This window comes from Calditrichota bacterium, from assembly GCA_020637445.1.
Lineage (GTDB): Bacteria > Electryoneota > RPQS01 > RPQS01 > RPQS01 > JABWCQ01.
Map to the genome: position 1 here is coordinate 1,384,117 of JACJVZ010000001.1, position 57,671 is coordinate 1,441,787.

General features: G+C 54.9%; 33 protein-coding genes (2 of these 33 only partly in view). 5 read left to right on the top strand and 28 right to left on the bottom strand.

Annotated elements, in window-relative coordinates; all coding sequences use genetic code 11:
* Positions 1-820 carry the end of a T9SS type A sorting domain-containing protein gene (locus tag H6507_05880; GenBank protein ID MCB9368614.1) on the top strand. It extends 2,099 nt beyond the left edge of the window, so 820 of the gene's 2,919 nt are visible here — the last part of the coding sequence; its start codon lies off the left edge, out of view; the stop codon is at positions 818-820.
* A 64-nt stretch (positions 821-884) separates the two neighbouring features.
* On the opposite strand, the gene mutM is transcribed toward H6507_05880, so the two are convergent.
* Both mutM and H6507_05890 read right to left on the bottom strand, forming a co-directional pair.
* Entirely contained in the window at positions 885-1,709 is an 825-nt protein-coding gene (mutM, locus tag H6507_05885) for a bifunctional DNA-formamidopyrimidine glycosylase/DNA-(apurinic or apyrimidinic site) lyase (GenBank protein ID MCB9368615.1), read from the bottom strand.
* The gene (locus H6507_05890; GenBank protein MCB9368616.1) at positions 1,702-2,934 is read right to left on the bottom strand and encodes a hypothetical protein; all 1,233 of its coding nucleotides are present in this window, start codon (positions 2,932-2,934) and stop codon (positions 1,702-1,704) included. Before H6507_05890 ends, mutM begins: the two co-directional genes overlap by 8 nt.
* Positions 2,935-3,480: 546 nt before the next feature.
* Between H6507_05890 and H6507_05895 the strand changes: the two genes are divergently transcribed.
* The gene (locus H6507_05895) at positions 3,481-3,759 is read left to right on the top strand and encodes a hypothetical protein (GenBank protein ID MCB9368617.1); all 279 of its coding nucleotides are present in this window, start codon (positions 3,481-3,483) and stop codon (positions 3,757-3,759) included.
* A 133-nt stretch (positions 3,760-3,892) separates the two neighbouring features.
* Here H6507_05895 and H6507_05900 read toward each other — a convergent pair whose 3' ends face one another.
* Positions 3,893-4,114, bottom strand: a complete 222-nt coding sequence (locus H6507_05900) for a helix-turn-helix transcriptional regulator (protein ID MCB9368618.1) — start codon at positions 4,112-4,114, stop codon at positions 3,893-3,895.
* Between the two features lie 480 nt (positions 4,115-4,594).
* On the opposite strand from H6507_05900, the gene H6507_05905 reads away from it, so the two are divergent.
* A complete protein-coding gene (locus tag H6507_05905) occupies positions 4,595-5,560 on the top strand; it encodes a hypothetical protein (protein MCB9368619.1) in 966 nt (321 codons plus the stop codon).
* Between the two features lie 91 nt (positions 5,561-5,651).
* On the opposite strand, the gene H6507_05910 is transcribed toward H6507_05905, so the two are convergent.
* Entirely contained in the window at positions 5,652-7,175 is a 1,524-nt protein-coding gene (locus tag H6507_05910; GenBank protein MCB9368620.1) for a hypothetical protein, read from the bottom strand.
* A 95-nt stretch (positions 7,176-7,270) separates the two neighbouring features.
* On the bottom strand, positions 7,271-8,404 hold the full coding sequence (locus H6507_05915) for an aspartate--ammonia ligase (GenBank protein ID MCB9368621.1): 1,134 nt from the start codon (positions 8,402-8,404) through the stop codon (positions 7,271-7,273).
* A 426-nt stretch (positions 8,405-8,830) separates the two neighbouring features.
* Between H6507_05915 and H6507_05920 the strand changes: the two genes are divergently transcribed.
* Complete coding sequence (locus H6507_05920; GenBank protein MCB9368622.1) at positions 8,831-9,919, top strand: nitronate monooxygenase; 1,089 nt, start codon at positions 8,831-8,833, stop codon at positions 9,917-9,919.
* 98 nt (positions 9,920-10,017) lie between these two features.
* Here H6507_05920 and H6507_05925 read toward each other — a convergent pair whose 3' ends face one another.
* The 3 genes from H6507_05925 to H6507_05935 all read right to left on the bottom strand — a co-directional run bounded on the left by H6507_05925 (position 10,018) and on the right by H6507_05935 (position 12,845).
* Positions 10,018-10,719, bottom strand: a complete 702-nt coding sequence (locus H6507_05925) for a hypothetical protein (GenBank protein MCB9368623.1) — start codon at positions 10,717-10,719, stop codon at positions 10,018-10,020.
* A 245-nt stretch (positions 10,720-10,964) separates the two neighbouring features.
* Positions 10,965-11,804: a DUF58 domain-containing protein gene (locus tag H6507_05930; protein MCB9368624.1), complete on the bottom strand. Its 840-nt coding sequence runs from the start codon at positions 11,802-11,804 to the stop codon at positions 10,965-10,967.
* A 60-nt stretch (positions 11,805-11,864) separates the two neighbouring features.
* Entirely contained in the window at positions 11,865-12,845 is a 981-nt protein-coding gene (locus H6507_05935) for a MoxR family ATPase (GenBank protein MCB9368625.1), read from the bottom strand.
* Between H6507_05935 and rlmN the strand changes: the two genes are divergently transcribed.
* The gene (rlmN, locus tag H6507_05940; GenBank protein ID MCB9368626.1) at positions 12,816-14,006 is read left to right on the top strand and encodes a 23S rRNA (adenine(2503)-C(2))-methyltransferase RlmN; all 1,191 of its coding nucleotides are present in this window, start codon (positions 12,816-12,818) and stop codon (positions 14,004-14,006) included. The genes H6507_05935 and rlmN overlap by 30 nt on opposite strands.
* 124 nt (positions 14,007-14,130) lie before the next feature.
* Here the strand turns inward: rlmN and meaB are convergent, their stop codons facing one another.
* From meaB to H6507_06040, 20 genes are all read right to left on the bottom strand, one after another.
* Positions 14,131-15,051 carry a methylmalonyl Co-A mutase-associated GTPase MeaB gene (gene meaB / locus H6507_05945; protein MCB9368627.1) on the bottom strand — a complete coding sequence of 307 codons (921 nt, stop codon included), beginning with the start codon at positions 15,049-15,051 and terminating at the stop codon, positions 14,131-14,133.
* Positions 15,048-15,353 (bottom strand): hypothetical protein, encoded by a 306-nt coding sequence (locus tag H6507_05950; protein ID MCB9368628.1) that lies wholly within the window; start codon positions 15,351-15,353, stop codon positions 15,048-15,050. Before H6507_05950 ends, meaB begins: the two co-directional genes overlap by 4 nt.
* A complete protein-coding gene (locus tag H6507_05955) occupies positions 15,353-16,423 on the bottom strand; it encodes an NTP transferase domain-containing protein (protein ID MCB9368629.1) in 1,071 nt (356 codons plus the stop codon). The genes H6507_05950 and H6507_05955 overlap by 1 nt, the downstream gene beginning before the upstream one ends.
* A 1-nt stretch (position 16,424) precedes the next feature.
* On the bottom strand, positions 16,425-18,068 hold the full coding sequence (locus H6507_05960) for an Ig-like domain-containing protein (protein MCB9368630.1): 1,644 nt from the start codon (positions 18,066-18,068) through the stop codon (positions 16,425-16,427).
* Positions 18,040-19,341, bottom strand: coding sequence for a UDP-glucose/GDP-mannose dehydrogenase family protein (locus tag H6507_05965; GenBank protein MCB9368631.1), 1,302 nt, complete (start codon positions 19,339-19,341; stop codon positions 18,040-18,042). Before H6507_05965 ends, H6507_05960 begins: the two co-directional genes overlap by 29 nt.
* 42 nt (positions 19,342-19,383) lie before the next feature.
* On the bottom strand, positions 19,384-19,959 hold the full coding sequence (locus H6507_05970) for an SIS domain-containing protein (GenBank protein ID MCB9368632.1): 576 nt from the start codon (positions 19,957-19,959) through the stop codon (positions 19,384-19,386).
* Complete coding sequence (locus tag H6507_05975; protein MCB9368633.1) at positions 19,956-20,945, bottom strand: GHMP kinase; 990 nt, start codon at positions 20,943-20,945, stop codon at positions 19,956-19,958. Before H6507_05975 ends, H6507_05970 begins: the two co-directional genes overlap by 4 nt.
* A gap of 1 nt (position 20,946) precedes the next feature.
* A complete protein-coding gene (locus tag H6507_05980; GenBank protein ID MCB9368634.1) occupies positions 20,947-21,645 on the bottom strand; it encodes a nucleotidyltransferase family protein in 699 nt (232 codons plus the stop codon).
* Positions 21,642-22,586 carry an NAD-dependent epimerase/dehydratase family protein gene (locus H6507_05985; GenBank protein MCB9368635.1) on the bottom strand — a complete coding sequence of 315 codons (945 nt, stop codon included), beginning with the start codon at positions 22,584-22,586 and terminating at the stop codon, positions 21,642-21,644. The genes H6507_05980 and H6507_05985 overlap by 4 nt, the downstream gene beginning before the upstream one ends.
* Positions 22,587-23,711, bottom strand: coding sequence for an SDR family NAD(P)-dependent oxidoreductase (locus H6507_05990; GenBank protein ID MCB9368636.1), 1,125 nt, complete (start codon positions 23,709-23,711; stop codon positions 22,587-22,589). It lies immediately after the preceding gene.
* Positions 23,712-23,724: 13 nt separating this feature from the next.
* The gene (locus H6507_05995; GenBank protein MCB9368637.1) at positions 23,725-25,155 is read right to left on the bottom strand and encodes a sugar transferase; all 1,431 of its coding nucleotides are present in this window, start codon (positions 25,153-25,155) and stop codon (positions 23,725-23,727) included.
* Between the two features lie 36 nt (positions 25,156-25,191).
* A complete protein-coding gene (locus H6507_06000; GenBank protein MCB9368638.1) occupies positions 25,192-26,304 on the bottom strand; it encodes a DegT/DnrJ/EryC1/StrS family aminotransferase in 1,113 nt (370 codons plus the stop codon).
* On the bottom strand, positions 26,301-27,248 hold the full coding sequence (locus H6507_06005) for an SDR family oxidoreductase (protein MCB9368639.1): 948 nt from the start codon (positions 27,246-27,248) through the stop codon (positions 26,301-26,303). Before H6507_06005 ends, H6507_06000 begins: the two co-directional genes overlap by 4 nt.
* Before the next feature lies 1 nt (position 27,249).
* On the bottom strand, positions 27,250-28,656 hold the full coding sequence (locus tag H6507_06010; protein ID MCB9368640.1) for a hypothetical protein: 1,407 nt from the start codon (positions 28,654-28,656) through the stop codon (positions 27,250-27,252).
* A 3-nt stretch (positions 28,657-28,659) separates the two neighbouring features.
* Positions 28,660-30,150, bottom strand: a complete 1,491-nt coding sequence (locus tag H6507_06015) for a right-handed parallel beta-helix repeat-containing protein (GenBank protein ID MCB9368641.1) — start codon at positions 30,148-30,150, stop codon at positions 28,660-28,662.
* A gap of 13 nt (positions 30,151-30,163) precedes the next feature.
* Positions 30,164-31,048: a decaprenyl-phosphate phosphoribosyltransferase gene (locus H6507_06020; protein MCB9368642.1), complete on the bottom strand. Its 885-nt coding sequence runs from the start codon at positions 31,046-31,048 to the stop codon at positions 30,164-30,166.
* Between the two features lie 20 nt (positions 31,049-31,068).
* A complete protein-coding gene (locus H6507_06025; protein ID MCB9368643.1) occupies positions 31,069-32,376 on the bottom strand; it encodes a nucleotide sugar dehydrogenase in 1,308 nt (435 codons plus the stop codon).
* 237 nt (positions 32,377-32,613) lie between these two features.
* Positions 32,614-33,963, bottom strand: coding sequence for an FG-GAP repeat protein (locus tag H6507_06030; protein ID MCB9368644.1), 1,350 nt, complete (start codon positions 33,961-33,963; stop codon positions 32,614-32,616).
* 99 nt (positions 33,964-34,062) lie between these two features.
* On the bottom strand, positions 34,063-35,508 hold the full coding sequence (locus H6507_06035) for an OmpA family protein (GenBank protein ID MCB9368645.1): 1,446 nt from the start codon (positions 35,506-35,508) through the stop codon (positions 34,063-34,065).
* 103 nt (positions 35,509-35,611) lie between these two features.
* Positions 35,612-57,671, bottom strand: partial view of a hypothetical protein gene (locus H6507_06040; GenBank protein MCB9368646.1) — the 3' portion only. It continues 374 nt past the right edge of the window; only the last 22,060 of its 22,434 coding nucleotides appear in the window; the start codon falls outside the window, past its right edge; it ends in the stop codon at positions 35,612-35,614.

The window sequence follows — 57,671 nt, forward strand, 5'->3', positions numbered from 1 at the left end:
GTCAAGCGGCCAGCAACTCGATCTGAGCATGCTTCCCGATACCGGCACGGTGCTTTGGCTCTCCGGCAACGGCACGACGTCCGGGATGACGGCCAATGACCGCGCACAGTTAACGGACTTTCTTAGCGGCGGCGGCAAACTTGTAATGTCCGGCAAGCACATCCTTCGCGGGCTCGAAAGCACCACGTTTGCAAGCGACGTCTTGAATGCGAATGTGGGAGGCGTTTCGCAGCTCCGTATGGCGACCACACTTGCTCTGCCGTTTGTCGCGGGAGACAGATATTTGCTGACCGGCGCAGGCGGTGCGGCAAACCAAGACAGCATGACGATTCTTTCGGCCGTGAACGGCGCGCTGCCGGTGCTTCGCTATGGACTGGCGGGTGAAAATGTCTCGGGAGTCGTGAATGCCGCAGGCAACGCTCTCGTGTTTGGCTTCGGTATTGAAGCGGTTTCAGACAATTCACCGGTACAAAATCAATCGCGCGCGTTGTTTTTGACACGCATACTCGAATGGGCCGGTTTTGCTGTTTCTGCTGTTGACAACGAAGGCCCAGCTTGGAAACCGGACGACTTGGCTCTGACCGCCGCATATCCCAACCCCTTCAACAGCACAGTGCGATTGGATTATCAACTTGGCAATCAAGGTGACGCCCGACTGTTGATTTACGACGTGTTGGGCCGAGAGGTGCATCGCGCCGCTCTTGCACCCAACAGCAACACGTATTTTTGGAATCCGTCTTTGGCATCAGGCGTTTATTTCGCCGTTGTAAAGTCGGACTCGCGTGTCACACGGCCGCAGAAACTCATGCTGCTTCGCTAAACGGCGAATCTTGCAACAATGAAAACGGGACGCTCTTGCGTCCCGTTTTATTTTGCGCCTGTTCTTACCGCTTCTTTTGACACTTTGGGCAGAAAAAAGTGGAGCGTTGTGCCTGCACAATTCGCGCGATCGTTCCGCCGCAGCGCAGACATTTCTCTCCCTCTCTGTCGTACACTCGGAACTCCTTTTGATACGAGCCGTATTTGCCGTCTGGACTCATGAAATCACGCAACGTGCTCCCACCCTTCTCCAAAGCCCGTTCGAGAACTTGTGGCACCGCTTGACACAATCGTTCACACTGCGCAAGCGAGAGCAACTTAGCACTCTTGCGCGGATCAACTCCCGCAACCCAGCACGTTTCGCTTGCATAAATATTGCCGATTCCCGCCCAAATGGACTGGTCAAGCAGAACGACTTTTATCCCCTGCGAACGCGTGCGCAGAATTTCTTTGAGTTCAGCCGCCGACGCGTTTGTCGTCAAAGGCTCCCAACCCAAAGCGCGAAGTTCGGGAGCTTCATCTACGGAATTGTAAAAGCGAATCGTTCCCAGAGTTCGCACGTCTCTAAAATAGAGCGATAGAGATTTGTCGTCCAGCGAAAACGCCGCGCGGACATAGTCTGGCAGCACTTTTGTCGTCGGAGCCACATACAGTCTTCCGGTCATGCGTAAATGAAATAGAAGCACACCCCTGTCTAACTCAAGAACGATGTATTTCCCGCGCCGTTCGACGGCAATCACTCTACGGTTCTTAACGAAACGCGCAAGCTCTTTTGCCGTCGTGTCTCCAAGCTGGCGGGGAATCGTGGCGGTCACGCCGCAAAGCACTCGCCCGGTGATATTCGGGCGCAGCTCGCGCACGGCGGTTTCAACTTCGGGCAATTCAGGCATCAGGGTTGCTCTTGAGAAAATCGCCGACCAAATAGAACGATCCACATACTACACCTTGAACTGAATCCGGCAGCGACAACAATTCACGATATGCAGCCTCCCGCTCCACACATTTCGCGTTCAAGCCGAGATCATCGGCAATCGACTTTAAAGCGGCGGCCGCGAGAGTTCTCGGCGTCGGCGCTTCCGTCAGCCACAATTCATCTGTGACACCAATCAAGTGCCGCAGAGATTCTCTCGCATCCTTGTCTTTCATCATAGCGACGAGCACGATACGTTTCTCGAAACCGGAATCATCGCGTAAGTACTTCGCGAGTTCGGCAAACGACGCCGGATTGTGACATACGTCAATCAAGATATTGGGACGTGTCGCAAGTTTTTGCTGGCGTCCGCGCAAAGTCATTTTACGAAGTGCCGCTTTAATATCGTCATCCGACAAAGCCGTGTCCAGAGATTTCACGACAGCCAGCGCAACACTCAGATTGCTTCTTTGAAACTCGCCGCTCAAGGGAAGAACAAAACTCCGGTCGGTTTCGAAATCCCTCCCTTCAATCGACAGCAACGATTTCGTTCGTTGACACGCATTTTCAATTTGAGCAAGAGCGTCGCTCTCTTGCGCAACTGTATAGCAAGTCGCCCCGTCCTTTACGATGCCGCTTTTATCCCGCGCGATTTCTCTGAGAGTTTTGCCTAAGATTGCGGTATGGTCAAAATCGATCTTGGTCAATACTGCCGTCGTCTTTTGCAGGACATTCGTCGCGTCAAAACTTCCTCCCAGACCGGTCTCCACAACATGCGCGTCGGTACATAGCCTCCGTGCGCACCACAAATAGAAGACGAACACGGTCTCGAAATATGTCAGCTTAATTGCACTCTGATTCAGTCGCTGGCGAATGAACTCGATCCCCTCGCACCAAATCTCGTCCGGCAAGTCGTGTCCGTCAAGCTGTACGCGTTCCTTCGGCGTCACCAAATGCGGACTGGTAAAAGTCAAGACTCTCGAACGTACGGAAAGCATCGCCTGACACATCGCCGCGATGGATCCTTTCCCGACCGTTCCGGCGATGTGAATACACTTTGGAAGTTCGAGCGGAAGTTTAAGTTCACGCGCGGCATCGTAAACCGGAGCAAGTTTCGGCATGTCACGGCTGCCGCCGAGCGGGAAGTCGACTTCATAGTTGATTAACGAGTCGAGGTATTCTAAAACCTCTTTGAAACTATTCAAGGAATGTGGAGTTGAAGAAGTGAGAGGGTAGACTGTTCTGTGATAAGATACACAGAAGCAAAAAGACGCGCAAGGAGCGCGTCTTAGGTCAGAAACAAACGGTGCGGTTTCGCGTTGCGCACGGGCAACTTGCACTCCTCTGTGCAGGGTGCATGAAATGAACCAAAGAGAGGCTTAAGGAGTTGTCCGCGGTTTCTTCGCCCCGGCGACGAAGCCAGACTCGCTCGAATGGGCCATCCATCCCTTTAGGTTATGCCATAACAAGCTCAAGAAATTTTGATGATGGGAGCTTGTTGAATTCTCAGGGCTTTTGCAATCCGGACAGACACAATACGGCACATGATTTTGGTCTGTCCATTGATCGAATTCGGGTTGGGGCTTCATGATTGGTGACTCGTTGACAATTTCTTTACTTATGTTCCTGCACCCTTGCAATCACATACGGGGAGCAGTATATTTAGTACAGTTAGTTTGTGAAAGTGCGGACAGCACGGGGTCCGCTATACATGGCTTTAAGCGAAATGTTGAATAAGTAAGGAGCAGCCGATGTCCACATTTGAAGAGACTATGGAAAACAGCCGGATCTTTCTGACGTACAGTTTGGCTATGACGATGCTCGGAAAGTCCGCGCAGATTTTGGCTGAGCGCGGTGCCGATCCCAAAGCGATGAGCTTCGTCACAACGGGAATCGAACTTCTGGCCAAGCAGCTTCGCGATTATGCCGACGGCAAGGATCTCGAAGAAGGTGCTGAGAAAGAACTGGACAGCCTGTGCAAGATGCTGGATATCCAGCGGGCAAACGGTGGAGCAGCTCCCTCCGCCTAACGGGTAACATTTTGGAACATGAAAGCCGGTGACACGATGTGCACCGGCTTTTTGTTTCTCTTTAGTTCCGCCGAGCGGGGATTAAGCGCGAAGCGCGGTTCCCCGCCGGAATCTGAGATACTTGCCGGCGGTCCTAATCTTTTCTCATCTTGCGCAATTTGCGCTCCAACAGCAGCAGCACTTTTTGTGCGACCTTGTTGGGAGTGGTGCGGCCGTTTTCCCAGCGGTTCACAGTGGCGAACGTCACGCCGATTTCGTGCGCGAAGTTCTCCTGGGTCATATTCAGGTCTTCGCGCAGTTGCTTGATACGGGCTCCGTCGAAGTCGTCCGGGTGCGGGCGGGTGGAGCGGATCATGTTACGGGCAATGGTCGTGGCGTCCATTATGGGGAATCTCCAGTTAGCTTTCAGTGGTGTGCTATAACACTTAGCAAGCCTTATGCCACAACTATTAGCTCCACAGATTTACTCTGTTCTACCTATATATTTTGCAAAACATGTGTTTCTTTCGAATGACTGGCAGGTAAGAACTCGGCAAAAATCGTCCAAACCGGGGAATTTTAGCCAATAAATTTCCCCCCGGTCTTCCGGGTGGATAAAGGGGGGTCAAGCCTGCGAGTCGCATACAGCCCTTTGTCCCATTCACCTACTGCCGTCAGCCTCCGGCCGTCTCCGCCGCACCCCGCCGAAAGTCGGGGCAAGCGCAGGAAGGCCCCAATCTCCGAGCGGGGATTTAGCGTAGTGGTTCCCCGCCGGAATCAGGAATAAATCTGGACAAGTTGACTTTCTGCTTCGAATTTCATATTTCATACTTCATATTTTCCGAGGGCCTTGATCATGACGCGAATTTCATCTGTGTTCAATCTTTTGAAGCAGGTGGGGTTCGCGGTTTTGGTGCTGGGTGCAATTGTAGAGATTCGAGCGCAAGGTGCCTGCGAAGTCCGCGGACCATACGACCGCTGCGAGGTCTTTGAAAGAATTAAAGAACGGATAGCCACGGACCCGTGGGTGCTGAAGGGCGACGCGGGCGAAGGCGGGCTGCAGGACGACATTTGGGATTGGCAAGTGCATTCAAAAGGCGAGGTCACTCAAGAGATGATTGACCTCCTGCGCACTCTTGCCGACGATCCCGAGGTCGACGGGCGCATTCGTGTATCGGCCGTGTGGGCTCTTGAACTCTCCGAACCTGAAGAAGAACTGGACAGAATGCGCCACCTCAGCAAAACTGCGCCGCCGAGCATTGCCGTTCCGGCGGCGGCCCAGCTTGTCCGTTGGGGACATTGGGATGATGGAAGTGAAACGCTCTTGAGGTTTGGCTCTTGGCAACAACTCGCTTACTCAGCCGACGAAATGCACGCCATGCCGATTCTGGTTGCCGCGTCTTGGGACACAACACGCACTGGACTATCGAGAATACATGCCGCATCGGCAATGCGCACATACGGTGACACCCTCACATTTTTCGCGGTTGCAAGAAGAATCCTCTCGGAATACTTGTTGGAAGGAAAGCCATGTAAAGACCTCGGAGATCTTGGCCGCTGCCTGGACTCGGTCGGACTTGCGTTCGAACGTGCCTGGGACACGACAGATACACGGCTGTTTGTCGCAGGATTGAACTACCCGGTCACTCCTATTCAACGACAATGCGTCTACATTCTTGGCCAGAGAGGCCGGGCCTTTCACGACCGTACTGCCGCCGAAGCGCTGTGTATCGCTTCAATTCAGTGCGCTGACCCGGAGGTCAGAGAAGATGCTGCCGAGCAGTTCATGACGCTTCCCAAATGGCTGCGGGAGTCCGAGTGATGTTTTCATAGTCACGCTTGCATCAGACAACAAATGAAAGGCGGCGGCCATACTTTGGCCGCCGCGCTCACTTTGTGAGTGTTCCGTCCCCTTAGTTCTCCCGAACGCGGTAAAGTGCGAATCTTTCGCCCTCCGCAGCAGGCGATTCATTCGCGGGGAAGTCCATTTCGCGAGATAATTCCCAAGTATCGGCCGGCTTGTCATACAACACGCAGGTCGCAGAGTATCTTTCGAGCACACGCTCACGCTCTTCTCGGTTCTGCAGAGCGTAGTACCCATCCGCAGCCTCGCAGCGCTGATTCAAATCGTCGTTCATCAGCGGATTTCCATGAATGTGCGCGACGACTTTCGCACCGGTGATCGCGGGCAAGATTAATCCGTATTCGCTCGGTGCAAGCAAAACGTCCGTTGGTATGAGTTTCCCATCAAGAAACTCAAAACTCATCACGTCCCGGCCGTGCAAGCTGAATCCGGAACGAACCCATTGTGCCACGCTGCCTCCGAGGTCGCGCACATCTCTCTGCCGATAACGCGCTCCCCACAACACAAGCACTGCCAATACCGCAATGGCAAGTATGTCGGCTACTCTGCGCTCTCGGAGTCCGTTCAGCAATCGTGGCCCGTCTTCAACAACATAGAGCGCAAGAGCAAGGTGCAGGAAGATTGCCCCAAACAGAATGAACCTTCCTCCGATGAGAATCCCGAGAAAATACGACGCCGCATAAATCAACGCACACAATATTGCACCCAGTACCACAAACGGATGCCGCCGCTTGACGACGAAATAAACAACGACAAGCAACCCGCCCACAGCGGGACCTAACGCCGCGAATTGCGATTCAAAATGCGGAGTCGTAAACCAGGACTCTGAAGAACCGCTTGTCAGCACGTGCCAGTAGTCAAAATACGGCCAAACGACCGCACTAACCACACAGAGCAGAGGAACAACCTGCAAGCCGACAATGAGTTTGGGAGATTTAGTCGGCAACAGCATTGAGCCAGCCGCGACGATCAAGAATGCCGCGGTGATTGGATGCGAAAGAAATGTTATGACTGTCAACATCGTGTAAGCCACAAGCTGCAACATGCCCCGAGTCCGCAAGAACTGACTGAGACTCGCCAAGGCATGAAAACTCAGCCCGTACGCGAATGTCGCAATGTACGGCGCCGTGTAAAGCAGCATCTGCAATTGATACGCGTTCGACTGTCCGTAGCCCTTCCCCCATATCCACAGCATGGCCACCAGCCAAACCGTAGGGAGCCAGCGGTTTTCGAAACAGCTAATCGACAACCTCCAGATACCCGTCACGATCAGAAGCAAGTTCACCGCCGCGACAACCGGCAACAAGGTAAACGTCGACCATCCGAACAGCCGTGCCGCCATTCCCCACATCAGAGTATAAGGAGTGAAACGCACGGAGGTCTCTCCCGGCAAAGCCAGCAGCGGATTGAGCGGATTGGACGGGTGCCGGGCAAACTCCCGCATCGCAGCCACCTGCTCCCAGACGTCCGCATAGATCGTCCACGGGCGAGTCATCGCGTACGGAACGCCGATGACGATCAGCGCTAACGACAGGAAAACATAGACACTCTTGGCCGACACTCGTGAGAACATTGTCGATGTTGGGTTATTCGAAGGATTCCATAAATCTAAGCGGCTTGCACGAAAGGTGCAAGCCGCTGTTCAAACTAAACGGAATCAGTCGGGGGTCAGTTCAGAACATGAATCTGCCGCTCGGCACACATGTCTTTCAGGACCTGCGGCCACACGGTGACGCTGACTTCGCCCAGATGGGCCTTTTTCAGAATGGCCATACACGTCCGCGCCTGACCGATGCCGCCGCCAATGGACAGCGGAATCTCGTCGTTCAAGATCATCTTGTGGTACGGCATGTCGAGGAAGTGCATCTGCTTGGTCGCTTCAAGCTGTTGCTTAAGCGTATCCTTCGTCACACGGACGCCCATCGAGGTCAACTCGTGGCGGCGCTTCGTGACGTGGTTCCACACCAGAATATCGCCGTTCAGACCGTGCATCAATTGACCGTTCTTTTCGACGGTCGGAGTCACCCAATCGTCATAGTCCGCTGCGCGCATTTCGTGCGGATAGCCGTCCTTGAGTGTCCAGCCGATGCCGACGATGAAAATTGCGGGATATTTCTCCGACAGGATTTTTGTCTCGCGCTGCTTGCGCGGCAGGTCCGGATACATATCCAGAATTTCTTCCGCATGCAGAAACACGAGTTCCTTGGGCAGATTCGGCCACTTCGAGTTCTTTAGCTTGGGAAACTCGCTCTGAATGAAGTCTTCGGCGTCCGTCAAGACCTTCCACTCTTTGTTGACGATCATTTTCAGAAAATCGAGATTGCGGTCTTTGTCCGTGATGACCCGTTCCCAGTCCCACTGGTCGACGTATGCGCTGTGGTCATGATCAAGGAAGTAGTCTTTGCGCACCGCGCGCATGTCCGTGATGATGCCTTCGCCCACGTCACACTGGAATTGTTTGAGCGCGACTCTTTTCCATTTCGTCGCGGCCTGCACGACCTGCGCGTCAATTGGATTCTTGTTGTAATCGTTGTTGATGTGAAAATCAATCGGCGTGCGCGAACCGTCGCGGTCGAGATAGTCGTTGACGCCGCTGTTGGTGTCAACGATCAACGGGCATTCGACGCGAAACAGATTCAGTTCTTTGCTCATGCCGTCTTCGATGAATCGTTTCAGCTTGGCCAGCGCGATTTGTGTTTCTTTCGGCGAGAGCAGCGAGCTGTAGTCGGTCGGGAGAACCTTTTCGACCTCTTCGTAAGTCCCGATTCCCGGTCCTGCAAGGTCGGCAGCTTTGTTGGACATAGTCGTGTCTCCGGAGCAATGCGTTTATGTGTTCGAGTTTTATGGGGACGCGATATGTGAAAATCGTCATATAAGACTCAGCACCAAATCGTATCCCTTCTGATAACCCATAAAGTTACGCGAATATCCTCAGACCGTCAAATTGTGTCTCATTGCACCTATTTTGTTACTCATTGAGATTTCGGGAGTTCATTTTGCGCGAGGAGAAGCAGATCAGTTAAACCCCGTCATATGTGACTTAATCAAGTTCTGGAAATGTGTTGATGTGTTAGAAGGGTTTGAAACATGAAGTAGTTTTCGAGTTGTGTGACAGAAACGCTTGATTCTTTGCTTTGTCCGGTGTACAATTATTGAATTTGCTTTTTCAGGCTCACTATCCCACTTTGCGATGATTTCGCAGAAAATCTCTCCGAAGCTCAGGTTCACATGCTAAACTCTATCAAATCACTTCGGATCGGCGATCTGACCGCGCGGATCCCCATCATTCAAGGCGGAATGGGGGTCGGAATCTCGATGTCCGGGCTTGCGGCAGCGGTGGCAAATCAAGGCGGGATTGGAGTCATTGCAACGGCCGGTATCGGAATGGACGAGCCGGACTTTTACCGGAATTTCGCCGCGTCGAATATGCGCGCACTGCGTGAGGAGATTCGCAAAGCCCGTCAAGCCACGAGCGGTATCTTGGGCGTAAACATCATGGTCGCTCTGACGAATTTTGCGGACATGGTCAAGACCGCGATTGAAGAAAAAATCGACGTGATCTTCTCCGGTGCTGGACTTCCGCTTAATCTTCCTAAGTACCGTCCGCCGGATTCGAATACCAAACTCGTTCCGATCGTTTCTTCTGGCCGAGCCGCGACAACCATTTGCAAACGCTGGCAGGAGAAATACGATTGTCTACCGGACGCACTGGTCGTGGAGGGTCCCAAAGCCGGCGGCCATCTCGGTTTCAAGTACGAACAACTCTCCGATCCCAATTTTGCGCTGGAAAATTTGGTCACAGACGTAATTGAGGCCGTGAAGCCGTTTGAGACAAGCTCGGGCAAGCAGATTTCGGTGATTGCCGCAGGCGGCGTCTACACGGGCGCGGACATTCACAAGTTTTTCGAGTTGGGCGCATCCGGAGTTCAAATGGGAACTCGCTTCGTCGCAACCGATGAGTGTGATGCCGCGGACGATTTCAAACAGACCTATATTGACGCGCGCGAGGAAGATATTCGGATCATCAAGAGCCCTGTGGGATTGCCGGGACGTGTGATTCGCAACTCATTTGTGGATGCGATGGAGCGCGGCGAGAAAGAGCCGTTTCGATGTCCATATCATTGCATCGTCACTTGCGATTTCCAACACAGCCCGTACTGCATCGCCCTTGCGCTGATGAATGCCAAGCGCGGAAACTTGAAGCATGGATTTCCTTTTGCGGGCGAAAATGCGCACCGTGTAGACAAAATAGTGCCGGTCAAAGAACTCATGGACTCGCTGGTGAAAGAGTATCTTCAAGCGGTCGCGCACGCCTGAAGTGTCGATTGAAGTCCCAATTGCCCAGCCTCAAAACAAAAGCTCCGAATTCCTTCGGAGCTTTTTGCATCTTTTGTGATTAACTCTCGATACAGCGGCTAATCGTCACAAGCGTCAGATTCCCACTCAATGGTCAAGCAGTATGATCCTTTCGCGGAAGGACCGGCACCGTCTAAAACGAGCCAATAGGTACCTGGGGAGACACAGGTCTGGAGTCCCGCGGCCAGCCGTTGTCCGTAGTTTAAGGAAGGATCATTGTTGTTCGATTCATAGAGCGACGAAGCCGGAGCGGAGCCGCAGCAAGCGTCTTCATACAAACAGAGGTACGTATCGAATGTCGAGCCCGCCGTGCGGATCGTCAGGCCGTCGAAGCCGTACACTTCGAGTTGTACGACGACGTCGTTGCCCAATCTGCAGAAAGGATACGAGCAGTTGTTGCCGGCCGTATACGTTTGTCCATACGAGCGGATCACAATGTCTTCCCCTTCAGGTCCATCGATTACTGTCCCCGGACACGCATTGGCGAACTGATCCAAGGTCACTGCTTGCTCGCGTTCTGCGGCTGTGTAGTACTCCGGATGCAGCGCCTGCTCAAACTTGAAATAGAAATCGTACAAGTCCTGCGGAACTTCGAGTCCCTGCTCGTCCAATCGTTCGATGTTTCTAAAGGCGGCTTCCAGAATCGCTTCGCCTGACGACTTGCCATAGGCCAATTCGCTTCCCGGTGTCGCGGCAAACGCGGGTGCGGCCAAACTTCCCCCCAAACACACAATCGAAAGCACGGTCAACAAGCGTCTCATGGCTTTCTCCTTTTCGTTTTCCCTGAGCCCAGTTTTTGGTCATTCTATAGATAATAGACAAACTATGTTTATTTCCGGCAACTTGTCAAGTCCTCAGCTCCTCTTCCACAACTTTCCACATTTGGTCACATCTGACCATCGCAATCATATCTCTGAGGACCTAACCTCCGTAAGTTGAGTCTTGGTCTGCAAATAAAAAGACGGCCGAAGACCGTCTTTCAAGACTTTTCACTCCAAGAATCCAATTATCGCAGTGCTTTCCTCTTAGTCAGGTAGGAAATCAAAGCCTGATCGTAGGTCGTATCCGTCTGGAGAAGCGTGTGGTCTATCTGGTTTTCTTGACATCCCCGGCGGATGCGCTCGATGAAGTCGCCCATCATCTTCTGGTATTCCTTGCGAATGTGCCACGGTTGAGTAGGCAATTCAACTCCCGTTTCCAGATCTTTGAACCGGACGTCGCCCGTAAAGGCAAAGTCGACTTCGCGCAGATCCAGAATCTGGAGCACCAGAACTTCGTGACCGTTATGGCGGAAGTGTTTCAGGCCCGACAGAATATTCTCCGGATCATCCATCAAGTCCGACAATACGATAATCAATCCGCGCCGCGAAATTCGCTCGGCCACACGGTGCAAGTTCTTGCCGATGTCCGTCTGTGCAGTCGGCTGGAGTTTCTCGAGCGTGGAGAGCACGACGTTGAGATAAGTGTGCACCGAGCGCGGCGGCAAATAGTTGCGCAACTCGGTATCATACGCCGCAAGCCCGACGGCGTCGCGCTGCTGGATCATCAAAAACGACAACGCCGCCGCCAGATACGACGCATATTGAAACTTAGTAATCGATCCCGATGTGTAGTTCATCGAGTTCGACATGTCGAGCAAAATGTACGACTTGAGATTGGTCTCTTCTTCGTACTGCTTGACATACATACGGTCTGTCTTGGCATAGACCTTCCAATCGAGATTGCGCAAAGGATCGCCGTCCATATACGGACGGTGCTCGGCAAACTCGACAGAGAATCCGTGATAAGGCGACTTATGTAAGCCGACCATAAACCCTTCGACAACCATGCGCGCCCGAAGTTGCATGTTCTTCAGCCGCGACACAAAAGCAGGGTCAAGATATGAGAGGGTCTCAGCCAAGGCGGACTACTTCTCCGCCAAGAGCTTCTCAACCAGATGCTCGGTCTTGATGCCATCGGCTTCTGCCGTGAAGTTCGGGACCAGGCGGTGGCGCAGAACGGGCAGGGCGACGGCGCGGACGTCGTCGATCTCGGGAGTCGGACGGCCGTGCAGCGCGGCGCGGGTTTTGGCGCCCAAAATCAGATATTGCGACGCGCGAGGTCCGCAACCCCAGCTCACATAGTCCTTGACGAACTTGGGAGCCTCGTCGCTGGCCGGACGGGTCTTGCGCACGAGCTTGACCGCGTATTCCACGACGTTGTCAGCCACCGGGACGCGGCGAATCAAATCCTGCAGCGTCGCGATTTGCTGAGCATTCAGGACCTTCGAAACCCCTTGCGTCGCCGCCGAGGTCGTGTTCTTGACGATCTGCTGCTCTTCCTTCAGGGTCGGGTAATCCACCCAAAGGTTGAACATGAAACGGTCGAGCTGAGCTTCCGGCAGCGGATAGGTGCCTTCCTGCTCGATCGGGTTTTGCGTCGCCAGCACGAAGAACGGCTCTTCTAACTTGTAGGTCTCGCCCGCCGCCGTCACCTCGTGCTCCTGCATGGCTTGCAGAAGCGCGGCCTGCGTCTTGGGCGGAGTACGGTTGATTTCGTCGGCCAGCACGATGTTGGCGAACACGGGCCCCTTGATGAACTTGAAGCTGCGGCGGCCAGAGGCGCGATCTTCTTCCGCGATTTCGGTACCCGTGATATCCGACGGCATCAGGTCGGGCGTGAACTGGATGCGGCTGAATTTCAGGTCCAGCATGCGCGCCATCGTTGAGATGAGCAGCGTCTTGGCCAGACCGGGCACGCCGACCAGCAAGCAGTGCCCGCGCGCCAGCAAGGTCATCATCAATTGTTCAATAATTTGCTCCTGGCCGACAATCACCTTGCCGACTTCCTTGAGCATAATGTCGCGGGACTCGTTGAGTTGTTTGAGCGCGTCGAGATCGGACGCCATAGGCAGGAGAATCCTTCGGGTTTGGACTTGCGCGGCGGGTTTTGGCTTCGTAGATTGAAGCTCCACCTGCAAGGTTACATGTTATTGAAAAAGAAAATACTTATAGGTCTAACGCGCGAAGAGCTTGAAAGTTTCGCGCGCGAACACGGTCAGCAGGCCTTCCGGGGCCGTCAGCTCTACTCGTGGATTTATCAGCGTCGCGCAACCAGTTTCGATGAGATGACTGATCTACCCGCCGCATGGAGGGTTGAGCTGGCTAAGTTCTCAGAAGTTGGACGCTTGGAAGTCGCTCGCCCGCCGCATGATACGAGAGACAGATCGCGGAAATTCCTATTTGACCTGGCCGACGGGCTTCGAGTTGAATCGGTCTATCTCCCCGAGTCGCCGGGGGAAACCGCGTGTATCTCCAGTCAGGTCGGATGCGCGCTCGGCTGTCATTTTTGCGCCACGGCCAAGATGGGGCTGTTCCGAAATCTGACTGTCAGCGAAATTCTCTTGCAGGTCTTGGAAGTGGAGCGCCGCTGCAACACCCGCCTAACCAATCTGGTCTTCATGGGGATGGGCGAACCGCTGCACAACTATGACAACGTAGTGGCCGCGCTGAAGCTCTTGACGGACCCTGAAGGGATCGGGCTAACTCCCCGCCGCATCACCGTTTCCACCGTGGGACTTGTATCGGGAATTGAGCGCTGGATCGAGGAGACTCCGTCCGCGAAATTGGCGATTTCCCTGCACGCCACGACCGACGAACGCCGCGCGGAGCTGATGCCGATCAACAAGGCCTATCCACTTGATGTGCTGTTCAAGTGCTTGCGGAAATTCGCTCATGTCACGCGCGATCCGGTGACCTTTGAGTACATCATGATCGACGATTTCAATGACCGCGAGGAAGATGTCGACAATCTCGCGCGCTGGTTGAAGAACATTCCGGCGAAGATGAATCTGATTCGCCTTCATCCTACAGGCTCAGGTCTTAAACCGTCGAGCGACGAGGCTATAGACTGTTTCATGGGATGGCTAACCGAAGCCGGAATCCGCTGCACTTTGCGCGAGTCAAGGGGCCTCGAAGACGAAGCAGCGTGTGGTATGCTCTTCACGCAAGAACCGTTTAAGCCGAGTAAGGCGCGGGCGTGGGAGACTGTTCCGCCGAGCGGGGATTAAGCGAGTCAGCGCGGTTCCCCGCCGGAATCTGAGAACGATTCCATCAATCTGAACTTATCGAAGAACCCTCCGATTACCATCGGGGGATTTTCATTTTCCGCGCCAGCGTCACTGGGTCCAGCGTCTACGCTGGCATCAACCTCCCCAATACCACATACGGACTCGCCCCCTCCCTTAGCGCGGCATCCATGATCCCTTCGCGCTCTTCCGTCCAGAATTTTGCTAACAGTTTTTTCTCGAGCATGCGCTGAATCCGGCGTCTGGCGTGCGCGTGACGGCGGCTTTCGAACTCGCCTGTTTTGCGCAGATGATCGAGATGCGCTTCGATTTGCTCGTACAGCTCGGTGACTCCCTGCTCGCGCGTGGCGACCGTGTTCACGACCGGCGGCTTCCATTCGTCCCAGTGCTTGAGCATCATCGCGCCTTGAAGATCGCCCGTGAAGCGGTCGGCTCCCTCGCGGTCGGCCTTGTTCACGCAGAACACATCCGCCGCTTCCATCAGCCCCGCCTTCATCCCCTGAATCGCATCGCCCGACTCGGGCACGAGCACCACGACCACCGAGTCCGCGTACTGCACGACCTCCATTTCCGATTGCCCCACGCCGACCGTCTCGAACAGAACGTAGTCAAACCCCGCTGCATCCAACACATCGGCCATATCTCCGGCGGCCTGCGACAAGCCACCCAAATCTCCTCGGGTCGCAAGCGAGCGCACGAACACGCCCTCGTCTAAGCCAATCGCATTCATTCGCACGCGGTCGCCGAGCAGCGCGCCGCCCGAAAACGGCGATGTGGGATCGACTGCCAAGATCGCCACCTGCTTGCCCTGTTTGCGCAGGAATTTCGTGTAAGCCGTCACGAGCGAGCTCTTCCCCGCTCCGGGCGGGCCGGTGAAACCGATGCGCACCGCGTTGCCGACTTTGCCTCCCAGCGAACGCAGCACCTCATCGGCGGATTCGGACGAATTCTCGACGCGCGAGAGCGTCCGCGCCAGCGCACTGCGCGATCCCGCAAGCAATTGGGACGTCAACTCAGGAATCGTCACTGCGCGGCGGACTCCTCGGCTTTCGCGGTCAAATCCACGACGATGGAAGGCTTGTCGGCAAATTGCTCGACATACTCGCGCACTTCCGGCAGCAAATAAAGGGAATCAATATCCATTCTCGCCAGCGCCTTGGCCAAAATTTCCGCGCGTTCTTCGTCGCCAAAGCGCTTGTTCATGATTACCAGTTTCTCGGCTTCAAACACGCAGCTCCCGCCGCGAAAATTTCCTTTTTCATTGCGGAAACGGTAGCCCTGTTTCTCCAATGCTTCGGTCAAGTGTTGCACGAGTTTCGCGGGTTTCATCAGAGCACCCCCTCTTTTCCTTGTGATCTGAGCTTATCGACGAGTTCTTTGACTTCCTGCGAACGGTCGAGCGGGCAAATCATCAGTGCGTCGTCCGTTTCGACTATGATCAAATTACTGACTCCGACTGCGGCGATTAATTTTTTGTTGCCGAGCACGCAGGTGTTGTGCGTATTCGCAAGCGTCACGTTGCCGCGTACTGCGTTGCCGTCTTCGTCACGCGGCATCAACCGCCAAACCTCGTCCCAGCTCCCGACGTCATTCCAGTCAAACGTTCCGCGCACTACGGCGACTTTCGGCGCGCGTTCCATCACACCGTAGTCGATGGAAATTCCTCTGCCTGACTCAAACACCTTGTGGGTAACGTCTTGCTCGTGCGGCGTTCCGATCGCGCCGTCAATCTCCAGAAACGCGGCGCCCCACTGCGGAAGCTGGTCGCGAATCTGTCTCAAAATAGTATCCGCGCGCCACACGAACATGCCGCTGTTCCACAAGAACTCTCCGCTCTCGAGAAACAACCGCGCGGTCTGCAAATTTGGTTTTTCGGCGAATGTCTTGACCGGGTACACGTTGTCGCGAATTCGAATTCCACTCGTGTCCATCTGAACATAGCCGTACCCCGTCTCGGGCCGCGTGGGTTCGATGCCGATGGTGGCCAACACTTCCGAATCGTGCACGGCTTCCACAGCCGACGACAGACAAAAATGAAACTGTTCGATATTCGTGATTCTGTGGTCTGCGGGCAGCACAATCATCACGGCGTCGGGATCATGCTTGTGCAAATGCACGGCGGCAAGCCCAACAGCGGGTGCGGTGTTGCGTCCCACGGGCTCGATGATAAATCTCTTCTCGTCGAAATCGGGAATCAGTTCTTTGATCAGCGCGGCCTGTTCGGCATTCGTTACGATCCAAACATGATCTTTCTCGACGAGACCGTCCAACCGAGCGATGGTGCGCTCGATCATCGTGCCCTCTCCGGTCAAATCAATCAGTTGTTTCGGACGATTGCGGCGGGACAGCGGCCAAAAGCGCGCTCCGACTCCGCCGGCCATAATCACGGCATGAAGCATATTATTTCTGAGATAGTGTTGTCCAAAGAATATCGACTTCCGCGCTCCATCGCGGACGCACGGCAATCGTATCGGGATGCCACTGAAACGGCTCCGAAAATGCAAACGGAGACACGGTTCCCCGGTCAAACATTTGGTTGCCGTTTACGTCGTGGATCGCCCGCAAACGATAATCGCCTTGAGGATATCCCACGAATTTGAAAGCGGAGTTCGTGAACACGGTTTCGAGCGGATCGCCGGTTCTGACACGATAGAGTTCCACCAACCACGGTCCGAGTTCCGGCGATTGAATTGCGCCGACGATATCTCCCAACGAATCCACCGGATAGTTGTACCAGGTCAGCGTCCACAACGAATCACGCCACACGTTTCCGCTGCGGTCCGTCACAAATGAATTCGGAATGCCGAGCACGTACTTGCGCCCCGTTTCGATCGGCAGTTCCGGTACTACAGTGATAGACATCGCGTCGCTTTGTTTGGCGCCCACGGAAAAGTCCGTCGTGTCAGCCTTTAGCCTGACCGAAAGCGAATCTTCCGTTGCGTCGAATACGATCGGCTCGTTGAATACGATCACGATTTCTTGCTGAACGGATCGGTTCGCTGAGCGGTTTGCCGGATAAGTTTCTGCAACTTTCGGGTGCGTCGTGTCGGGCTTCGTCGAAATGGCAAACTTTTCCGTCAACATTGAATCCCCGACCGCCACCTTCGCCGTCGCACTGTCCGTGGTTAACGAATCGTCCAAATACACGAACCAGCTTGCAGTCGAACTTGTGTCACGCGAAAATTGCAGCGCGGTTTGCAAACTTACGTCGTCAAACACGTCAAAACGGTCCGGCGCAATTTCGTGGTTGAAACGAAGATTCAGTGTGCGAACGTCGATTTGCTTTGCGCGCAGAATACCGAGCGTAGTCGTGTCCTGCAAAGTCGGCGCAAACGTCACGCTTGGAACCAGACCTTCGACTGCTTGCACGTCTTGAGTCGCCGGGCCGATGCGCTCGTTCGCCGGTGACCAAAGTCCGTCGAAGTTTTTGTCCTCAAGTGCAAAGAGTCTATACACGCCCGGAGCGAGATACCCAAGATCGAACACACCTTGATCGTCCGTTTGCATTCGATAGTCCGGCGTATCGATCATCGGATCAGGCATCGTGTCTCCCAGCAAGTACGCGGCAATCGAAATTGACTTCGCTCTGTCCGGCAAAAGGCTCACGCCTTGGATCTCGCCGCGGTCAATGTGGTCACCGGTACTAAACGCGAGCGTCTGACTGTTTTCGAGCGCGTTGCCTTGCATGTCCTTCGCTTGTGCGCCGACGGTGACGACAATCGTACGATTCTCCGGGAGTGGATCAAGAAAATCGAGAGTCAACATCCGTCCCGACCAGCGGTAACGCAAACGTCTTCCCGGTTCCGGAGAAAGATAAAGCGATGCTTCGACGGAAGGACGGTTGACGGGCTCCGAAAATTGCAGTGTAACGTCGCTGTCGCGCGGCACATTTACGCTGCCCGCCTCCGGAAACTCAAATGCGATTTCCGGAGGTGTTTTGTCTTCCGGGCCGCCGGGCGGCACGCCCATTCTCGCGCACGACAGACTCAGCAGCGCAAGCGAAATTAGTGCAAGTCTAATTGCGGCCAATGCCGAAGTACTCAAATCCCATTTCACTCATGTGCGACGGCTCAAAAAGATTGCGGCCGTCGAAAATAACCGGGCGTTTCATTTGCGATTTAACGCGCGCGAAGTCCGGTTCGCGGAATTCTTGCCACTCCGTTGCAATCAGCAGCGCGTCCGCGTCTTTAAGAAGCGAATAGTAATCGTCGTAAAAATGCACTTTGTCGCCCAAAATCGGCCGCGCATTTTCCATCGACTGCGGATCGTACACGTGGAGTTTCGCGCCGCGTTCGTGGAGCATCTCAATCATATAGATGGACGGCGCCTCGCGCATATCATCCGTACGCGGCTTGAACGCGAGCCCCCAAATCCCGAGCTTCAGCCCGGTCAAGTCTTCTCCGAAGTGCTTCACGACTTTCTCTACAAGTCTCGTACGTTGCTTGTGATTGACTTCGTCGACGGCATCGAGAATCTTCATCTCTTGACCGTACTTCTTGCCGATCTTAATCAGCGCCGACACGTCTTTCGGGAAGCACGAACCGCCGTAGCCGATACCTGCAAACAAGAAATGAGGACCGATGCGCTTGTCAGAACCGATGCCGAACCGCACATGATTGATATCCGCGCCGCACTCCTCGCATAGGTTCGCAATCTCGTTCATAAACGTAATTTTCGTCGCGAGCATTGCGTTGGCGGCATACTTCGTCATCTCCGCCGAACGCACGTCCATCGTCACCACACGGTATCCCGTACGGTGGAACGGAGCGTAAAGTCTCTTCATGATCTCTTCGGCGCGCTGGCTCGACACGCCGATTACGATTCGGTCAGGCTTCATAAAATCATTGACCGCGTCGCCTTCTTTCAAGAACTCCGGATTCGACACCACGTCGAATTCTACGTTGGTGTGCTTTGCAATCGTCTCGCGGACGAGATCGCCCGAGCCCACGGGGACGGTGGACTTGTTGACGATGACTTTGTAGCTTTTGAGCCTCTTGCCGATGGATTCGGCGACGGCCAGCACATAGGATAGATCCGCGGATCCGTCTTCACCCGGCGGAGTACCGACCGCGATCATCAAGACTTCCGAATCATCCATGACGGAATACAAATCCGTCGTGAAGCTGAGCCGGCCTTGAGCGACGTTGCGGTCAAGGTACTCTTTCAGACCCGGTTCGTAAATGGGCACGACGCCCTTTTTCAACATTTCAATTTTACGCGGATCCGTATCCACGCATGCGACGGTATTGCCCGATTCTGCGAGGCAAGTGCCGGTGACGAGACCGACGTAGCCGGTCCCGATGACTGTGACTTTCATGAGTAGGGTTTTTGCTAAAGGTAAGAAACGGAGCAGTGCGAGTTATTTCGCAATGAACTCCTTCATGTAGGTGCTGATGATGTGATTGAGCACCAGATGCAAATCTTCGACGGGACCGTATTCGCGGGACTCGACGATGACGTTGTGGTCGGTCATCGCCGCAAGTTTACCGCCTCCAAAACCGATCAATCCAACTATGGTGGTCTTGAGATCTCGCGCGGTCTTCGCGGCCTCAAGAATGTTCGGCGAATTTCCGGATGCCGTTATCAAAACCACGACGTCGCCCGGCTTAGCGTACGCGCGCAAGGGTTCGGAAAAAATTGAGTCGTATCCGACGTCATTGCCGTACGCGGTGAGCATCGGCATGTTGTCACCCGGCGCGAACATACGAATGCGGCGCTTGTCGGGATGACTTGAACCTTTCGAATGATCGCACACCCAATGCGACGCGGTGCTCCATGATCCGCCGTTGCCGCATACGTAAATCGCAGCGTCGCGCGCATACGCGTCTTCGACGATCGAGATCAGTTTCTCGACGTCCGCGATCGTGACGCTGTCAAGCACGGCTTTCAGACGGTTGAAATACGACGAAATGTGAGCGCTCTTGTTTAAGCTCATTTGAACGGATATCTCTTGATATTGAAAATGACTTTGCTGCCGTCGCGCTCGGGCATAAACGGAAGTTCGAACAACTCGCTCAACGCGTTGCGGACAGAGTCTTGATTCGAGGGCGGCACATACAAAAGCAAGAACCCGCCGCCGCCTGCACCGGCGATCTTTCCTCCAACCGCGCCCGCCTTGATCGCGCGGCCGTACATATCGTCAATACCGTCGTCGGAAATTTTTGCAGCCATCTTTTTCTTAAGTTCCCAACCGGCGTGCAAGAGTCTTCCGACTTGCTCGAAGTCCATAACCGTAAACGCCTGTTCGATCTTGTCGACAAGCGGCATCATCGCATCGAGCACTTCTCGCTTGGAACCAGTTTGCGATTTCTGCTCAGTCAAAATCTCCGCCGACTTGCGAGTGCGGTTCGTATAGAAAAGCATCAGGTGGCTTCCGAACAGGCGAAGCGCCTGCGCAGGCAAATCCACTTCGGCTTCGGTTACGGTTTGATCCGGATTAAACGTAAACCGTCTCAGGCCGCCGAACGCGGCGATATATTGATCTTGCTTGCCGATCGGTTTTCCGCAGCGTTCGATTTCGATTTCACACGCCTCGCGCGCCAGCCGTTCCGGACTTACCTGTCGTCCCAAGTATTGGTACATCGCGTTAAGCAATCCTACCACCAGCGAAGACGACGACCCGAGCCCGCTCCCTTCCGACGGAATGTCCGCGAGAGTTGAAATCTCAACGCCCGTTCCAAGACCCGTCATCTCCATCGCCGCACGAATCAACTCATGTTTGATCTCGTTGACTTCGTCGACCGTTTCGTTTCGCGAGTAGTTCAAAACGATCTTATCGTCGAATCGCTCTTTGATGATGACGAAAATATATTTGTCGATCGCCGTAGAAATGACGCGGCCCGCACCGTGCAGATAATAGTCTGCAAGGTCGCTGCCGCCGCCGGCGAAACTTAGTCGTAAGGGTGTCTGCGTAATAACCATGCTACAAGTTGCGTTCTCTGCGCGCGCGGACGGCCGCGTACGCCTCGGGAGTGCCGATGTCTTGAATGTACTCGTCCGTCACGTATCCGTACATCTTGCCGACGAGCTGAGGCAAGACGTGAAATCCAATATCGGCCGGCTGATTCTCCGGAACCCAATTGAAAAGCTCCGGCGTCGCCGCGTGAATTCCGGAATTGGCAAAATTTGATTTTGGCCGCGCGGGTTTCTCTTCAAAACTCACGACCAACCCGGTATCGTCAATCTCCAAAATGCCGCAGCGCGTTGGTTCATCCGTCGGATAGGCGACAAGTACCAGCGGCGGCGAGTTCTTTTCCTCGTGAAAACGCGCAAGTTTCGTCAAATCCAGCTCGACATAATTGTCGGCGTAAATGATAAAGAAACGATTGCTGTCCGACAGAAACTCTTTCGCGGAACGAAGTGTTCCTGCGCTGCCCAAGAGCGTCTCTTCATAGCCCTCGTTAAAGTTCAATCCGTGCGGACGCGTGCCGATAAACTCGCGTACCAGTGCGGCATGATGATGCGTATTGATAAAGACGTCCGTGACGCCCGCGTTCGCAAGCGTTTCGCACCAATAATCGAGCAGTGGCCTTCCAGCGACGGGCAACAAGCACTTTGGAGCATTCTTCGTCAACTCACCAAGTCTGCTTCCGACGCCCGCCGCGAGAACGATTGCTTTCACGCCGTCGCCATGGACTTTTCGCGATCAGACTTGCACCAATCCCACGTCTTGCGCAAACCGTCTTCAAGACTGACTTCCGGTTTCCAATTCAGAATGTTGTTTGCGCGCGTCGCGTCAAGATACACAGCGCGAATTTCGCCCGTTCGCGGCGGAGCGTAGTTCGCGTCGCCGCCAAAATCGGCGAGGCGCGCAAGCTCCTTATAAAGCGTATTCACCGACGTCCCAACCCCTGATCCGACGTTCATGATCTCACCGTCGCCCGCCTCTGCGGCCAGCAAGTTCGCCCGCGCGCAGTCGGAGACATAAACGTAGTCACGGAGCTGTTCTCCGTCGCCGTAAATTGTGGGCGTTTTCCCGTCCAGTAAGAGTCCCGCGAAGATCGCGATGACGCCAGCTTCGCCGTGAGGATTCTGCCGCGGCCCAAATACGTTCGGATATCTCAATACGGTATACTTGAATCCGTAAAGAATCTTGAATAGTTCGAGATAGTGCTCCACGGTGTGCTTGGAAATTCCGTACGCACACTCCGGATGGATCGGATGTGATTCGTTGACCGGCAAACTATTTGGCTCGCCGTAAACCGCGCCGCCAGTCGAGATGTAGATGAACTTCTTGACGTTTTGCTTGTGCGCAGCCAAAATTAAATTGATCGACCCGACGATATTCGATTCAGCGTCGAACACGGGATCGACGAGCGACTTGCGCACGTCCATTTGCGCCGCGTGATGGTCAATCACGTCAGGACGAAATGCCGCGACGACTTTTTCTACCGCAGCGGCGTCTCGAATATCCACCTCAAAAAACGTAGCCTTCTCGGGCACGTTGTGTCTGAATCCAGTACTCAAGTTGTCGAGCACCGCCACTTCGTGTCCCGCCGAAACAAAAGCATCCGCTACATGCGATGCGATGAACCCCGCTCCCCCGGTTACAAGAACTCTCATTTATGCTGTCGCTCCCTTTGACGGTCTGACTACGTTCAAACTTTGCATTTTCTGTTCGGCGAAATCCATGATGTCGTCGATATCGGTTTGCTCTTCGAGATACGCACGGTATTCTTTTACGGAATCTTCGGCCGAACGCGTGGGATTCCAGCCAAGTGCTTTGAGCTTGCTCACATCCGAAATGATGTGCCGTGTGTCGCCAAAACGGTAGAGTCCCGGAACACGCGGTTCAAGTCCTTGCTTGCCGAATACTTTCGCGACGATTGCGCAAAACTCCTTGACGGTGTAGGCCCGTCCGCCGCCGACATTGAACATCTCATAGTTCGCCCGGTCGTCCTCAAGGACTTTCAAGTTCGCTTGTACGACGTCGTGTATGTTCACGAAATCTCGAACTTGTTCGCCGTCTTCATATATCAGCGGCGCGCGGTCGAAAAAGTAACTTAGCGAAAAAATTCTGCACGCGCCCGAGTAGTTATTGTAAAAACTTTGGCGCGGTCCCTGCACGATCGAAAACCGCATCGCGACCGAGGGTATGTCGTAGCGCTTGCCGAACGCCAGCGTCATCAATTCCTGCGAATACTTGGAGAGCGCATATTGATTGAGAGGTTTTGCGTCTGTCTCCGGCGTCGCTTGCCACTTTAAAACCTCTTTCGTGCGAGGATCGAGAAAATCCCATTGTCCGTCGTCCAAGTCTGAAACCGGACGCAGCTCCGGATGATAAAGCGTGCCGTCTTTTGCTGCGTACCGGCCTTCGCCCGCAACCGCTTGCGACGACGCTACGACGACTTTCTTGACGGGAAGTTTCTTCTCGACGATTAACTCGTAGATCAAAGCAGTTCCGACGCTGTTTACCCAAAAGAACTTCGAGAAATCCGGAAGATAATCCTGGTAAGCTGCAAAATGATAAACCGCTTCAACGCCGTCAAGCGCCTCAATCATTTTCTCACGGTCACGAACGTCGCCTTCGATGAATTTTACTTTGGCGGGAATGTAGGCAGGCTTGCCCTTCATGTGAACGGGCTTTTCAAGGCTATCCAAAATCGTGACGTCATAGCCGCGCCGCAGCAGTTCGTCCGTTGTATGCGATCCGATGAATCCGGCGCCGCCGGTGACTAATACTCGCAAGTGTGTCCTTTGCTTAATGTGCTCCGCGGCCCAAAAGCACCGCGGGAATCGTCTTCATCAAAATCTTGAAATCAAGCCACAGCGTCCAATTGTCGATGTAAGCAAGATCAAGTTTTACCCACTCGTCGAAGTCCGTGATACTGCTGCGGCCCGAAATCTGCCACAAACACGTCAGTCCGGGCTTGACGGAAAGTTTTCTGCGGTGCCAACTGTCAAAGCGCGGCAACTCCGTTTCCAGCGGCGGGCGCGGTCCCACGATGGACATGTCGCCCTTCAAAACACTCCACAGCTGCGGCAATTCGTCCAAACTGAACTTCCGCAAAATTCCGCCGATCGGCGTAATGCGCGGATCGTTCTTGATTTTGAAGACCGCGCCTTTCATCTCGTTTTGCGCTTCGAGCTGCGCCTTCAAACGGTCGGCATCTACGACCATCGTACGAAACTTGTAACCTGTAAACTTCTCTTTGTTGAAGCCCACGACTTTCCAACGGTAAAAAATTGGTCCGCGGTCCGTCAGCTTGATAATAACTGCAATCGCCAGCAGCAGCGGCATCAGGAAGACAAGGAGCAGACTCGAAAACACGATGTCAAACAGCCGCTTGACAAGAATCTGCCATTCCTTGTGCCGCATTGAGGTGTAGATCAACACCGGCTGGTCGTACTGAATGTCTGTCGAGACGTGCGCCACAAGACTCGAGAACCAATTCGACAAAATCACCGAGCGAACACCTTCTTGTTCGCACAACGCCAGCATATCCGTACTTTCCGAAATTTGCCGAGTCGGCACGGCAAACACAACCTCATCGATTGTGTGTTGATGCAGAACTTCGGGCAAGTCTTCAGGGGTTCCAAGATAGCGCAGCTCCGGCGGGAGGTTGACGTCTCCTTTTCGATCAGTGTCGATGAACCCGAGCAGAACGATCGGCCATGTCGGATGCTCAGAAATTGTCTTTACGAATCTCTGTGCCTTCTCGCTCGTCCCGATCACCAGCACACGCTTGTTGAGGCCGCCGCCGCTTTGCAAATACTCTCGAATGCTCCTAAAGAACACGCGATTCACTGTCAACAGCATCGTATTCACCAACGTGAACAGCGCGATCGTCGAGCGGGACGGAAGTTCGATTCGCAGGACATACGCCGCCGCGAACATACAAACCGTTCCGATGATCGCCGTCCGCGACGCCAGCTTGAAGTCGTTCCAAACTGAACCGTTCGCCACTTGGTGGTGCGCCCGCTGGATATCAAGCAACAGCCACCATATCAAAATGACGAGTACACCGACTTCATAGAACGAATGAACGGACTGCGCGCTTCCGAAAAAGTAAAAAATTCTGATCTCGGTACGCAGTGCAAACGCAAGCACGAACGAAACGGCTGTAAAAAGCAAATCGACTCCCAAATGGAAAAGTCGCAGCCAGATGTTTCGCTCGATACTACGCGGCATGTTTCAATCTACTTTCAAGAACTCAAAAAGCTGAAATCAGTCGTTGCGAACGCCATAGAATTCGCGGACCGCCTCGCAAACGTAGTTAACTTCACCGTACGTCAACTCTGCGGACATCGGAAGCGCGACGGTCTCCTTCGCGGCCTTTTCCGCCGCCGGAAACGCACCTTCCTTGTAGCCAAGGAAACTGAAACACTTTTGCAAATGCAGTGGCACGGGATAGTAGATCATGTTGCCGACGCCTTTGTTTTTCAAATGTTCCATCAACTCGTCTCGCTTCGGAGCCCGAATCACATACTGATGATACGTATGCCACGCACCCGGCAATTCTGCCGGGGTCTTGACGGGCGTTTCGGCCAAGCCTTCGTTGTACATCTGCGCAAGCTCGCGCCTGCGCGCGTTCCATGCGGACAAATGTTTGAACTTTACCATCAGGACCGCGGCCTGAATTTCGTCCAGTCGTCCGCAAATACCGATTTGATCATGGTAATAACGGTCTTTTCCGCCGTGCACGCGGTTAATGCGCACGTCGTAAGCAAGCGCTTCGTCACTTGCGAGCACCATACCGCCGTCGCCCGCGCCGCCGAGATTTTTCGTTGGGTAAAACGAAAAGCAACTCAAATCGCCGAAACCACCGGCCACGACGTCGTTAAACTTTGCGCCGACAGCCTGTGCCGCATCTTCAATTATGCGCAAGCTGTGCTTCTTCGCAATAGCAAGCCACGCGGCAGGCTCAACCATTTGTCCGAATAGATGTACGGGCAAGAGTGCGCGAGTTTTCGGAGTGATCACCGCTTCGATTTGGTCGGCGCGCGCATTGTATGTTTCTTCGTCGATGTCCACGAATACGGGCTTAGCTCCGCCCCGCACGATAGAACTCGCCGTAGCGAAAAACGTGTACGGAGTCGTGATGACTTCATCGCCCGCATTCGGCTTTAGCGCCATCACGGAAAGCAAGAGCGCGTCCGTGCCCGATGAAACGCCGATGCCGTATTTCATTCCCGCGAGCTCGGCCATCGCGGTTTCCAGCGCTGCTCCGCGCTTGCCTAAAATAAAACTTTGTGTTTCGAAAATATCCGCGACTTCGCTCATCACTTCGTCGCGAATGTGCGTGAACTGCTCCTGCAAGTTCAGCATATTGACTTTCATTGTGCCACTCGAGTAAAATATTCCACGGTGCGACGCAGCCCTTCTTCCATGGGCACCAGCACCTTGTAACCCATAGCATCTTGAATTTTGCTAATGTCCGCAAGCGAGTCGCGCACGTCTCCCGCGCGCGTCGGCTCGTGATTCGGTTCGATTTTCTTGCCGAGCGATTCGCCGATCCCTTTTAAGATATCCATCAGCGAATAGCGCGCGCCGCAGGCGACGTTGAAAAACTCTCCCGCGACTTTTTCAGCCGGAGCTTCGCAGGCCAGCAAGTTTGCACTGACCGCATTCTCGACAAACGTAAAGTCTCGGGACTGTAATCCGTCACCGTGAACAATCGGCTTTTTGTCCGCCATGGCCCACGTAATAAACAGCGGGATAACGGCCGCATACTGTGAATTGGGGTCTTGCCGCGGTCCGAAAATATTGAAATAGCGCAGTGCAATTGTTTCCAATCCATAACACGCGTGAAACGCTTGGCAATATTTTTCGGTCGCCAACTTGCTCACGGCGTACGGTGATCGCGGCAGCATCGTCATCGACTCAATCTTTGGCAGCGTCGGTGTATTGCCGTAAACCGACGAACTCGATGCCGCGACGAACCGCTTCACTCCGGCGTCCCGCGCCGCCATCAGAGCGTTTAGCGTCCCTCGAATGTTCACTTCGTTGGTCGTCACAGGGTCGTTGATCGAGCGCGGCACGCTTCCCAACGCGCCTTGATGCAGCACATAGTCGCAGCCCTTCGTCGCGTTGCGGATTGCCTCTTCGTCGCGCAAGTCCGCTTCGATAAACTCAATATCTTTTGAGAACGCCGCAAGATTTTCCTTCTTGCCCGTCGCCAAATTGTCAAACACGCGCACCTGTTGTCCGCGTTTCAAAAGCTCTTCAACGATGTTCGAACCAATAAATCCGGCGCCGCCGGTTACCAAGTAACGAGATGCCATTCTACAATTTCTTCGCCGGATCGGGCCGGACGTATGTGTAACAAGGATTGATCATACCGCGAATCGCGGCAAAAACATATTCGAGTTGGCCTTTGCCGAGCTTTCCATGACATGGCAGCGCGAGCAACTCTTCTTTCGCGTCAAATTCGCTGTAAACGCCGAACGAACTCAGCCGCTCGTGAATATCTTTTACGCCGTACGGTTCCGTTGACGTCAGGAGGTAGCAAACCGGAGCGGATTGTTCGGAAATTTGAGCGTGCATGCCCGTCAACCCAAACAGTTTGGACAGTTCATCCAAGTTTTCCATCCGCCGTGTCCGTTCTTCGTCGCGTCTGCGCCAATGGATCTGCAGACCTTCGCGCACGCGGTTTCGTTTTGTCACATCCAGACAATGGAACCTGTCCCAAACGGTTTTGTCCGCGAAGTGTTCGCCGACGAGCACCGCGCCGAACGGCAGCGGCAGCCAGCGCGCAAAATCAAACACGGAGTATTTTCCGAAACTTCCGCAACGCACGACGCCATCTTTGCTCAGGAGCACGTCACGGCAATCTTCAATCAACGGTTCGCTTAACAAACTAAGGGACTCCGCCTCATGACATACATAACCCCACCGGTGACACACCACGCGCGCGTCACATCGTTCCGGACGCGCGGAGAATGTCCATTGGTCACCGAACAGCGCAGTCAGATCATCGACGTAGGACGTCTCCCCTTTCGACGCCCACACGCCTATTGTTTTTCCGCGTTCGACATTCGCAGCGCGGATCGCCGATTGCAGCGCAAACGCCCAAGAGGGCATATACGTGAATTCCGCCTCAAAAAACTCCGACAGCGCAGTGTTGATCGCGATCACCTGCTCTTCGGGCGCATCCAAATCATCACCGCTGAACGGCTCTATGCGAATCCGCGGGCGAGACTCTTCAGGCGGAGACCTGAACAAAATCGGATAGGGCCGCGTGCAGTACTTTTGAAAATAGTGCTGCAATTCGTTGCGAAAACTCACTCCGACGTCGAGATACTCGTAGTCGCTGTTTTCAAACTCACCTACTACGTGCCAAAACAAATACGAATTGGCTTCAATCTCGCGTCCGCGTTCGTTCGTTCCGCCATAATGGTAAAAAAGGGTGTTCGGAGTCACGGGCGTGACGATAATTCCGCCGACCAGTTCTTCACCGACGTAGGCCAAGTACAGCTTTTGTTCCGGTTCAAGCGCAGGCGTCAGCGTCTCCGGATCATACCAGAGCTTTGCCATCAGCGACAGATCGCGGCTTTCGACCACGCGAATGCCTGCGTTCTGCGCTTTGCGAATTCCTTGTTTCGCTCGCGAACGCAATTCTCTCCACGCGACGTCGCGGTTCAGATGCAGAAGCGCGCCGCGAGTGACGATATCTTTACCGACGTATTGCAAGAGTTATTGGCAGATGCCCGCTGCCGTGCCGGTTTGCGTGAGAATCTCCGAACAAGAATTCAAGACTGGAGAGTAATTGACAATAGGACAGGTCCCGTCGTCTTGACGGTCATGGATATAATGATCGGCGATGAAACTTAGACTCGTCGTTCCCCACGAGTTGCTGGTCGCATCCATGTCGCGGTAGTTGTGCTGGTTGCAGTTGTAGTAAATGATGAACCGGTCAACGGTCGAGAAGCAATTGTACTTGAATAGCGGATTGGACGGACCGCGTTGATCTTCCGTGACGTTGATGTTCATCACGGTGTTCATGCGGGTGAAGTTGTTGTGATGAATGTAGGTCGTCGAGTCCACCCACGAACCAACCTGAAACGCGAACCACGACGTCTCGAAATGGTTATTGTGAATTTCAGAGTTGTTCACGAGGTCGAGCTTAATCACGCCGCGCGCTCCGCTGCCGCTCGTGTCCGAACCTCCGCAGTTGCGAAACCAATTACAAAATAAATCGCAGTCACTCTTGTTGTACAGCGTGATTGCAAAAGGATCGCACGTTTGGAAAAGATTGTGTTCGCAGTCGAGCCCGCTCGTCGCCGTGTTGTAGATTCCGTATCCGTTGCGCTCGAAAATGCAGTGGCTGATCCTCGGCGGTTCGTAGCGCGCCAACACACCCTCGCCGGAGAACTTGTAGAAGTGGCAGTATTCGACCACGCCGCCGTTGGTCTCAAGATCAAGTGCCGTCGAGCCGTGACGGAAAACCGTATATGCGATGTCGGGCGGAGTTGCGCTGGGCCTGAATTTAACTTGCTGCCATTCGTCCGGATCGCGGCTGACAACTTCGAGCGGCAGAAATTGGATGTAGTTGTCCGGCGTACCCCGGCAAATCATCGTCCCGCGGATTTGCAGCGACTTCGCGCCCGCAAGTCTGACGACGGCGCCCGGCTGAATCGTCAGCGTCACACCAGCTAAAACTTGTGTGTTGTTGTGAAGGAGATAGTGTGTTCCCGACTCGAAAGTTACGTCTTCGTCAAAATTGTAGAATTGTTCGCCGTAATCCACAACTTGCGGCAATTCGATCTCGTGCATATCGACGTCTCCGCCGGAGGTGTGCAGATCTTGCGGAACAGACCAAACCAAACCCTGAATCTCCGCGACGACAAAATAGTCGCCGGCGACGACGTTTTTGAATTGAAATTCGCCGTCTCCGTTTACGGTGTCCTGCATGATCGAATTGTACAACCTGTGGTCGAACCCGTAGCTTGCCTTGAACGGAAAACCAACTTGATCTTCCGCGTCCGTGACCGACCAGACCGACGCGTCCGACGAAGGATTTGCTTGGTCGGGGATGTTGTAGATCTTTACGACCACTCCGTCGACCGAGCCGTCAGTCGTCACGATGCGGCCGAAAACGCCGCTCTTGGAGTCTTCGCTCTTTTTACAGGAAACGAAAACGAGCGCAAGTGAAAGCAGGAGAAATGTGGCAATCCGAGACGTCATCACAACCCTCATGTCAGGTCAAATAGACGATGCCTGCCGTAGTCAAAGCCCACAGCGCGACATTGATTAAGGTTGCGCGATCTTTCACCAGGAGCTTCGACGGATCGCCGCCTTCACCCCGGTTGTAGATCAGGTACAAATACCGAAACAGGCCGTATACGACAAACGGCAGCGTCCAAAACAACGCTCGCGTGCCGTAACGGTGGACGGTATCATCTGAAATCGTGTAAAGACTGTAGGCCACCAACGTCGCCGCAGCCAGCGCAGACAACATTTGGTCAATGAAGGTCAAACTGTAGTTGGCCAAACTTGCGCGGTGACTCGCGGCCGCTTCTCCCAACAACGCGATCTCGTGCCGGCGCTTGGCCAATGCCAAGAACAACGACAACAAGAACGCGCACAGAATCAGCCAGTACGACAAATACACGTCGGGCAGCATGGTGCGGATCACCGCCACTCCGCCGACGGCACGCAGCACGAATCCCATCGACAACAAAAGTACGTCGAGGATGACCGCCTGCTTAAGCCCCAACGAATAGGCCAAGTTCACGACCAAATAAATCACGGCGACGATACCGAAGTACCAGTCGATTACGAATGCCCAACCTACTCCGATCCCGCCGAGCAGAAATGCCAGCGTCGCGGCCATGTTGGTCGATACCCGGCCCGAAGGCAGCGGACGCGATTTCTTTTTCGGATGTTCGCGGTCCGCCTTCAAGTCGAGCAAGTCGTTCAATGCGTACACCGCAGACGATAGCATACAGAACGCCGCAAAGCCTTGCAGCGCCTGCACGATCACGTGCGGCGATTCAATGACGACGCGCGCCGGTGAAAACAACACCGCCGCGAAGAGAATCATGTTCTTCGACCACTGCGCGGGCCGCAGCAGTTCGAGTATCGCTGTGAGTGAATTCAAACCTACAGCTTCACCACGTTGTCTCGTTTCCCAAGCCCGGCCGTCGCGTTGCGTGCGTCGAAGACCAACGCGCAGTTCTCGGCGAGCATCGCGTAGTCGATCGATCTGTGATCCGTGCAAATCACCGCGACGTCGTATTTCTTCGCGGCTTCTTTGTTGAACGGCACGGATTTCATGCGATGATTGGCCGTGTCTACTTCAGGGATGAACGGATCGTGATAGTCCACCTGAGCGCCGCGCTTCATCAAGAGTTCAATGATATCCAGCGACGGAGATTCCCGCGAATCGTCGATATCCCGCTTGTAGGCCACGCCCATCACCAGCGCTTTGCAGCCCTTGACGGCTTTTCCGCGTTCATTCAAAGCGTCGGCGACTCGCTGAGTAACGTAATCGGGCATCTTGGTGTTAATATCGTCGGCCAGTTCGATAAACCGTGCGCGGTATTTCAGAGTCTTGAGTTTCCACGACAGGTAGATCGGATCGATGGGAATACAATGGCCACCCAAACCCGGCCCCGGATAGAACGGCATGAAACCGAACGGCTTTGTCGAAGCGGCGCGAATCACTTCCCACACGTCGACGCCGAGAATCTCGCACATGATCGCAAGTTCGTTCACCAATCCGATGTTGATGGAGCGGAACGTGTTCTCAAGCAGTTTTACGAGTTCCGCGGCCTGCGTACTAGAAACCGGCACGAGTTTTTCGATGACCAAACCGTACACTGCCTGCGCCGCGTCCAAACAGGCAGGTGTCGATCCGCCCATGACTTTCGGGGTATTGAACGTGCCGTATTTTTCGTTGCCGGGATCGACACGCTCCGGCGAAAACGCGATGAAGACGTCTTCACCAACTTTCAAGCCCTTTTCTTCGAAGGCCGGCACCATGAGCTCGTCCGTCGTGCCAGGATACGTCGTACTCTCGAGTACGATCAAAAGACCCGGATGAGCATACTTCAAAATTTCGTCCCGCGCCGCGATGATATAAGAAATATCCGGATCACCAGTTTTGCGCAACGGAGTCGGAACGCAAATCGAAATCGCGTCCAAGTCCTTTATCACGGAGTAGTCTGTCGTCGCTTTTAGCTTTCCGGACTTGACCGAGTCCGCAAGCTCTTTGTCGTTCACGTCGAGAATGTAGTTTTCGCCGCGGTTGATGAGGTCGACTTTCCCTTGCGTGATGTCGATACCCGTAACGCTAATACCTTTGACGGCGAATTGAACAGCTAGCGGAAGACCTACGTACCCGAGGCCGACAACGCCGACTCGCAGGGTACCTTCTTGGGCCTTCTTCTTTAACTCATTCAGAATCATAAAGTTCTTTTTATCCTTCCCGAAAATCGGTGACTCTAAATATACAAACAAGTGGGTTGAAATGCAATGAAATCAGGGTCAGTCAAGGACCCAATACAAGATGCTTTGCAATTGTTATACCTTTATTTACGACTTTCAAATAAAGAAGTCTGGACAAGTAAAAATGGGCGGCCTTGATAGACCGCCCATCCTGAAAATCATACTCGGTAGCCATTGGGCTATCCTGCGGGAGTTCCTCTATTGCAGGCTGAGCAAGTAGACTCGGCCGACATTTTCGAAATCACCGTTGTCCCACCAGCGGGCGCCAACCGCCAAATCGGTCGAACCGTTGCCGTCTAAGTCACCAAACGACGCCACACTATTTCCTGCTGCGTCAGCAATATTCTCGCCCGAAAACTGGTAGAAATCAGTCTCCCAGCCGCCGTAGAAGAAGGAGACAACCCCGCGGCTCTGGTTGGCGTTGGCTGCCTGAGCTGCCCAGTCGCCTTTGCCATCGCCGTTTAGGTCACCCAAGGCAAAGACCTTTTCACCAAACCGACCCGCCTCTGCTGAACCCGTAAAGGTCGCGGAGGGTCCGTTTGGTAATGTAGTGCCGCCGTGGTACAGATAAACCTTGCCCAGTTGTTTCCCACCCGAAGTGAATTGCGGGGCGCCAACCAGAATTTCAGCGACTCCGTCGCCGTTCATGTCAGGCACAATCGCTGTGGACCAGCCAAACTCGTCCTGAAAGCTCGTCAATTCGCCCTTGTACAGCATAACCGTCTTGGTTGTGCTGATTTCCTTACCGCCCGCAAAAACGTACACAGCGCCGTTATACGTGGCCTCAGCGCCATAATGAGGCGCGCCGATGATCAAGTCAGCTTGGCCGTCACCCGTCACGTCTCCGGTCGAAACCGCAGTGCCGAACAAGTCATTCAACGTACCCAATTTGTACTCGAGGTCCGGCTTGTTGGCCACACCGTTCGCGTTGCCGAAATAGACATATACGCGGCCGGAAGTGGCGCCGTTCTTGGCCGAGTGCGGTGCTCCGACGACGAGGTCGGCATAATTGTCACCGTTCACGTCGTGTGACATGTCAATCGAATGGCCGAACGAGTCTTTGCTTTCGCCTGCCGTGATCTTGACACTCGTGCCGCCGAATCCCGAGCCGCCCATGTACAGGTAGACTTTGCCGGCAGGCTTGGCACCTGTGCCCTGTCCGCCTTCCGCGGCAATCGCTAAGTCGGGAGTGCCGTCGCCGTTAAAGTCGCCAGTGGACATCGAGCTTCCAAACAATTCACCGTCTTCTTGGCCCTGAATCTTCATGGTCGGCGTTTCGGCAAGCAGTCCGTCGTAGAACAAGACTGCGCCGCGTGCGACAGGCCCGGCATTTTCTCCGGTATACGAAACCGCATACAGCGGCTTGTCCCCCGTCCAAGCGTGCGCTCCGTCAATCGCAGAACCATAATAGGCCCGGGCCTCAGGACCGTCCATGACGCGCAACAGGTATTTTGCCGAGGTGTTCTTGGATTCAAGCTGGGCCAGCGATAGCGCGTACACAGCCAGAATCAACACCGACGACACCAAAATATAACCAATTCTCTTCATGGCATTCTTCCGGTTTGTGAGCGAAAGCTCATGGAGTGAGTCGAGGAGTGGCGGCGGTTGACCGCACCACTCCTCGACGCAAAGTACTACAGTATTTAGTTACCGAATGCGAACGAGGTCGATGCGGCGGTTCTGGTAGCGGCCTTGCTCGTTGGCATTGCTGGCAACGGGCTTCGTCGAACCATAACCCTTGGCGACCAAGCGGCTGGGATCAACACCGCGCGAGATCAGGTAGTTGCGAACGGCGTCCGCACGAGCCTGCGACAGCGGGTTGTTAATCGCATCCGAACCGGTGTTATCGGTGTGGCCTTGAACTTCAAGCAACTGGATTTCCGGATGCTCGTTGATCAGCTTGGCCGCGCCGTCCAACACGCGCGCGAATTCATCGGTAATCTCTGCGCTGCCCGTGGCGAAGTTGATACCCGGGAAGCTGACGACGCCGCCGGTCTCCATCCACACGGCTTCGATGGAATCTTTCTGCTCGGGACGCAGCAATTCGAGGCTGAGCTTGAGGGAGGGGTTACCTTCGAAGATGTAACGATGGATGAATTCCTTCGGGCCATCCGATTTTTCCATCATGGCAGCTTCCTTGCGCTCACGCTTCAGGCTGCCCATGGCGCTCCGCAGGCTGTTGCACTCCTTGAAGTAGAAGTTCAACGAGATGCGGTGATTCTCGCCCAAGAATGCTTGCGGCTCTTCGACGTAAGCATACTGCAGGGCGAAGCTCTTGAAACCGAAACCAAAACCGGCGGTCATACCACGGTTGGCTTCTTCCGTTTCAACCAGATCGTTCATACCCGCGGCGAGGTAGAAGCTCACGTTGTCGCTGATCGGCAGGTCGTAGGCACCACCGACGTCCAACGTCGTTTCTTCATCCTTCACCTTGTTCAGGTCGGTCGTCAGCGTGACGTTTTTCCACGGCTTGACACCGAAACCGAGTCGGGCTTCATAAGGTGTCTGATCCTGACCGTACTCACCCGCAAGGTCACGCATCATGAAGCCAACAGTGACTTCATCATACGGGCGGAAGAGCAAGCCTGCATCGACGCCCCAGCCGTCATCAGTGATGAGATCGCTCTGGATGAACTTTGCACCGAGTCCGAGGGCGAAACCGCCACCCAAACCTCGCGCGTAGTTCAACTGGAACGCATTGTCGGCGGCGTCAAATGTGCCCGTCTTGTTTCCGGTATTGTCCGACTGAATCAAACCAGTCGTACCGGAATTGAGCCAGGACAGACCGAAGGTCCCAAGCTTCTCGGCACACAGCGACGCTCCGATGTAGTTGTAATTGCGATCGGCTTCCAGCCCACCGGTATACATGAGCGACACTTCGAATTTGTGCAGCCATTGTAACGCAGCGGGGTTCCAGTAGGCCGCGGTCGCATCGTTGGCTACGGCGGTTTGGGCGGTACCCATTGCCATACCACGCGCACCCACACCCATCCGCAAGAACGGAGCGGCATGGTTTTGCGCGTTGGCGGCAGTGATACCGAAGAGCATCATTATGCACAGACCCAGCGCCGTGTTGCGAATTCGGGATGTCATATCCCTTCCTCCTGTCCTATCGGCTATTCTCAAGTAAATCATTTCAGGATTTAGAAATCTCCGGGTGGGGAAGGTTGCCCTTCCCCACCCATCGAATTGTCACTTAGTTCTTCGTCTGCTTGTAGGCGACCTTGACGATGTTGTTGACCGTCTTGCCGCTGCCGGACACGGTCACGTTCGCAAGGTAAACACCAGCCGCGACTTCTTCGCCCTTCTCGTTCGTTCCTGCCCACGTGATCGGCGTACCATAATTGGCCAGCACACCGTCATACACCGTGGCCACGAAGCGACCCGAGAAGTCGTAGATCTTGATCGTCACGTGCGCACCCGGACCTGCGTCAGGACCGATCGGCAGGACGAAGGTCGTGTAACCGTCTTCCTTGGTGAACGGGTTCGGATAGTTGTACGTTTCGCCGTCAAGATTGATGCTCTTGAAGCCGACGCGCACCGGCCACTGCATCGTCGCACGGTTGCCAGCAATGTCGCTGACTTCGGCGTGCGCCGTGTAGTTGCCACCTTCCAGACCTTCAAAGGCCAGGGTCACGTAACCGGTCAAGCCATTACCGGCGATGCTGACGTTCATCGTACCACCGGCATTGGTGCCGTCTTCAGCCGTCAGCCACATGCTGACACTTTCGGCATCCAGACCGACCGTACCAACTTCCTCGAAGTCCGCACGGAACGTAATCGGCGCGCCAACCTGTAGCGGGTTGTTGTCGTCGGATTCCGGCTGGAAGTTCGTGAAGACCGGGGCCGCCACGTCAACTGTGTACAGTTGCGAGATCGGCGCCATCGGCGTGCCACCCGTGAACTCACCGTTCAGCGTGGCGCGGATGCTGACAATATCCGTCAGATCGAAGTTGGCGCAGTACGAAGCGACGTCGCCTTCGAAGTTCACCGGCGCATCCACCACGATCGGGGCGAACACCAGATTACCATCGACAAGCATCGCGCCTTCAAGCGTCATGGTCAGCGAGCTGCGGTCAACCTGATCGCAACCGACGTTGACGTCGAAGCAATGCGGCATTGCGGACACGTAGAACGGTTCGAGGAAGTAGATCTCGTTCAGGCACGGGCCGAAGCCGACAGCCTGGAAGCGCCACAGTTCCGTCGTCGTGTTGCATACGTTGTCACACACCGTCACCATCGCGCGGTAGCGGCCTTCAGGCAGGTTGCCCACCCAAGTCAGGATGCCGCCACTAATGTTGGCACCTTCTTCAAGCAGATCACGCCACTGGCCGTTATCCTCGTTCAGGAGGCGGAACTCGATACATTCAGGATCGATACCGCTATTGCCGTCAAGGCTGGAGACACCACGCGTCAGCGCGTTACGCCATGCACCAAGGTCGATACGCGAGGTGTTGGCTTCCGTGGACGACTTGCTGGTCGTCTTCATGCCCTTCACATTGGTACCACCGATAATCGCGGTCGTCGTCGGGGTCACGTTCTTATCCATCAGCATGGAATGATCGCTGCCCGGGAAGCTCGCGGCACCGGCGTCTTCGTCATCATAGAAGCGAGCGCTGATGGTAATCGAGTTTTCAGCATCCACCACCGTATTCGGCAGCGGTGACAGCGGCTCGACCACCGGATCAACGTCGTCAACAGCCCACGTCTGGACAACCTCACTCGACGCGCCGTACTGATCCGTAGCCGTTACGCGGATGCGGATATCAGACGGAATGCCGTGGCCACCGAAGTCACCGAAGGTCGCTTCACCCGTCACGCTGAACACCTGCGCACGGTTCGCCGGATCATAACCCGGGTTCACGTTCAGGGTCAACGAAGAGGTCGTCAGGTCGTATTCGCAGATGCTTCCATCGCAGTCATAGAGACCGATGAAGTGCACATTGATACCACCGTTGCGGACATTGGCGGCGTCATTTTCAGCCACCGTCGCCGAGAAGCTCAACGGATAATCCGGATTCCAGAAGCCGTTATGCTGGCAGCCTTCGTTGTACGGCAGGATGCTGACCACCGGACCCGAACTCAGCGAGTAGAAGGTCCATGTCGACGTCAACAGGTTGCCCACGCAGTCTTCGGCGTAGCCGTTGACCGTCCACGGACCCGCAATCGGATCAACCAGTACGATCTTGGCGCTCGAAGAAGTACGCTCAACGAAGTCTTCTTCATTTTCGTAGCGGGTCCATTCACCGCGCGGATCTACCACAACGAACCAGACACGTTCGATATTGATACCCGAACCGTTGTCGTCCAGTGCGCTGTTGTCGCCACGGCCATCGCGGCCGTCCGCCTTGCTCGTCGTCGCCAGCTTGCTGTCCGCGGCTGCGAACTTGCTGCTGCTGGTGCGCGACATGGTGCTGGCACCCTTCGTCATATTACCGCCGCCGATTCCGGCCATCAAGCCGCCGCAATCGTCGGTGTAGTGCATTTCGACCACCACGCCGCCGTCGTTGGAAACACTGTCACCGGAAGCCGGGAAGTGCGCCAGTTCGGTCGGGGTGCAGTTGTCAGCAGTGTAAGTACGGCTGCTGATGCTGATACCGTCGCCCGTGACGAGGTCATGATAGATGTTCATGGTCTTTACGATCAAGGCCAATCCAGTCTGGCCGTCAGCCAAGCTGTACGTAGCGTTGAACGTAACCGGTACTTCGGTGCGACCCATCGGATCGACCAGCGTCGGGCCACTGACCGGCGTGCTGTCGGGCAGGGTCACGAGGCGGTACTCAATACCATTACCCGGTGCGATCGGTGCAGACTCAACCGTGGTCACTGTGAACGACAGTTCCGTCGGGTTGGCTCCGGTGGCTTCCGGATTGATGAACGATCCACAAGCAACGTCATCGAAGTCAACGGCCGGGCCGGCGCAGTTGACGTGCCACGTCCAAGTGATACCCTGGTTGTCCGTGGTACCGATGTTGCCAGCGGCGTCCGGAACGAACATGGTAATCTGGTGGTCACCCGGATCGTACATAAAGTCAGCGGCTTCGCCGGAGGGATCACCACCGATGTTGAACACGAAGTCATTCTGTCCCGGCGAGTTGATGAAGAAGTTCAAACCTTCCATCGCCGTGTCAGCGACTGTGAACTCATGTCCGTCGATGACGAACTGAACCGCACTCAGGTCGACGCCCGAGGCACCGAAGCAGCACCGCGCCCAGTCACTGATCGAGGCCTGAATGGTCGGGCGCTCGCCGCAATTGAACTCAGCTTCTTCGAAGTTGATCGGGTCTTCGTCGTAACGGTCACTCCAACCCCAATCGTGCGTCCAGTAGAAGTCACCGTCGTTGTTGAGGCAGTCCACCGGATCTTCGTTGGCCACGCCGTCACCGTCGTCGTCAATCGCTGCGCCCACAGGCGACACAGGCGTAATGACCGGCGGGATGATATCGACCGTGTAACGGTAATCCTGCGTTTCGTCGTTGTACAGACAGACGTTATTGTAAACGTGCCAGTGGGCGCACATCGTCAGCGGACACGAATCGTAGATGTATCCACCGCTCTGTTCGTCGTACCAGTACGAGAACAGGTTGTCGATCAGGCCGTCCCACTGTACCGTCACCGACGCACGGTAACCAATCTGCACTTCGTTCTCAAAGATGGGTTCGAAGCGGATGGCTTCCGCCGTGATTTCGTGTACGTAGTCATCCGGATAGTCACAGTTGGCCAGATCCAGATAGACGTAGTTGGTATCGATACCGGATTCGCGGTCGACCAGGTCGGCCCAAATCGTCACACTGACGTCACCAATGTAGGTGGGCTCAGCGTAGGCGGTCGGCATCGTGTTGTCGACGTAGAACGGAGTGACATTGGTCGGGCGGTCATCCACGTAGAACTGAATCGTGTGGATACCCTGCGTCAGGCAACCGTACCACGGCGGGCAATCATAGAAGTCAGAGTCGAATTCGACGTTGAAGATACCGCTGACATCGTCGTACGACAGATGGAAGATGCTGTCCGGACGGCAACCTTCATCGAAGTTACCTTCCAGCTCAACCGGCTGTCCGTCGTTGACGATGCGGATACCATCCAGCCAAACATCCACGCGATCCGGGGTCTGCGGAATGTCGCCCGCGCCCAGAACGACCCACCACGACGGCGTGCAGTCGGTAACCGGCATGCCATTGTAAGTCGGGTTCGGGAAGTCGGGTTCGCAGTCGGAACCGCTGTTCAACTGTACGAATTCGCTAATCGGACGAATCGCGGTCAGGAACACACCGAAGCGGATGCGATCCGGGCAGAGGCTGCCGATGTCTGAGATATCCCAAACCGGCGTCCACTGGAAGTCCACGATTCCGTTTTCAAGGTCGCGGTCGTTGTAGGTGATACCCCACTCTTGCCACATACCTTCATATTGACCTGAAGCATCCGTCGTATCCCAGTTCCAGTAGGCCACGACCACTTGCCATTCTTCCGCGTTTTCCGGAAGCAGACTGTTGTCGAAGTGCATACGGAACGAAGACATCGGCGACACCAGGTTGTACTGGTCGAGGTCCTGCGATTGAATTTCTTCAACACCGGAGATCAACGTGTAGTAGTACTGATAAGCCGGCACCAAACTGTAGGACTGCGACGGCAGGTACGGCTGGAACCACAGGTTACCGCCGGTGCCGCTGCCCCATGCCGGGATCGTAATTTCAAGGACGCCGTCTTCGCTAGCCAAGGTGCCGTTCGAGCCACCGTGGTTGTCAGCATGATGGAGGTCCATGAAGTAGGTCGTCATATGGATGAACGTGTTGTCACCTTCAGGCGTCACATTGGACGTGAAGACGGTGATGCGTCCATCGTCGTTGTCAAGGTCGCACGGTTGCGTGTTCGACGGCAACTGACCGGCGAAGTACGAGGATCCGGCTTCCGGCTCGACGCAGACCACACCCGCCTCAATCAAGCAGGCTTCCGTGTAGTCTTCGAGGGTTGCCAACACCCACGGCTGTTGTTCACCGTCACTCGGGACGCGCACCCAGTTGTCAACCCAGATTTGGGTTTCATCCGTGTTGGTCACGTCTTGACGGCGCCACACCGGCGGGTTCGGATCGACGTTCGCGTTTTCATCCCATGCCACTGCACGGAACCAAGCGTTAGCCGGGTAGACGTCGAACTCGAGCGTCACCTGCCACAAGTGCCATCCAAGCCACTCGTTGCATTCGCTGACACTGTTGCTTTCGGCGTCGGCCAGCGGCAGCCAGGTCTGACCTTGGTCGGTCGAGATTTGGAACTGAACTTGGGCCGTCCAGTTGGAATCACAGTCGTCGGACACGGCATACAAGTAGTCGTTGCAGCCGAATTCGTTGTCGTCGTCATAACCGACGATCGTGGCACGCTGGTACTGCGAGTCTTCAACGTAGATCGTGATCGTCGTTTCGCTGCAGTTACCGGCATGATCCCAAGCGATCGCACGCAGGTAGTAATTGCTGTTCGGCGTCAGTGCCGTGGTGGCCAATTGTGCCGACCACAGCGGGCCTTGCGAGTCACAGGAAATCGCATCGCCATATTCTTCGGAATCATTCGTTCCAAAGAAGCAAACGCTGTCGACTCCACTGTTGCCGCCTTCGCCGAAGACATCTTCAGCCGTTACGACCATGTTGACGATTTCGCCCCACGGAATGACCGTACCTTCCGGCGTCAAGTCACCGTTTACATTGGTGAACTGAACATCCGGCGGGCAGTTATCGACGCGAACCGTATCAGCGAAGATGACGTAAGCCATGTTCGATTCCGGAATCGCGTTATCGCTCAGGACGGCGCGGAGGCTAATCGTTCCGCACTCGCCTTCGAAGTAGTTGTAGACATCCCACGGATAGACCCAGTTACCGGTCACACCGTTGTCTTGGTAGGCATAACCGAAGCTGTGCCAGTATTCATCGTCATCCGGAGACTCAGCCCACTTGTATTCGAACCACACCGTATCGAGACCGGCGTCCGTAAGTTCATTGTTGAAGTGAACCCAGATATCGTCGGAGTCGTTGTGTTCGTCGAAGTCGTAGTTGCTGATTCCACAGTAACCGCCCAACAGACCGTGCGACATCGGAAGCTGATCATCCAAATCGTACGGCAGGCTGTGGTCGATGATGATGTTGCGGCAATCCGTAGCCATCGTCACCAAGTCACCACCCAGGTCGGCCGATCCGATTGCGCAGATCTGAGCCGGGCCTTCCGGCAGTGCGGTCACATCCCAGTTGCACAACTGCCAATCCAACGTACCGATTTCGTCAATCAGCGTACCGATGACCGTCGTGTCGCCTTCAGCGTCGATGTAGATGAAGCGGACGTGGTCAAGGTTCGGCTCGGATTCGGCCTGCAAGCACAGGTCGGTTCCGTTGACGTGCGGCGTACCTTCGATATCGTAGTAACCGTTGATACCGTAGATCGCGATGTTGGCTTCTTCGTCAACCACCGGCGCGGACCAGTCAATAATCGGATTGCCTTGGTTGTCATAACGGTCGTTCTGTTCACAGTAGTCATACGCAACCGCTGCGAAGTCATAGGTCCATCCGACAACCGTGCTGGTCGGGACGATCCAATTGACACTGTACGGCCAGTTGTATTGTTCGCCAATTTCCATCCATCCGTCGAGGTCGCCGGTATGGCGGTAGTAGAACTGAACCAACGGCGTCAGCATGAAGTTGTCAGTCGCTTCGACTTCGAACGTGTACTCGGCACCGCGTTCAAGCTGCGTCACGTCGGTGTGCGTCGGATCATCCGTGCGCCAGACGTGAACGATCAGGGCGTTCGCGGGTTCGTTGTCCACATTGACCATCAGCGTGGCGTGCGCCGGAGCACCAGCCGCGCCACCCGTCAAGTCACCGTCCATGTTGCCGTAGTTGTCTTCGGCAAAGGCGGCCACGTAGTACGTACCGTTCAGAAGTTCCGTATTCCAATGTCCTTCAGTCAAGGAGTACTGCGTACCGTCTTCGCTCTCGCTATTGATCGGAAGCGGCTGACCGTCTTCACCTTCGACACGTTCAATCACCGTCCACGGGCCGTTCGACCCGACTTCGAGGAAGGCGTAGGTCACGGCGATGACGTCCGGATCATAGATGTAGGAGCTCAGCTCAACGTTACCGTGGAGGAAGATCACCGACGAATCCGGCGTGCAGTCCACATCTGTGACGAGGTTGTCAGACAGCGGCGCGGTATGGTCAACCGCCTTAAAGCGCTTCACATAACCGTTAGCAATCAACCAGCTCCACTTTTCTTCGACCGTAGTACCCTGACCGTAGTTCAGGAACTGCGTCCAAGTAAGTTCGTTGCCGGCTTGGTCAGTCGTCAGCACTGCGACGTCGTACCAGACACCGGGCTCGGGAGCCGGACATTCGTTATTCCAGAAGTTCACGTTGTCGACGGAGAACGGTCCGGTCGAGTCGTCGCCGAGGTAGCACCAGCTCCACATTTCGAGCGGGTGGTCGTCAGCACGCTTGATGTACCAGATCGCGCCGTAGGCATCGCCTTCGTTTTCATCGGCGCAAGCACCCAAGGTCACGTAGCTGAAGCGTTCGAGGCTGTCCGAAATCTGTTGTTCCGTCCAATCCGCGCACGATTCGAGATTGTCGATGTGTGTGTCGTTATCCCACACATAGACTTGCGCCATCGGGGCCATTACGTCGAAGGAGACGGTGTAGGTTTCCATTTCTTCGACGTTGCCGCATTCATCTTCAGCCCAGCTGCGGACCATGACGTCGCCGGCAAGACCGGAAACATCCCAGACCACGGACCAGAAGACGTCATGATCAATTCCACTCCACCACGGGGTCGGAGCATCACCACTCCACTCGCACGGAGTTTCATCAGTTTCGTCGACACCGATTTCGTACCAGGTCGTGCCGTCAAGGCTGTACTCGAAGTACACGCGCTGGACGTCGCCGCTCTGGACCGGCCATTCATCACCAATCGTGGTGAAGGCCTGCAGCCAGATGTCATGAAGTTCGCCAAGGGCACCGACACTGACGCTGTGCGTCTGCTGATCGATGATCCACAGACCGTCAACGCCTTGCTGACGATCTTGGATATCGCACCACGGCTCTTCACTGGTACCAACCGACCACAGCATGGAGGACGGCGGGGTGGTGTCGTAGATATATACGTTAACGAAGTGGCCGCCTTCGAAGGCTTCCATGGCACGCTCAACGTTGAGCTCGCCATTACCCCAACGGTCTCCAACGATCGGCACGATATGCAGCGAGTCGCCGCAATGAATACCGGTCAGATCGATTTCGACATAGTGCGGGTTGCAGCGGCTCGGAATGATACCACATTGCGTCCACGCATCAGCCTGGTTCGGGTGCCAGATATTCTTGCACCAAACCTGAACGGCATTGTTCGTTTGAGTCGAGTCGTTCGGCGTCAGGCCGTCCGTCCACTCTACCCACAAGGTCGCCGGATCATCGTCGCCCGCGTGGATTTCGTAGACGAAGTTGTCTTCGCCGGTGACAGGCTCACCATTAACCTGCGTGATGTCAGCAACAGGCTCACTGTTGTCAACGTGCACCCAGAATTCGTCAAGCATTTCGGTCGGTTCGATCTGGCAAATGGCGTCATGCGCACGGGCCCAGACACGGTAGTAGCCGCTCGGGTACTTTGCGTCACCCAAGTCAGTCGTGTCAGCCAACCACCAATAGGTAGACCAGTTCGGGTTTTCGTGCGATTGCCACGTCGGATTCCACCAGAAGGTGTCGACTGCGGTTTCGGCCACACCGGCATCCGCGCTTTCGACATACAGCACCATGTACCAAATGTCTTGCTCGTATTCCGGAATCGTTCCGTAGATGCGGACGCTTTGGTCACCACCGATTTCCGTCGTGCCGTCAAGCACTTCGTCATTCAGTTCGGCCAGATCACCCGAGACACAGTCGTAACCGATGTAATCCAAGCCTACGATATCGGTATGCTCCGGAACATCCGGGAAGCAATCGATACATACGAGGTTGGTGTCGACGCCGTCGCAGTTCGTGGTAACTTCAACCATGCCGGTGTTGCCCTGGCAATCGGTGAAGTTCACGTAGAAGTTCCAGCAGCCGTAATCGAGGACAACAACTTCGCCTTCGTCATCAACAACGCGGTTCTCCGCCCAGTAGTCACACAGGTCACCACCGAAGTCAAAGTACCATTCGTCGTCATCGCCACGCGTCAGCGAACCGAAGTTGTATTCGTAGGCACCGTCGTCACGCGCACCGGTCAGCCAGACTTCGTCTTCGTTGAACTCGCCGGACAGTTCATCCGGATCAAACGTCATATGAATGACGGCTTGTCCCGGCGCATTGTCGAAGCGGCAACGGTCGCCGCATGCGGTTGCAACGGCCAACGTATTCTCGGCTTCGCCCAAACCGTTCGGGGCGGTGCCGTCAACGTACAGAACCTTGACGTCCGACGTGTCATTGCCGTTGTAGTCTTCGACGACCACACGCAGCCAGAAGATTTCTTGATCACCGACGTCTTCAGGTTGCGGCTGGAACCACACGCATTCGGTGGTATCACCGTTCAAACCGTTGTCAATCGGATCCCAAATCGTTTCAATGTTCCGCCAGTTGGACGGGACGCCACCGCTGACTTCAGCATACTGGAAGGTCAAGGACGCCAGACCGGTATCAATGTTGGTCGGGGCGAAGATGGCCGTGATGCAGTACGGATCACCAGCGTGGATGTAGCAGGCCGAATCCACGGTGCAGGACGCGCCGATTTCATCGTTCGAGCTAACCACTTGGTAGATGTCGATGCGGGCCGCCGGCTGAATGTCATTCAGGCGGATTGTAATGTAGCATACATCGTTGTCGCACATGTCGGTGTTGTTCACCGTGTCAATGGCGATCGCACGCAGCTGGAACCAACCTTCCGGATCGTTTCCGGTGTCTTGGAAGTAGCTGAGCAGATCCCACGTCGCGGTCAAGGTGTCACCAACGTGGCGCACCGTATCGTTGCTGAGCGTATCGGCTTGGATGTTGGTCCAATCGCCAATCGGGTTCAGCGTACGATACTGGAAGACGGCCAGGATGCTCGGGTCAAAGCCCGCGTAGTCCTGATTGACGGCCACGATTTCGAGGTCGCGGTCATCCGGAATCACGACGACGTCATTGCCGTCAACACCCGGTTCGATTCCACCAACCAGCTCGATGCAGGCGCGCGGTTCGCTAACGTCCACATACAGGCTTTCGGCGTTCGTCATATAGGTGTTACCACAGTGGTCGGTCACAACCGTACGGCTCCAGAACGTCGTGTTCTCTTCGCCGATACCGTCGCCGGCCTGAACGTCGTAGGTCTCGTCGACCAATCCGTCACCGTCGTTGTCGATATTGTCAGTCAGCGGGTTGTAAGCGGTCCAGATACCCGGCCACGCTTCGGTCCAACCCATGTCATCATTAGAGTAAACCGTGTCCACGTTGACCCAGCTCGAATCCGCGAACGGATTGTTGGTCAGCGAGACTTGGTAGATCACCGCGCAGATGTCTTCGACCACGAGGTTGTAGTCGCCGTCCACCGGCTGGATATCGGTCACGAAATTCGTGCCCCACGGATCGTCGCAACGACCACCGTTCAGCCAGAAGTCTTCACCTTCGATATCGTGCGTCGCCACCGGCTCGTCGTTATCAACGAAGAAGATGTGCAGCGAGTCGCCCGGTGCCGGGTTTTCAATCACGTGGTAAGCAAGCGGATCGTGCCAGCCGACGACCGTGCGGAATTCGTGGTGTCCGTCGCCAACCTCAAGGCTGTTGAAGTTCACCCAGTATTCACAGACACAGATCGTAGAGTAGGCAGCCAGTTCTTCAACATCATATTCATGGTACTGGTCATCAGCGCAACGGTCATAGGCGATCGGGTCTTGATTTTCCCAATCTATGTTACGCGGATCGTCGATCCAGCGGTCAGTATTCGGACCTTCCCAGATATTGTTGTCGTTCGCGTCGATCACGATTGAGTAATCGTAGCAAGCGCTGCTGTCAATACCCGAGACATACACGTTCGTCTGCCAGAAGCCGTCAGAGACTTCAGACATCGGATAGAACGTGTCCGTAGCCCAGAAGTAGATCGCCACATCCGGGAACAAGTCGCGCGACGCATACCAATTGTAGATGTTGGGCGGCGTCTCGTTGGACTGGCTCATTTCGTAGTACCAACCAGCCATACCGGGCAGTTCGCGTTCGTCGAACTGGAAGCGGAGGTAACCGTTGCCCGGCGAAGCGTCGTAGCTGAGACCAGTATAGGCGTCAACCACCGGCACCCACGAGCTGCCGTTATAGCGTTGGAACCAAACGGTGTCAATTACGCCGGTGAAGTAATCCGGATCACTGACGTCCTTGGCCGACAGCGGCACGGTGTTGTGCGCACCGCAGACGTCGCCGTACGGCGGGTAGCAGTACACAACCTGCGGCTCGTTTACGTTCACGACGCGGACCACAAGGTCAAGCTTCGTGGAATCGGACTCTTCGAGAACTCGGTCGCAATCCGCGTCACCTTCAGTCAAGGTGTCATAACCGGCCGCGTACACGACGTAGTTCACGATGGCTGAGAAGTTATACGTGCCCGGCGGGTAGCTGTTATCGAAGTAAACTCCGAAGTGATACTGGCCAGATCCGTTGTCAGGCGGATACTGATCCCAAGCCTGGAAGTCATCGAAGAAGTCAAAGACTTGAACAGGTCCACCGTCACAGATCGACTGCAGGGTCGTGTCGTCGCTCATCATCCAAAGTTCGATGTTGAACACGTTCACATTGTCATCGTGACAGTTGACGATTGCGTCGGCATCCACATAGAACTCGACCAAGGCTTCCGGATCATTTGAACCCGGATCGGTGGTACGGTTGTAAAGGACTTCGATCGTATCGGTCAGTGCATCCTGCCACGCGACTTCTTCAGTCACACGGACACGGTTTTCCGGATTATTCACGTCGTTGGTGACGTAGCTAACATCCGTAATCGGCGTGTTCGGCGGGCAGAAGGTGTAAATGTAGCAGGTATTCTGGTTGTTCCAACCTTCGACGTTGCCGGTCAAGTCTTCAACGTAAGCAGCGAACTGCCAACGAGCGTAAACCAATCCGTCAGCCGCATCCGCGCTGTCAAGCCATGCGCGGGCGCCGGTCCAAACCACACTGACGGTATCATACGTGCTCTGCAGAACGATAGCGCTGTCCGCGTTGCGCGGCAAGGCCGGGTTCAGCGAGTAGTCGTTCGGAACGTCGAAAGTATCGGTCGAGCCGTCGGCACGCCAGTACTTGAAGTACATCAGCCATTCGTCTTGGACGTAGTCCGCAACGTTGGCGATCAGCATCAGCGTATCCAGCGGATTCTGATAGTTGCAAGTAGAGAACTTGTCGCCATCAAAGATTTGCGTGGACGGTGCCGTGAACTGCGGGACACCCCATGCATACCAACCATGGTTGTAGCACCACAGGCTGGTACCATACGGGATCTGGTCGCGGATCTCAATCGCCATACAGCAGATTTCAGTTCCACATTCGAGGTCGCGGTCGAGGTTGCAGTCGCGGTTGTAGTCGCCCTGCATGTTGTTATCACCCCAATCCACGTTGTCGACGGCGTAGGCACGGAAGCGGACCGAATCCAACGGGCTGTTACCGAAATCACTGAAGGACAAGTTGATCTCGTAGAAGCCTGCAACATCAGGCGTCGTCACGAAACCATCGTTATCGCTAAGATAAAGGTAAGAACCCCAGATTTCACTCGTTCCGTCCAGCGAGATATCAAGATCGCGCCAGTTGCCGAAGCGGTCCAGAATCTGGAACTGAACACCGGTAATGCCGCAGTCTTGCGCCAAGCCAATATTGTCCTGTGCATTCGCACGCAGCGCGAAGGTGTTGCCCTCGTTCGTGGTCTGGAGGATAGTAAAGTCATTGCCATAGGCTTCACCCACCCAGCATTCGGTGACCTGCGGCATCGTGTTGTCCACGAAGACGCGCGTCCAAATCGGGTCAGTGTCAAACAAGGCATTGGTGTCATAGGCAACCGCGTACAGCCAGTAGTAGCCGGACAGCAGGTTGTTGGTATTCCAACCGGTCGAGCTGAAGTAAGCCAAACCAGCGCTGATTGAGTCAGGATCGGTCGAACCGCCGATAAAGGTATGGATACCCAGACCCGGAATCGACAGCGAGTCAACGAAGAAGAACGCGATCGAGTCGATGTCGGCGAACAGCGGAGCCGAAGACTGCACCGGAACAAATTCCGGCTCGTCGCAGCGCAGGTTCGTCACGCACATGTCTTCTTCAGGGAAGCAGATCAGAGCCAGAGGTTCTGTCGTATCGCATTCGACGCGGAACGTAACCACCGGAGTATTCAGGTAGTCGTAGTTGCCGCAGACGTCGAAGGCAACCATACGCAGGTTATACTGGCCGCTGACCAGATCAGAGACGTTCCAATTGATGCAGAAGTCCTGACCCCAATCGTCACGCGCCACGATCGTATCTTGGCCGTCGCCGTGTTCACCGCTCGGGAGGTTCACCCAGCCGGCGGTCGGATCCATGTTACCCGGAATCACGTCACCCGGCGCATTGAAGAACTTGTACTGGAACACACCTTCATAGAGGTCGAACCAGCGGTCTTCCCAAAGGTCGGAGTTCGTGTCGCCCGGCAGCGGATCCCACAACAGGCTCGGATCAATCCAGTCTTCGGCACAGACATGCAGCAGCGAGTCAGTCATCGTGTTCGGGTTGAAGCACAAGACCAGCGAGCTCTGCGGGCCATCCGGGCCGTCAATGACCGGATAGTCACTGAAGCTTGAGATGTAAGCCAACGGCGCGATATCGTCCGTGATCCGGACAGCAAACGTGTCGCGGCACTCATGGCCGTAGATATCGAACGCGCGGACACGGACGAAGTACGTATTGGTGCAGGAACCATCCGGATTCACCGGCGGCAAGCCGAGCGTATCCTCGGACGACCACGGCAGGTTGCGGATATTCCAGTAAGCGTTAAACGGATATTCCGTATCCCAAGCCTGACCTTCGTCGGTCAGCAGGTTGACGTTCTGCCAGAAGCTGTAGGCGTCAACGTTGCCGTCGCGGTTTGCGTCGAAGGCGTATTCGAACACGACGCTGTCCACACCGTCAAGCGAGTCTTGGATGTGCGCGTACAGTTCGACGTAATCCCACGAAGCCAGCAGCGAATCGACCGGCGTATTCAGACCCGGCTGCGAAGCGTAGGCTTCGTAGATTTCCGGGCATTCGCGATCAAGGATAAACGACCACTCGAAGTCACAGGAGTTGCCGACACGGTCAAGGGTCGTCACACGCAAGGTGTACAGACCGTCGGACAATCCGGCCAACGTCTCAGTCGTGTCACTCAGGGTCAAGTAACCTTCGTTGAAGATCAACGTGTCATCATAGAACGTCTGGAAGAACGAAGCCACAACGGTGTTCGTCGGATCAACGATTTCGATCGTCGAGGAGGCGGTACCGTTCCACGTCGTGCTGTCCACCGAGTTGTCTGGGCTCAAGTCAAGACCCGAACCAGGCTGCGGCTCATTGATGATGTCCGGATCGTAGACCGAAATCTGAACCGAGTCAAAGTTCGTGAAGACATACAAGCTATCGTCGGCGGTCAAGTCTTCAAGATCAAGGCTGCTCAAGAAGCTCAGGTTCTTGCGAATCTGAACCGCTTCGCCGTTGTTCCAGAAGTTCAACTCAGCACCAACCGGGCAGGTCTCGTCTTCCCAGAATCTCAACGCATGGCTGCCTTCGCAAGCCAGCGTGTCACGGTGACCATAGATGTCGCTGATGAACAGGTCAACTTGGTATTCGTGTTCGCTGAAGTTATCGGCGTACCACAGATAGTCAATGCGGACACCGTCAACATTCATCGAGTCAACGTGCGCGACTTGCGGCAAGTCATTGATACGCAGGTCGGCAGTGTAGAAGTCCACACCTTCACCGATTTCGTCAACTTCGCCATCGGCGTCGTTGTCGATACCGTCGCATTGCAGGACACTGTCCTGAACGAAGATGTAGAAGCGAGTCTGATTTTCTTCCTCGTGCGAGTACCAACCCCACTCGGAACCGTCCAACCAGATCTTGTACAGGTTTTCCTTGTCAGTATCTGGCGAAACCTTCTCGTCGTTCCACAACTGCATGTTGTACAGGTCGACGTAGTCAGTGTCGGAGCAGGCAACCGTCTCTGAATCGCAGAGCAGGATCATGCCGGGATTCGGCGAGTTCCAATTCTGGATCGTGAACGAAACCGCGCTGTCGAGATCGACGCAGTAGAACGTCGAACGGTTGCACAGCGAGTCGCTCAGGTACAGCGGCCACCAGTAGCGGTCAGACAGAATGTTCTCGTTGAACAGGTCGCCAGCGCCACCGTCATCATACAGCGGAATCACCCACAACAACGAGTCGCGGTGCATTCCATCGATATTGTAATAGATCGAATCCGGGTACTGGAGCGGAGTGTCCAAGAAGCCCGTGAAGTCGATGTACGTCTTCTCCCACGACATCAGGGTGTCGCCCGGCCAGTTGTTTACGATCACGTAGACATACAGGGTGCTATCCCAGTCGAGGTTGTACAGCGAGTTCTGCAGGACAAGCACCGAGTCGATACCGACCGAATCCGGGTCACCCGGGAAGCCGGTTACGAATGTGAAGTCACCCCACGGAACGCTGTTGACATATTGCGGCGGACGGTCGTCCGTCGTGACGGTCTTCTGCACCGGGATTGCCGGGTTGGACAGACAGTCTTCAATGTGTGCTTCGACGCAACCTTGCAGGTTATCGAGGTCGATGAAGTTGCAGGAGTCGTCGTAAATCGGCATACCGGTGAAGCGGATACAGATACTGTCAGCCATTGCCGCGATCGAATCCACGATCGGATCGACTTCGTTCCAGCCGGAGTACCAAGTCACTTCAAATGCCGTCGTGTCCCACGTCCACAGCGAGTCAAGAATACCGCCGCATTCAAACGTGATCCACGGACCGGGGCCACCCACGCCGTGCGTCAGGTCGAAGCCGATGTGGCTTTGATCCAGACTGTCGCAAACGGTGTCGTAAGCCCAGTATTCAACATACAACGGATAGTTCGGGGTAACCCAGGTGGTCTCGGCAATAGAGGTCGTCGAGCTATGGACACGCATGTCATAGATCACCGGACGGGTTGTATCAACACGCGCCGTACCGTATTCGACATCCATATAGTAGCCGTGCGAGCCGCCCAATCCGGTTTGACGGATGGACTTCACAGCCACGGTCACTTCTTCGCAGTCACCCAGATCATCAGCCGTCAGCCAGAACCACTTGCCAATCAAGCGGACGCGGCCGTCGACAGTCATTGTATCCCAAGCGGTCGAATCCGGAGTCGGATTCACGCCGTAGACCGGCCAACCGCCATAGAACTGAGGCGTCGTCCAATCAGTCCAACCCCAACGCGAGGAGGACAGTTCAACGAGGTTCGCCTGCAGCGAGTCAATCGTAATCGTGTCTTCAAGCGCATTGAATGTGGTATCCATCCAAGCCCACACTTCAATGTGACCGCTGTCCAACGGAGTGGACGAAATCCAACCCGGAGTCTTGCAGTGGTTACCCCAGACCCAGACACTGTCCAGACCAGGAGTCGTCGAATCGCAACCGGAGACTTCAAACAAGTTATAATGTTGTCCCATGTTGCAGGCTTCGTCGGTCACGTACACGAAGATTGAATCGAACCAACCTTCGGCGCCTTGTTGCCACGACGAGCAGGAATCGCAAGCCGACAGCGTATCCCACGGAAGGGAGGTCGTGTCGCCCGGAATCGTATAGTTGACGTCAAACGGATTGCCAACCCACGAACCCGGATACCAGCCCCACCAAGCGCGGTAGTTATCACCACCGACGTGTTCGATGTAGTTGGCATAAACGGTGTCGTAAGCAGCCTTCATCGCGGAGTCGCACTGGAACTCCGAGAAGTCAGCCCAGACATGTTCCGGCGCGCTAACGAGGTCCGCTGCGTAGCCGTTTATGTCGGCGTACACGTGAATGTGATCGTCACCCGGAGAAATGTATGCGCGAATCGAGTCGTCGCCAATCGTGTAGATAAAGTCGACAATCGGCGGCAGCGAGTCGAAGATAGCGATCGGATACATCACGGTGTCAGCATTACCGACACTGTCCATCAACGCGAAGTTAACGAAGATCGTATCGCCATTGTGATACATCGTATCCAGATTCAGAAGCGATCCGCCAATGAAGCACGGCAGACCCCAGACGTAGCACATCGTGTCGATGGCGCCGTCAACGTTGGTGTCATAGTACAGATCGTTCTGCGTCCAGCTCAGTGCCGGGTCAATCGTCGAAAGATCGGCCCAGGCTTCCTGCGGAATACCCAAACTGGAGTCATGGTCTGCGTCGAACACACCAATCTTAAAGGTAACTTCTGAACCGTAGCTGAGGTACGGCAGAGCCGTCGGCAAAGCGATAACAGGATTCAGCGTATCATTCATGATCGCCAGTGCTGCGGTATCGCACTCGCACCAAGCGTCGGATACGAAGATCGCCGGCGGCACGCAGTCGCTGCAAACATTCAACGTATCCTGCAGGAACAGCTCGCGGTCGTGGTGACCAATCGAGTCGTGACCCGCGTGGAAGCGGAAGAACGGCTCAACCGAGTTGATGCAGAAGAATGTCGAATCCAGAGTAAAGTTCCAGAATGCCGTAGCTGTACTGGTCAATGCGTCATACCACACTGAATCCGGCACAACGCTATCTGCGGACACGTCTCCCAACAGGACCGACAAGTCAGCCCAAATCATGGACGTGTCAATACCGATACCGTCCGCAGGGTTACAGTCGATGTCGTCATCCGTCAACCGGCCAAACAGTATCACTGGTTGATCAGGATCAAAACACGCGAAACCACCACCGATGGCGTCCAGAGTTGTCGTCTGGGCAGAGTCCATGACTTCCCAATACGTCCAACGCGGCTCGTTCACGTCAACTTGAACGCAGCTATCGAAGTTCATCGAATCAGCCACGCCCTGCCAGCTTACGAAGCGGATATCAAAGTCGAGGTATTCGCCGTCGCAGTAAATGGTCGCCAGATCCGACGAGTCGGCGCGCAGCCACCAGTAGTACATACGGGCCCAACCCAAACTGTCGCCGGTCATGTCGTCAACTTGGATAAACCAGTCACCGACACTATCCGGAATCACCCATGGATTCGGATCATCCGTAATGCGCTGGAAGTCACCTTCGACCACGCGGAGCGAGTCGGCATGCGTACCGGCCACGCAATCGTGAATTTCGCAAGTTTCGATAATCGTCGCGCAAACGGTAATGTTCGTGTCTTCCGGCGCGATCCAACCATTGACGAGGTCTGGACCGTACACATCGGGGCAACCGACAAAGTGGTCGCACGGAATCAGGTTGACACAGAACGTCGTGTCTTCAAAGCTGTCTTCTTCAAACGCATCGCTAAACGGCGGCTGGTTGTAGCGACCCGGGTTAGAACCTTGGTCCCAAGCGCCGCGGATGACGAAGCAGCTATTATAGATGAATGTATCAGGCGGCAACGTATGGATTGTACCGAGAAGGGTATATTGCCATTCGTCGACAGCCAGACTTTCCGGCGTGACGGACACGAGCTTAATCGTGATTGTGTCTGCACCGCCGTTCCAAGTAATCAACTGACCCGAGGTGCTGTCCACCAACGAAATCTGCCAATTACCTGTAATCTTCCAATCACCGGCCGCTGTATATCGGCTACCGTCTTCATTCGGGTAGGCCGCCGGGTCATAGTGAACCTGCTCATCGGCACGCACCGTAATCGAGAACGTGTCGCCTTCGGCGTAGCGGTAACCGCAGTCACCGTCCCAGCCATTGTTCAAAACCGTCTTGGTAGAGTGCGTAACTGGGTCGCGAGAGTCGTTGTTGATGCCAGTCCAACCGTCATCAACAAAGCCCGGATTGTCGTTGTCGACATCCAGCTCCGCGAACGTCGTGTCACAAATCAGGAAGTAAATAGTGTCTACAGAGACCGAGTCAACAATCGAGTCACCGTCCACGGTCCAGGCCGACACGATGATCGTATCCTGACCGGTGATCGGGACCAGCATCTGGCTGTCAGTACCGGCATTGATGAACCACGTACCGTTCCACATATAGCGGAACTCAACCAATCCATTATTGTGCTCGTCAAGTTCGATACGTCCGTCGTAGATCGTGTTATTGTCAGGATCTTCGCACGGCGGAATACCATCGAGGTTCGTACAGTTCGGAATAAACAATGGTTTACGAACCTGACGGCGACGATTTTCGACCGTGTTCGGATTGCGGAATTCCAAAACGAGCGTATCGTGCGTCGCCGAATCCGCAGGCGGGTTCCAATCTGTGATCGACAGGGTGTCAATCAGCAATCGCACGAAAATCGAGTCGTGACGTTGGTCATGAGCCGGATTCGTGATAGCATCATACGCACCGGAGGAGTCAACCGAACCCGGAGACATTGCATTCCAATCAGGCATCGGGCCGAAATTGTCATAGCCGGCAAACAGCGAATTGATGCTGTCTTCGACCATCACACCTTGCGGGAACACCGTATCCGGATCGTAGAACCAGAATTCGATCGGTCCAACGATGCGCGGGCAACGGCTTTCGCCAAGCAGCGCGATGTTTGTGCAATTCGGTGTCAGCTCGTTCGCCGCCGTGCTGTTGCTGTCGGAGTCAAATGCCAGCACACTGATAATACCGTAGTTACCGGCATTGAGGCAGCTCGCGTCATATTCGCTGAACTGATAATCATTGTTAGTGACGTCAGCGGTGTCAATCATCGCCAAGTCAACTCGGATGCAGGCGTACCAACGCTTATAGGTTGCTCCGTCCGTGCTGTAGGGTGCGTTCACCCAGATCGAGTCGTAGTCGGCGGCAACGCTATCAATATTAAGGATACAAGAGAAATCGAACAAACAGAACTGTGCACTGGTATCCGTCTGCATCCAAACACAGAGGGATTCACCGGCGAAGAAATTCATGTTGCAGTCGAGAATCTCGTTGACAAAGCTGATCGAGTCGATTTCCGGACCCAAACCGTTAATCCAGATGCACAGCGAGTCGCTGATGTTGACGTTGCCTGCATTGTCTTGGAGCTCGAGGCGCAAGCAATACAGACCGTCCGGCAGCGGATCGCCCGTCGGACCTTCCATACCCCATTCAAAGGCAATGGTATCCGTATTAATGTCATTAAAGAAGAACGGAAGAGGCATGCAAGAACGCGCATGGTCACCGGTTACGTTGTCGCTCGCATCATAATAGATGGAATCAGCCACAAACGGCCACGGACCTTGCGTGTACACGGAGTCGAGACGAATCGTGTAGCAAAGGTCTTCGGCCAAACAAGTGTCCAAAAGACCTTGCGTGAACCAGCGGCGCGCCTTGAACTGCAGCCACGGCAGATCGTCACCGTCCACCCACAAATAGGGATTAGTCACCGAACCGAAGTCGGGACCGTTCGGCAGTGCCGGACCATTCAAGGTGTCAAGATCAAGCGGAATCGTGGTCGTCGGAGCACAAGAGTCAACCACGGCATACAGAGCGTTCAACTGCGTGTAGCCGTCGAGGATACTGGTGATACCGTCATGGTCGGAACCGCGTACGGCATTACAGCCACCGGCGTCCATATAGCGGGCTTCGGTGATACCGACCAGCATACCCCACGGGCAGTAGTCATGATACAGGAAGCCAAAGTCGTCGTCCAAGCTGTCCGGACCATCCTTACCATACCATGTGAAGCAAGCGCTGGAATCGAGACCCGGAATGAACGGGTTGCGCCATTCCCAGTTGTCCGAATCCGGAGCTGCCAACGGATGGTAGTAGTCAAGCGACGTAATAATGTCGCCGGTACCCGTATCGGGGTCGTCGTCCGGAATCGTACGAACGTCAAATCCGATCAAGTAAACCTTGGTCAAGACATCGGCTTCAACGGCCGGATCGTACGCGGAATCCACTGCGTCCAAATACCAACGAATCGAGTCAGGCGAAAGATTGGTAAAGTACGTAGCCAGCGCATCATCATAAGGAGAGAAGCGCTGGTTGCAGTAATTGTCAACACCGTCGTAGGACCAGTAAATATCCGAGCCCGGCAGTTGCGGGGCTTGGTTGTCAAGACAGATGTCCCAACCTTCGATCGCGACAACCGGGTCGATATTCGGAACCTCATAGCCGGCGGTAATCGCATTGGACACGTTACCGGCGTCGTCGATCGAGACAACTATAATAGAGTCACCGGCCGCGAAGGCGGTGAACAAACAAAGCTCAAGAGAATCCCAATGCAGCGAGTCGATTGGAATATCAACCCAAATCAAATCATTAGCCGTTCCGGGATTCGGTCCCGTTCCAAACCGAGCCGACACCCATAGGCTATCATCGGAAAGAAGGTTGATATCATCGTAGTTCTGCGGGAAAGTATCGCCGATCTGAACAAGCTGACCCAGATTGACTCCCAACCACTCGACGTCGTGATTCGGCGAAACTTGGCCGCAATCGACACGATCCGGCAAAAAGCTGTAAGTCATGTCAACCGAGTCTCCGTCGCAATTGGCCGGGAATTTACCCTGCGCAGCTTGCGTCGTGCTCAAATAGATACGAAGCGCGTCACCGCAACCGACGATGGTATCGTTATCCATGTAGTTGTTGTTGACAATCATGCACGAGTCAACACAATAGATGTCGATGACCGGCGGCAGGTTGTCAATCGGACGGACGCAGTAGAACGTATCGACCGCAAAGGCCGCTTCGTTGCCGACAACGTCTCCAGCCCACGTCTCACCACCTGCATCGTCCCACACGAAACGAATCAAGAAGATCGTGTCGGCACGGCAACCATTCCACTCGTTTTCCATGGTACAGGGAGCGACTTCAATCGTGTCGCTCGATCCACGCCAGTTTGCTCCATTGTCACAAAGAACACCGGAAGCGTCCCATACGAGCGTATCACCGGCGGGAAGCGAGTCCATCGTCAAAGCTAAGGCGGCGTCGAGCCACAGCGAGTCACCGATAGCGGCAATACCGTCAAAGGCAATACCGCCATATTCGTTGAACTGGATGAACGCGCAGCCAGACTGGATATCGCAAGGCGCATTGATGATGTACCCGGCGTCAGCACAAACAGGCGGCTGAAATCCCGGCGGCGGCGAATTCGCGAAGCCGAACCATGTGATACCGAAGGACAGCGGCGTGCCGGCAGTAACGGACACACCTTCCGGGTGGAAGGTTAGTGTGGCAACAACCAAGCAGCTGTCAGGATTG

Bases quoted from the DNA above. Each gene is read 5' to 3' on its own strand.
- mutM (MCB9368615.1), bottom strand. From the start codon at position 1,709: ATGCCTGAATTGCCCGAAGTTGAAACCGCCGTGCGCGAGCTGCGCCCG.
- H6507_05895 (MCB9368617.1), top strand. From the start codon at position 3,481: ATGTCCACATTTGAAGAGACTATGGAAAACAGCCGGATCTTTCTGACG.
- H6507_05900 (MCB9368618.1), bottom strand. From the start codon at position 4,114: ATGATCCGCTCCACCCGCCCGCACCCGGACGACTTCGACGGAGCCCGT.
- H6507_05905 (MCB9368619.1), top strand. From the start codon at position 4,595: ATGACGCGAATTTCATCTGTGTTCAATCTTTTGAAGCAGGTGGGGTTC.
- H6507_05910 (MCB9368620.1), bottom strand. From the start codon at position 7,175: ATGTTCTCACGAGTGTCGGCCAAGAGTGTCTATGTTTTCCTGTCGTTA.
- H6507_05915 (MCB9368621.1), bottom strand. From the start codon at position 8,404: ATGTCCAACAAAGCTGCCGACCTTGCAGGACCGGGAATCGGGACTTAC.
- H6507_05920 (MCB9368622.1), top strand. From the start codon at position 8,831: ATGCTAAACTCTATCAAATCACTTCGGATCGGCGATCTGACCGCGCGG.
- H6507_05925 (MCB9368623.1), bottom strand. From the start codon at position 10,719: ATGAGACGCTTGTTGACCGTGCTTTCGATTGTGTGTTTGGGGGGAAGT.
- H6507_05930 (MCB9368624.1), bottom strand. From the start codon at position 11,804: ATGCAACTTCGGGCGCGCATGGTTGTCGAAGGGTTTATGGTCGGCTTA.
- H6507_05935 (MCB9368625.1), bottom strand. From the start codon at position 12,845: ATGGCGTCCGATCTCGACGCGCTCAAACAACTCAACGAGTCCCGCGAC.
- H6507_05950 (MCB9368628.1), bottom strand. From the start codon at position 15,353: ATGAAACCCGCGAAACTCGTGCAACACTTGACCGAAGCATTGGAGAAA.
- H6507_05955 (MCB9368629.1), bottom strand. From the start codon at position 16,423: ATGCTTCATGCCGTGATTATGGCCGGCGGAGTCGGAGCGCGCTTTTGG.
- H6507_05965 (MCB9368631.1), bottom strand. From the start codon at position 19,341: ATGAAAGTCACAGTCATCGGGACCGGCTACGTCGGTCTCGTCACCGGC.
- H6507_05970 (MCB9368632.1), bottom strand. From the start codon at position 19,959: ATGAGCTTAAACAAGAGCGCTCACATTTCGTCGTATTTCAACCGTCTG.
- H6507_05975 (MCB9368633.1), bottom strand. From the start codon at position 20,945: ATGGTTATTACGCAGACACCCTTACGACTAAGTTTCGCCGGCGGCGGC.
- H6507_05985 (MCB9368635.1), bottom strand. From the start codon at position 22,586: ATGAGAGTTCTTGTAACCGGGGGAGCGGGGTTCATCGCATCGCATGTA.
- H6507_05995 (MCB9368637.1), bottom strand. From the start codon at position 25,155: ATGCCGCGTAGTATCGAGCGAAACATCTGGCTGCGACTTTTCCATTTG.
- H6507_06000 (MCB9368638.1), bottom strand. From the start codon at position 26,304: ATGAAAGTCAATATGCTGAACTTGCAGGAGCAGTTCACGCACATTCGC.
- H6507_06005 (MCB9368639.1), bottom strand. From the start codon at position 27,248: ATGGCATCTCGTTACTTGGTAACCGGCGGCGCCGGATTTATTGGTTCG.
- H6507_06015 (MCB9368641.1), bottom strand. From the start codon at position 30,150: ATGACGTCTCGGATTGCCACATTTCTCCTGCTTTCACTTGCGCTCGTT.
- H6507_06025 (MCB9368643.1), bottom strand. From the start codon at position 32,376: ATGATTCTGAATGAGTTAAAGAAGAAGGCCCAAGAAGGTACCCTGCGA.
- H6507_06030 (MCB9368644.1), bottom strand. From the start codon at position 33,963: ATGAAGAGAATTGGTTATATTTTGGTGTCGTCGGTGTTGATTCTGGCT.
- H6507_06035 (MCB9368645.1), bottom strand. From the start codon at position 35,508: ATGACATCCCGAATTCGCAACACGGCGCTGGGTCTGTGCATAATGATG.